A 56,223-nucleotide genomic window follows, 5' to 3' on the forward strand; every position below is an offset into this window, starting at 1 on the left:
GGCCCGAAGCGCCCGCAGGACCGCATCATCCTCACGGAGTCCAAGGACCAGTTCCGCCAGGACCTGCGCAACTACGTGAAGGAAGAACTGGTCGGCGGCAGCGTGGACGAGGCAATCGACGAGAGCTTCCCCGCGTCCGACGCACCGTCCTTCACCGGTTCCGCCAGCCACCTGACCGACGAGGCCCCGCACGCGCACGGCCCGGCGTCGGACGGCCGGCAGTCCAACCCGGTGAGCGTCAAAACCGCGGACGGCCGCGAGTTCGAACTGGACCACGGCGCGGTATCCATCGCCTCGATCACGTCCTGCACGAACACGTCCAACCCGTCCGTGATGCTGGCCGCCGCACTGCTGGCCCGCAACGCCGTCGACAAGGGCCTGACCTCGAAGCCGTGGGTCAAGACCTCCGTGGCACCGGGATCCAAGGTTGTCACCGACTACTACAACAAGTCGGGCCTGACCCCGTACCTGGAGAAGCTCGGCTTCTACATCGTCGGCTACGGCTGCGCCACCTGCATCGGCAACTCCGGCCCGCTCGACGCCGAAATTTCCGAGGCCATCCAGGCCAACGACCTTTCCGTCACCGCCGTGCTGTCCGGTAACCGCAACTTCGAGGGCCGGATCAACCCGGACGTGAAGATGAACTACCTGGCCTCCCCGCCGCTGGTCATCGCTTACGCCCTGGCCGGAACCATGGACTTCGATTTCGAAGCCGACGCCCTGGGCCAGGACGAGGCCGGCAACGACATCTTCCTGAAGGACATCTGGCCGAACCCGGTCGAGGTCCAGCAGGTCATCGATTCCTCGATCGACAAGGAAATGTTCGCCCGCGGCTACGAGGGCGTCTTCGAAGGCGACGACCGCTGGAAGGCCCTCTCCACCCCGGCCGGCGACACCTTCGCCTGGGATCCGAAGTCCACCTACGTCCGGAAGCCGCCGTACTTCGACGGCATGAAGGCGCAGCCGGACCCCGTCACGGACATCACCGGCGCGCGCGTGCTGTTGAAGCTGGGCGATTCGGTCACCACGGACCACATCTCACCGGCAGGTTCCTTCAAGTCGGACACCCCGGCGGGACAGTACCTGCTGGCCAACGGCGTGGAGCGCAAGGATTTCAACTCCTATGGCTCCCGCCGTGGCAACCACGAGGTCATGATCCGCGGAACGTTCGCGAACATCCGGATCAAGAACCAGCTGCTGGACAACGTCGAGGGTGGCTTCACCCGCGACTTCTCCCAGCCGGACGGCCCGCAGGCCTACGTCTACGATGCCGCGCAGAACTACCAGGCCGCCGGCACCCCGCTGGTCGTCCTCGCCGGCAAGGAATACGGCTCCGGCTCGTCCCGTGACTGGGCAGCCAAGGGCACCGCACTGCTGGGCGTCAAGGCGGTTGTGGCCGAAAGCTACGAGCGCATCCACCGCTCCAACCTGATCGGCATGGGTGTCCTGCCGCTGCAGTACCCGGCCGGCCAGAACGCTGCCAGCCTCGGGCTGACCGGCACGGAAACCTTCGCGGTTGAGGGCGTCACCGCCCTGAACGAAGGCACCACGCCGAAGACGCTCAAGGTCACCGCCACCGCCGAAGACGGCACTGTCACGTCCTTCGATGCGGTCCTGCGCATCGATACCCCGGGCGAGGCAGACTACTACCGCAACGGCGGCATCCTGCAGTACGTGCTGCGCCAGATCTCCGCTAGCTAGCGGAGGACTCTTCCCGCCAGGGAAGAGTTACCAGGCGTGAAGGCCCCGGCCGGTCCCTGACCGACCGGGGCCTTTTGCGTGCCGGACGCGCGCCGGGCGTGTGCGGCCAGCACGCCGGAAGCGTGCCGAATACGTGCAATGCTGCGTGCCGGACGCGACGCGTTCCGGCGCGGGTACCATTCCGGAGGCGTTAGAGTTAATAGGCATGTCTACCACCCGAAGGAGGGGCCGTTGGGAATCTTGGACACCATCCGGAATCCGCAGGACCTGAGCAAGTTGTCCGAGGCGCAGCTGGATCAGCTGGCAGCGGAGGTCAGGGAGTTCCTGATCGGCAACGTCTCCCAGACGGGCGGACACCTGGGCCCTAACCTCGGCGTCGTCGAACTCACCATCGCGGTCCACCGGATCTTCGATTCCCCCCGGGACAGCATTGTCTTTGACACCGGCCACCAGTCTTATGTGCACAAGCTCCTCACCGGGCGCCAGGATTTCAGTACCCTGCGGCAGCAGGGCGGTATGTCCGGCTACCCGGCCCGGGCCGAATCCGAGCACGACATCGTCGAAAGCTCGCACGCCTCCTCCTCGCTGTCCTGGGCGGACGGGATCTCCCGTGCCCGGCAACTGACCGGCGACGGCGACCGCTACGTCATCGCCGTCGTGGGTGACGGCGCCCTGACCGGCGGGATGGCCTGGGAGGCCATCAACAACATCGCCGCGGACAAAAAGCGCCGGGTCGTGATCGTCGTGAACGACAACGGCCGCTCCTACGCCCCGACCGTGGGCGGTTTCGCGGACTACCTCGCCTCGCTGCGCCCCACGATCGACTCCTTCCGCGCCGCCCCCGCCTACGAAGGCACCCTGGACTGGTGGCGCCGGAAGCTGCAGAACGGCGGACCCGCGGGCCAGTTCACCTACCGCAGCCTGCATGCCATGAAGAAGGGCGTCAAGGACTGGTGGGCCCCGCAGGGCATGTTCGAGGACCTGGGCATGAAGTACATCGGCCCCGTGGACGGCCATGACCTGCAGGCCATGGAGCACGCCCTGTCCACCGCGAAAAACTACGCCGGTCCCGTGATTGTCCATGCCATGACCGAAAAGGGCCACGGTTACGCGCCCGCCCGGGCCCACGAAGCGGACCAGTTCCACGCCGTCGGGATCATCGACCCGGAAACCGGCGAACCCACCGAGGCCGGCGGCGCGAAGTCCTGGACCGCCGTCTTCGCCGATGAGATCGCCGACATCGCGGACGAACGCAAGGACATCGTCGGGATCACCGGCGCCATGCTCATCCCCGTCGGGCTGCACAAGTTCGCCGCGCGGCACCCGGAGCGGGTGTTCGACGTCGGCATCGCCGAACAGCACGCCCTCACCTCTGCCGCCGGCATGGCGTTCGGGGGACTGCACCCCGTCGTCGCGGTCTACGCGACGTTCCTGAACCGCGCCTTCGACCAACTGCTGATGGACGTCGCGCTGCATAAGGCCGGCGTCACCATTGTGCTGGACCGTGCCGGTGTCACCGGACCCGATGGCGCCAGCCACCACGGGATGTGGGACATGGCCATGGTCCAGATTGTTCCCGGGCTGCACCTCGCGGCGCCCCGCGACGCCACCCGGCTGCGCGAGGAACTGCGCGAAGCGGTCGCCATCGAGGACGCCCCCAGTGTGATCCGTTACTCCAAGGGCAGCGTGGGAGCCGAGGTCGAGGCCCTCGAACGGCTCAGCGACGGCGTGGATGTGCTGGCGCGCCGCCCGGCCGGCTCAAGCGAAAACGATGTGCTGATCGTCAGCGTCGGATCCATGTCCGAACTCGCGCTGGACGTGTCCAACCGGCTCGGCGCGCAGGGCATCAGTTCCACCGTCGTGGATCCCCGCTGGCTGCTGCCGGTCCGGAAGTCGATCATCGCCCTCGCCTCCCACCACCGCCTTGTCATCTGCATCGAGGACGGCGTCCGCGCCGGCGGCGTCGGGTCCCGGATCCGCCAGGAAATGCGGGCCGCCGGCGTTGACACCGCACTCAACGAGGTCGGCCTCCCGGTGGAGTTCCTGGACCACGGGTCCCGCAAGCAGGTGCTGGAGCGGGTCGGTTTGACCGCGCAGCAGATCACCCACGATGTGGTGGCGCAGGTCCTGGGGACCAAGGTCCCGTTCGCACGGCCGCTCCCTGGCCAGTCGCACCCCAGCACGGGCAGCCTGCCGATTCTGTGAGGATCCCCGATGGACTGGCACCGGGAGACCTCGTGGTCTCCCGGAACCGGAAATGGAACGGCAAGGCCCACTGGGTGGTGCCCGGAACCTATCTGGGCGAGGACGCCCACGGCTGGTGGATTTTCCAGGGCACCAACGAGTTCTGCTCCCGCCCGGGTGCGGCGTTCTACGCAGAATCCGACGCCGTGCTGCTGGTCCCGCGCTCCGGCGAGTACGTGGCCACTTTTTACGACGAGGCCCATCCGGCGGGCGTCCAGGTCTACGTGGATCTCGCGACCGGCCACGGCTGGACAACGATCCGGCCGGGCGTCACCGAGTTCCACCTGGTCGACATGGACCTGGATGTGATCCGGACCGTGGACCGCGGCGTGTACGTGGACGATGAGGACGAGTTCGCGGAGCACCGGATCGAGATGGACTACCCCGCAGCCGTGGTGGACCGGATCAGGGCGGCGTCGGACGAGCTTTACCAGGCCGTGAAGGCACAACAGCCACCGTTCGACGGCGCAGACCGCGAATGGTTCAAGAGAGGACGGGCATGAGCGGTATTATCCGGGTTTACAAACGCAACGACGAAGGGGTCCTTGAATTCAGGGAGGGCTGGTTTGACGAGGATTACAGCCAGTTCGTGATGAACCACGGAGTCGTTGGGCACCAGAGCAAAACCGATGAGACCGACGTCGCCGATGCGGCAGCCGCCGAAGGGCTGATGGACGCCTTCGCCGTGCAGTGCGCCGAAGACGGCTTTGCCGAAATCCCCGAGGACGAGCAGTTCTGGGTCGTGGCCCAGTACGCCCTGAAGACCAAAGACGGAACGGACCGCGACCGCTACCTCGAGGAAAAGGCCAAGGATGCGCTGATCAGCCACCTGGCCTGGCGCGGGCTCGGCATCGTGGACCGCTCCGAGTTCTCCGATTCCAAGCTCAACATTTTCATCCTCACCCCGGACGTCAATAAGGCAGTCAACGCGGTCAAGGTCTGCATCCGCGGCGAAGATCTCGATTTCACCAAACTGAGCATCGGCGCCGCAGCCTTCGGCGAGACGTCCTTCAAGCTCAAGCATTCCCCGAAGCCTGCAAACAGCTTCACCCTGTAGTTCCAAGGCTGTTCCACCTGCACCGTTCACATCATTTTTTTGGGGACCCAGACTGGAAGGTATTCCGTATGGCACCGCAATCCGTTGAACCAGGCCGGACCCCGCTGCCCCGGGGGATCGCAGCCCCCGCCCGCCGGGCGCTCGCCCACGCCGGAGTCGAGACCCTCGAGCAGGTGGTGGCGCTTGGCGGCCGGGCGCTCGGCCGGATGCACGGCATGGGCCCGCGGACCCTGGCGCAGCTCGAGGATGCCCTGGACGAACACGGGCTGGAACTGCCCGCAGGATAGGCGCCCTGCGGGTTAGGCTACGGATGCCACCAACCGGAAGGGCCTTGCGTCCATGAAGCCCCGTTCCATCATCCTCGACTTGTTCGGGGACTACCTCCGCTACGCGGGCGCCGAAATCAAGCTCGGCGACATGACCAGCCTCCTTGCGGTCTTCGGCGTGGAGCCCGCCACCGTGCGCGTCAGCATGTCCCGGCTGAAGAAGGAAGGCTGGTTCACGACCCGCCGGCAGCAGCGCGAGACTGTCTATGAACTGACGGAGAAGATGCTCCACGTCCTGAACGAAGGGCGGGTGCGGATCTTCGACCGGCGGCAGGTGTCCTGGCAGGGCCGGTGGACCATGGTGATCTACCAGGTGCCCGAAACGGAAAGGTCCCTGCGGGAGCAGCTCCGCAAGGACCTTTCCTGGCACGGCTTCGGCCAGCTGTCCACCTCGACCTGGGTGGCCCCCCATGACCTCCTCGACGCGGCCCACCAACTCGCCGCCGACTACCCGTCCGCCACCGTCGACGTTCTGTGGTGCGGGACCGGGGATCCGGACGCGGACCGCAACCTGGCGGCGCGCTGCTGGGACCTTTCGCAGCTCACCGCCGACTACAAGCGCTTCATCGCCAGCTACTCGCCCCTCAATGACCCCGCCGCCAATGCCGCCAAACCGGGCAGCCAGGCCCTGGCCGAACGGATCCAGCTGATTTCGGACTTCCGGCGCTTCCCGTTCCGGGACCCGTTCCTTCCCGCCGAACTGCAGCCCGCAGACTGGCCGGGCGACGCTGCCTTCACGCTCTTCGAGCAAATCCACCGGCAGCTCGCCGGGCCTTCGAACGCGTTCGTCTCGGACCTCATCGGGCGCGAGATCCACATCGACTCGCCCGTCGTCAGCTAGGACGCCGGGCGAGTCGACAGCGGCCGACCAGCTAGCCGGCGTGGACCCCGGTGCCGGCAAGGCGCCGGGCAATGTCGGCCCGCAGGTCCTTCTTGTTGATCTTGCCCACCTTGGTGACCGGGAGCTCATCGACTACCACCAGGCGCTCCGGGATCTTGAACGCTGCCACGCCGGTCTCCCGCAGGAGCTCCTGGATGTGTTCCAGCGTGACTTCAGTTCCCGGCTTCACCGTGATGTAGAGGCAGAGCCGTTCACCAAGGACGGGGTCGGGCATGGAGACCGCGGCCGCCATCGTGACATCCTCGATCCGGTAGACCAGGCTCTCGATCTCCTCAGCCGAGATCTTCTCGCCGCCGCGGTTGATCATGTCCTTGTCGCGGCCCTGGACAATCAGGTTTCCGTCCGGACGGCGCTCGACGATGTCGCCGCTGGCATACCACCCGTCGGGAGTGAACGCGCGGGCATTGGCGTCCGGCGCACGGTAGTAGCCCCGCGGCGTATACGGTCCGCGGGTCAGGATGGAGCCGGGAACGCCGTCGGGAAGATCCACGCCGGCTTCGTCCACGATCCGGACCTCGTCAGCCTCGGACACGGGACGGCCCTGGGTGGTGCAGATAACCTCTTCGGGATCGTCCAGCCGGGTGGTATTGATCAGGCCCTCCGCCATCCCGAAGACCTGTTGCAGGGTGGCGCCGAGGACGGGCTGCACCTTGTGTGCGATTTCGTCCGGCAGCCGGGAGCCGCCGACCTGCAGCACTTCGAGGCTGGCGAGCTGCCCGGAACCGGTCTCCTGCGCGTATTCGATCCAGCGCTGGGCCACGGCGGGGACAGCAGTGGACAGCGTGACCCGTTCACGTTCAATGGTGGCGAACGCCCTCCGCGGCTCGGGGCTGGGCAACATCACGACCCGGCCGCCGGCGTACAGGATGCCGAGGATGCCAGGGCACGCCAGCGGAAAGTTGTGGCTCGCCGGCAGCGTGCCCAGGTAGACGGTGTCCTCGGTGACTGCCGTGACGCGGGAGGTTTCCCTGATGTTGTAGGCGTAGTCGTTGTGCGTCCGGGTGATGAGTTTGGGCAGGCCGGTGGTGCCGCCGGAGAGGAGGAACAGGGCCGGGCTGTCCGCTGAAGGTGCCGCCGCATCCAGCCGTGCGCGGGCAGCCGCGACCTCGGTTCCGGGGGCGAGGATGTCCTCGAGCCGGGGGTTGCCGGGATTCGCCGCGCCGGACACCAGGATGAGCTCGAGTGAGGGGACCGTGGCAGCAAGCTCCTCGGCCAGTCCCTGGTGGTCAAAGTCCTTGATGGCGTCCGGAACGGCGATCGCCCGGGCCTCGGAGAGCCCGGTCAGGAAGGACAGCTCGTACTTGCGGTGGGCCGGAAGGGCCATCACCGGGATGATGCCGGCCCGGAAGCAGGCCAGGGTAAGCACCGTGAACTGCCAGCCGTTGGGCAGCTGGACCATGATCCGGTCGTCGGCTTTCAACCCCAGCTGCAGCAGCCGTTCGGCGGCCGCATCCACGCGGTTGGCGAGTTCGGCGTAGCTCAGCCGGGCGTCGCCGTCGACGACGGCGGTCTTCTCCGGCAGCCGGTCCGCCGCGTCGAGCAGGTAGGCGCCCAGCGGGCGGTCTTCCCAGTAGCCTTTGTGGCGGAACCCGGCCGCGAGGTCTGCCGGCCAGGCGACGGTGCCTTCACTTGTGTGGCTGGTCATTGAATGTCCTCCTCGACATTGAGCACGACTGCATCCAGCGCCACGAGACCGTGGTGGGTCAGGCGCAGGGGGTTGATTTCGATTTCGGCTATCTCCTCATTGGAGCACAAAGCGTCACCGAGCCGGGCCAGGATGACGGCCAGTTCGGTGGTCTGCAGCACCGGTCCGGAGCGGAACCCGTACAGCAGTTCACGGGCGGCCAGCTCGCCGGGCATACCCTCGGCAACGCGGACCGACAGCGGCGCGGAGCGGATGGAGATGTCGGCGAAAACTTCAGCGGCCGTCCCGCCCAGGCCAAGGACGATGATCGGGCCGAAGACCGGGTCGCGGCGTGCGCCGACCACCAGGTCGACGCCGGCCGCCGCCATCGATTCGAGCAGGAATTCGCGGGCGCCGGCGGCTTCGAGTCCATCGAGCGCACGGTCCAGGGCCGCAGGGGAGTCCACGCCGAGGTAGACCCCGCCAATGTCCGTCTTGTGCAGCACGGCGGCGTCGAGCAGTTTGACCGCAACCGGGCCGCCGAGTTCCGCGAGGGCCTCGTGGGCAGCGTCACGGGTACCGCAGCGCCGGCGCGGCGGCGTGGCGACGCCCAGGGCGCCGAGGAGGTCCTTGGACCGGACCTCATCCCACGGGCCCCGCAGTTCCGGCCACGGACAGGTTCGGGCGGGAGCCTGTGCCCGCTGGAACTGCCCGCGCGCGTCCTCCACCAGGGCGGTGATGCCGTGGGCGAGGGCGGTTGGTCCGCTGATCAGGGGCAGTCCGTGCTGCCGGGCGGATTTTGCGGCGCGTTCCAGGTCGCTGTCCGGGCCGTCCACGCCGATCAGGATCGGCATGGTTCCGGCGGCGCCGGAGGCGGCCACGGACGCCGGGAGGTCCGCGACCGGCTCGGTCAGCCCGTAGACCGCGACGACGTCGATGGACGGGTCGGCGGCCACGGCAGCCACGATCTTCTCGTAGCCGGGGCCGGGACGGCCGGTGTCCACGGGGTTGGCCTGGAACGTCAGCGGCGGCAGCAGCGCACCGATGGTGTCCTGGCTGGCCGGGGCCAGGCGGGGGAGGGCCACGCCGGCGCTGTGCAGCGCATCGGCGATCAGCAGCCCGGGCCCGGCCTGTCCGGTGATGAGTCCGACACCGGGGTCGGCGGCCGGGGCAAGCCGTTGTCCGGCCAGGGCGGTGACGGCGGCAACCAGCTGGTTTTCGTCGTCGACGATCACGGCGCCGGCCTGCTTCAGGACCGCCCGGGTAGTGCGCCAGGACGTGGCCAGGGCGCCGGTGTGCGACTGGGCGAACTCGGAGACGTCGTTGCGGCCGACAACCAGGGCGACCACCGGCTTGACGGCACTCAGCCGGGCGACCGCGTCGACCAGTGCCGGGCCGTCGGCGACGGTTTCCAGGTGCAGCGCCACCGCCTTGGTGTGCGGATCGGAGATCACGTAGTCCAGGACGTCGGGTGCGGTGATGTCCGTGCCCGCACCGATGCCCACGGCGAGGCTGACGCCCACCCCGGCCCGCTGCAGGTGGAAGGCGAGGACGTGGTTGACGCCGCCGCTGGCTGCCACGACGGCGACCGGGCCGGGCTCCAGGGTGGCGACGCCGGGCACGAAGCTGGCGCGCAGGCTCCGGTGCGGGACGAAGAAGCCGGAGGTGTTGGGGCCGAGCAGGCGGATCCCGGTGTCCCGGACGGCGTCCGCGACCTGGCGGGCGAACTCGACGCCGGGGCCGCCGGCTTCGGCGAAGCCGCCGGCGCAGACGAGGGCGGCGGTGGCCCCGGCGGCGGCGCTGTCGCGCAGCGCCCGGGCGGTGGCGGCGGCCGGCACACACAGCACGGCCAGGTCCAGGGCGCCGGGGATGGAAGCTGCGGCGTCGGCGATGCTGGCGTGCATGCCGGTCCCGCCGCGGCCGTTCACCAGCGCCAGCGGAGCCGGGTAACTGGAGAGCGACTGGGACATGACGGCGCCGAGTTTCTCCGGGCTGGCGGAGGCGCCGACGACGATGATGCCGCGGGGCGCGAAGAGCGGGTCCAGGCTATGCATCGGTTGTCTCCCGGGCTGCGGTGGCCACGGCGTCGGTCCGGCCGGACAGCACCTGGGTCAGGGCGGACACGGCGTCGCGGTCGTCCACGACGACGCTGGTGAGGCCCCGGCCGAGCCGGACTTCCTCGGAGAGCAGGGTGCGGGTGAACGGCGTTCCGCCCTGGATGACGACGGCGGCAGCGCGGGCCGGCAGCTCCCGGAAGGACGCTGCGAGGCCCTCCTCGCTGTCGGGGGCGGTGACCAGCAGGCCGGTTGTGTCGCCGGCGGCGGCCGGGTCGGTGGTCAGCGCGATGCTGCCGCCCGGCCCGCTCAGGGCCGGCTTTCCGCCGTCGTGCGTCAGGGACAGCAGCCGTCCGGTGAACCGGACGCTGCCGGCGGTCAGCGGGGTGTCCAGCGGCTCGGCGCCGTGGCGCTGCAGCCAGTCGGCCTCGACGGCGGCGACCAGGCCGGCGTCGCGCTGGCGGATCTTGTCGATGTCAATGCTGCGGGAGAAGAAGTGGAAGGTGAACTGGGTGGGTTCGAAGGAGTCGTAGTACCGGGCGAAGTGTTCCCACCAGCTCAGGCCGCCGCGGGCCTGGTTCTGGATCTTGGCGACCTGCGGCTGGCGCTCGGCCTCGTAGTTGGTGAAGGCGAGCTCGAGGTCATCCTGGTGGCCGGCGATTTCGCGGACCAGGGAAATCGCGTCCTCCATCGCCATCTTCGTGCCGGACCCGACCGAGAAGTGCGCGGTGTGGACCGCGTCGCCGAGCAGGACCACGTTGCCCTTGTGCCAGGAGCGGGTGCGGCGGGTGCGGAAATTGGCCCAGCGGGAGTTGTTGGCCACGAGCGGTTCGCCGGCGATATCCTCGGCGAAGAGCTTCTCAAGGAACCGCTGGGTCTTCAGGTCGGACGGCCCCGGAGGCTGGCTGACATCGAATTCGTCGAGCCCGGCGCGGCGCCAGGTGTCTTCGTCGGTTTCGACGATGAAGGTGCTGAGCTCATCGCTGATCGGGTAGCCGTGGACTGCGAAGTTGCCGAATTCGCTCTTGCGGTGGACAAAGGTCATGCCCTTGAACCGGTGGCTGGTGCCGAACCAGATGAACTTGGCCGTGGCGGTTTCCGCGGTGTGGCCCAGGCCCTCGCCGAGCTGCTCGCGGGTCGAGGAGTTGGCGCCGTCCGCGCCGACGATCACGTCAAAGCCTTCGAGGGCGGCCAGGTCGGGTACGTACTCGCCAAAGCGCAGGTCGACGCCGGCGTCCGTTGCGCGGTCCTGCATCAGCTGGAGCAGGGTTTTGCGGTTGATGGCGGCCATGCCGTTGCCGGTGAAGGACTTCTGTTCGCCTTTGAGCCAGACCTCGATGTCGTCCCAGTGTGTTCCGTAGTCCCGAAGGCCGTTCAGGACGACGGGATCGGCGTCGTTGATCCGGCGCAGCGTTGCGTCGGAGAAGACGACACCGAAGCCGAAGGCGTCCTTGGCCTGGTTGCGCTCAAAGAGCACCACGTCGGCGTCGGGAACGGTCTGCTTGAACAAAGTTGAGAAGAACAGTCCGCCGGGACCGCCGCCAATGCAGGCTACGCGAAGTGCCATCGATGCCACCTTCTAGAGATTTGGGGGAGGACGTGTGCTACGTCTCAGAACCATTATGTTGCTATAAATTGTGGAACGTCAAGTTTTTGTTACATGTAGAGCGTCGCGGGCAGCTGGAGTGGCTTTCCGATCACGTCCGCCACGTAGGCGTTTGCCTGCGGGCCGAGCTGCTCGTGGACGCGCCGGAAGAGGCTGAAGGCCGCCGGCGCCGGCCAGTTCTCCGGCTGCAGTGGTTCCGGCAGCTCGGGATCCCGGAAGGGGAAGCGCCGGAAATCGTTGATCAGCCGGGTGCGTTCCACCAGGGCCTGGCGTCCGTCCTTGTTCAGGTTTCCCTGCACATCGTCCAGCTGTCCATAGCTGCTGAGGAAGGCCCGGTAGTCCCGGCCGAGGGTTTCCAGGTCCCAGCACCGCAGGGCCAGGTCGCGGGCCGCGGCGGCGTCGTCCGAGCCGCACCAGAGGACATCAACCCGCGCGCACTCATGCCGGGCGCCGAGCTCCTTTGCCTCGACGGAGAGGTCGTGCGGAGCCAGCCAGGTCGAGGGGGAGAGCTGCCCGAAACCCGTCCAGGCCAGCTGTTTGCGGAGCTGTTCGCGGACGGCGCGGTCGGACTCCGGCACCTGGTAGATCACCATGGTCCAGCGGCCGGTCCACGGGTCCTGCCGGCGGCGGAAAATCCGCGCACGGCCCTCGGTGAGCACGTCCAGCATGCGGCCGCTGAGGGTATAGACCGTCTCCCGGCCGTCCTTCCGGGTGGAGAACCAGCCTTCCTTCCTGAGCCGCGACATGCTCACCCTGATGGTGGCCGGCTCCAGGCCGAAGGCGGTCATAAGTTCAGTCAGCTCGCCGAGCTTGGCCTCGCCGCCGGCGTAACGGAGATAGTCGCCGAAAAGGTTCAGGACGAGTGAACGCGGGGTCTCCGCCATATGGACTCCTGGGCTTCGGGAACGAGATGTAACAAATAACTTGACGAACAACAGGACTATGTTACATTGAATTGTGGGTTGCATCACACACCCACCACTTTCCTGCTTCCCCTCCCGCACCCATCAGCCGCCACAAAGCAGTGGCGTAACCGCTTGGAGTTCCCATGCTTGGTCAATCCCCGCCCGCTGTATCCCGCCCTCGGAAATCCGCTGCCGCCGTCATCTTCCTGTGCTTCGTTGCCATTGTTTTTGACGGCTATGACCTCGTGGTTTACGGGGCGATCGTCCCCAAGCTGCTGGCCTACCAGGACTGGGGCCTGACCCCGGTCCAGACCGGCGCCATCGGCAGCTACGCGCTGGCGGGAATGTTCATCGGCGCCATCCTGATCGGCTACCTTACCGACATCCTCGGCCGCCGGCGGGTCCTGATGGGCTCCATCGCCTTCTTCTCGCTCCTGATGCTGCTCACCGCCTGGGCGCCCACGCAGGAACTCTTCGGCACCTTCCGCTTCCTGGCGGGACTCGGCCTCGGCGGCGTCATTCCGACGGCGATCGCCCTCACCGTCGAGTTCTCCAAGTCCCACCGGCGGAACTTCAACAACGCCCTGATGTTCTCGGGCTACGCCGTGGGCGGCATCATGGCGGCACTGCTGGCCCTGGCCCTGATGTCGTCCATCGGCTTCCGCGGCATGCTCGCCATCGGCGGCCTTCCCCTGGTCCTCGTCCTGCCGTTCCTGTTCAGGTTCCTGCCGGAGTCTCCCGCCTTCCTGGCCGCCCGCGGACGCCGCGCCGAGGCTGAAGTACTGATCGCCGACTATGGCCTGGAACCGCTGGCGCCGGCCGTGGCCGACAGCGTCCGGCTCAAGGAGCACGGCCGGTTCCGGACCCTGCTCACCGGCCGGCTGCTGGCTGCCACCGTGCTGTTCTCGCTGGCAGGGATCTGCGGCCAGATCCTCGTCTACGGACTGAACACCTGGCTCCCGCAGCTGATGGTGCTCGCCAACTACTCCCTCGCCTCCTCCCTGAGCTTCCTGCTCACCGTGAACATCGGGGCCGTCGTCGGCGTCATCGTTTCCTCCCGGCTGGCGGACAAGTTCGGGCCCCGCATCATCACCGCGGTTTCCTTCGTCTGCTCCGGGACCGCGCTGCTCATCATGGGTTCGGGCATCGCGCCGCTTCCGGCGATGTACCTGCTGGTGGCCGTGGTCGGCTTCGGTTCCGTCGGGGCGCAGATCCTGATCAACGGCTTCGTGGCGACCTACTATTCGGCAGCGACGCGTGCCACGGCCCTGGGTATCACGCTGGGTGTGGGACGCATCGGCGCCGTCCTCGCCATCTCCGGCGGCGGGGTTTTGGTCGCGGCATCGCTGGGTAACTTCGTCAACTTCTCCATCTGGGCCATTGCCGCCGCCGTCGGCGTCGTGGCGGTCCTCGCCGTTCCGGCAGCCAGGACGGCCGGACCCGTTCCCGCCGCCCAGGACAGCACGGCCGACGTCGTCGAGCCGGTGCGCTGACCCGTTACGTACGTCGGGTTCCCGGTCGCCCCGAAGCGACACCTGCCCCCGTCACCGCTGCAGCGGTGACGGGGGCAGTCCTGTGTCCGGCCGCTATCCGCCATCCGCCGGTGGGGGCGGAGGGCGGCGTGCGGGCCTGCCCGGGAGCCGCGGCCGGCCGTTATAGGCTGAATCCCATGACTGAATACCGCCGCGTAGGAAATTCCGGACTGACCGTCTCCGTCGTCGGGCTGGGCTGCAACAACCTGGGCCGGGCCAATACGGCGACCGAGTCGCAGCAGGGCACCGACGCCGTCGTGCATGCCGCCCTCGACGCCGGAATCACCTTCTTCGACGTCGCCGACGCGTACGGCCGGGAGCGCGGCCTCAGCGAGACAATGCTGGGCAAGGCCCTGCAGGGCCGCCGCGACGACGCCGTCATCGGCACCAAGTTCGGCATGGACATGAGCGGCGCCAACGGCAACGACTTCGGCGCCCGCGGCTCCCGCCGCTACATCATCAAGGCCGCGGAAGCCTCGCTGCGCCGGCTCGGGACGGACTGGATCGACCTCTACCAGTTCCACACCCCCGACCCGCTTACCCCGATCGAGGAAACCCTCGCCGCCCTGGACGAGCTCGTCACCAGCGGCAAGGTCCGCTACATCGGCCACTCCAACCGGGCCGGCTGGCAGATCGCCGAAGCCGAATTCGTGGCCCGCGCCCGCGGCGGAGCCCGCTTCGTCTCCAGCCAGAACCACTACAACCTGCTGGACCGCCGCGCCGAACTCGAGGTCACGCCCGCCGCCGAAGCCTACGGCCTGGGCGTGCTGCCGTACTTTCCGCTCGCCAACGGGCTGCTGACCGGCAAATATGCCAAGGACACCGCTCCTGAGGGCTCGCGCCTCAGCCACACCCGCACCAACCTGGTCCACGACGCCGACTGGGACCAGCTGGCAGGCTTCAGCGCCTTCGCCGCCGAGCGGGGCCTGAACGAGATCCAGGTGGCGTTCTCCTGGCTCGCGGCCCAGCCCTCGGTCAGCAGCGTCATCGCCGGCGCCACCCGGCCCGAACAGGTCCGGCAGAACGCCGCAGCGGTCGCTTGGATCCCCAGCGCCGCGGACCTTGCCGAACTCGACGGGCTGTTCCCGCGCACGCCGAAGGTCGCCCTGTTCTAGTCCGGGCCCTGACCGCCGGACCGCACCCTGACACGGCGGCGCCGCCGCCCGCACCCGGGCCCAAGTGCGGACAGCGGCGCCAGCCGATGCCAGGATTGCTCAGGCGGCGGGAGCGGACGCGGCGCCGGGCGCCAGGAACTTCCTGCCGGTGACCCGCTCGGAGGCGCCCACCCGGTCCAGGTACGGGGTGATGCCGCCGAGGAACATTGGCCAGCCCGCGCCGAGGATCATGCAGAGGTCGATGTCCTCCGGGCCTGCCACGACGCCTTCGTCCAGCATGAGTCCGATTTCCTCGGCCAGGGCGTCCTGCGTGCGGCGCAGCACCTCCTCGCCGGTGGAGGGTGTGGTGCCAAAGGACAGCAGCGCCAGGGTTTCGGCGGGGATGAACGGTTTGCCGTCCGGGCCCGTTTCCGGCGCCCCGTTCTGCAGGGCCCAGATGGATTTCACGCCGTTGTCGATGAGCTTCTGCAGGTTCTGCGAGACGGTGAAACGGTCCGGGAACGCCGCATGCAGGGATTCCTGGACATGCTGGGCCACCGGCAGCCCCACCATGGCGCCCAGCACAAACGGCGTCATCGGCAGGCCCATCGGGCGCAGCGCGTTGTCCGCGACTTCGGCGGGGGTGCCCTCGTCGAACGCTGCCGTCACTTCGCCCATCAGGCGCAGCAGGAGGCGGTTGACCACGAACGCGGGGGCATCCTTGACCAGCACGGCGGACTTCTTGAGCCCCTTGGCGAGCTCGAACGCGGTGGCGAGCACGGCGTCGTCGGTCTTCGGCGCGCGCACGATCTCCAGCAGCGGCATCACGGCCACGGGGTTGAAGAAGTGGAAGCCGACCAGGCGCTCCGGACGCTCCAGGTCTTCGGCCATCTCCGTGACGGACAGCGAGGAGGTGTTGGTGGCGAGGATGCACTCGGGCGAAACGATGGCCTCGACCTCTTTGAAGACCTGCTTCTTGACGTTGAGCTCCTCGAAGACCGCCTCGATGACGAAGTCGGCGTCGGCGAAGGCTTCCTTGGACACCGATCCCGTGACCAGCGCCCGGGTCCGGTGGGCGGCGTCGGGGCTGATCCGGCCCTTTGACAGCAGCTTGTCCACCTCGGCGTGCACGTAGCCCACGCCCTTGTCCACGCGGGCCTGGTCGATGTCGGTCAGCACCACGGGCACCTTGAGCTGGCGGGCGAAAAGCAGGGCGAGCTGGCCGGCCATCAGACCGGCGCCCACGACGCCGATCTTGTTCACCGGGCGTGCCAGCTTGCGGTCCGGGGCGCCGGCGGGGCGCTTGGACCGGCGCTGCACGAGGTCCAGGAAGGCGTAGACGGTGGAGCGGAACTCGTCGGTCTGCATCAGGTCCGCGAGCGTCTCGCATTCCAGTTCCGCGGACTGCGCCTGCGTCAGCGTGCGGTTGGCTTCCAGCACGTCCAGGACCTTGGCCGGCGCGGGGGAGGCGTTGGAGGTCTTTGCCTCCACGAAGGCCCGGCCGGCAGCGACGGCGGCGGCCCAGCGGGCCGCGACCTCCGGGGCGGCGGGATCGACGGCGTTGGCGCGGTCCGGGGTGACGGCGCCGGCGATGACCCGCGCGGCCCAGGCGACGGACTGCTCGACGAAGTCGGCCGGTTCGAACAGGGCGTCCGCGACGCCCAGCCCGAACGCCTGCGGCCCGGTGAGGGTGCGGTTGTTGCTGAGCGGGTTTTCAATCATCACCTTGACGGCGTTTTCCGGGCCGATCAGGCGCGGCAGGATGTATACGCCGCCCCAGCCCGGGATGAGGCCAAGGAACGCCTCGGGCAGGGCCAGCGCGCCGGCGCCGGTGGACACCGTGCGGTAGGTGGACTGCAGGGCGATCTCCAGCCCGCCGCCCAGGGCGAGGCCGTTGATGAAGGCGAAGCTGGGGACTCCCAGGTCTGCCAGGGTGCCGTAGACGTCGTGGCCCAGCTGGGCCATCCAGAGCCCGTGCTCGCGGCCGCTGATCGACTTGACCGTGGACAGGTCGGCGCCGGCGACCAGGAAGTAGGGCTTGCCGGTGACCCCGACCCCGACGATCTCGCCGCGGGCGGCGCGCTCCTTGAGTCCTTCCAGGACGGTGCCGAGTTCGACCAGCGTGTTCGGTCCCAGGGTGGTGGGCTTGGAGTGGTCCAGACCGTTGTCCAGCGTGACGAGGGCAAAGGTGCCGGGACTCTTGCCGTCAACCGCCGGCAGCTCGAAGTCCTGGACGTAGGAATGGGTGACCGTCTCGTTCGGGAAGAGATCGGCAAGCTTGCGGAAATCGGCGGCGCTCATGCTGCGGCTCCAGTCTCGGTAGTGGTGGCGGGGCCGGTCGTGGCCGGGGCGGCGGGCTGTACGGTGGAGTGGCCGGTGGCCGGGTCAAACGCGAGGCCGTAGTCGGCGTGGTGCGGGTTCTCCCAGATCACCGTGGCGCCCATGCCCAGCCCGATGCACATCGTGGTCATGCCGAAGCGGACCGCCGGGTCCTCCTCAAACTGGCGGGCCAGCTGGTTCATCAGCCGCACGCCGGACGACGCGAGCGGGTGCCCGACGGCGATTGCCCCGCCGTAGCGGTTGACCCGGGGGTCGTCGTCGGCGATGCCGAAATGGTCCAGGAAGCTGAGCACCTGCACGGCGAAGGCCTCGTTGATTTCGAACAGGCCGATGTCGTCGATGCCCAGACCCGCGTTCCGGAGGGCCTTTTCGGTGGCCGGCACCGGGCCGATGCCCATGACTTCGGGTTCGACGCCGGCGAAGGCGTAGCTGACCAGGCGCATCCTGACCGGCAGGCCAAGTTCCTCGGCGGCGTCGGCGGAGGCCAGCAGGGCGGCGGTGGCGCCGTCGTTGAGCCCGGCGGCGTTGCCGGCGGTGACCCGGCCGTGCGCGCGGAACGGGGTCTTCAGCGCGGCGAGGTCCGCCGCCGACGTGCCCGGGCGCGGCGGCTCGTCCACCGCGTTCACGGTCCAGCCCCGGCCCGGTTTCATCGTCGCGACCGGCACGAGGTCCGGCTGGATCTGCTCCCTGGCGTAGGCGGTGGCCAGTTTGTCCTGCGAAGCGACGGCGTAGGCATCCGTCCGGTCCTTGGTGATGGCGGGGAACCGGTCGTGCAGGTTTTCGGCGGTGTTGCCCATGTTCAGGGCGGCCGGGTCCACGATCCGTTCGGCCATAAAGCGCGGGTTGGGGTCCGCACCGGCACCCATCGGGTGGTTGCCCATGTGTTCCACGCCGCCGGCGATCACGACGTCGTAGGCGCCGAAGGCGATGCCGCTCGCCGTGGTGGTCACGGCCGTCATGGCGCCGGCGCACATCCGGTCGATTGCGAAGCCCGGCACGCTCCGGGGCAGTCCGGCCAGCAGGGCTGCGGTGCGGCCGATGGTCAGGCCCTGGTCGCCGGTTTGTGTCGTCGCGGCGATGGCGACTTCGTCGATCCGGTCGGCCGGCAGCGACGGGTTGCGGCGCATCAGTTCGCGGATGCACTTAACCACCAGGTCGTCGGCCCGCGTTCCGGCGTAGATGCCCTTCTCGCCGGCGCGGCCGAAGGGGGTACGGACGCCGTCGACGAACACGACCTCGCGGCTAGTGCGGGAATTCGCGCTGCTGAATTTGCGGCTGCTCTGTTCTTCGCTGCTGTAGTTTCTGCTGCTTGGTTGTCCGCTGCTGGGGGCTTCGCTCACGTGGTACTCCTCATTGAGACATGGGTGCCGGTTCCGTGCCCAGGACGCAAAAGTCAGGGCGGCACGGGGCCGGGCGACATCAGACAACATGTTACTCGTCAGTAACTTAGCTGGCAAGGTGTCCGCTGGCGCGCCGTCGTGGGGAGTTCCGCAGCCGGAGCGGCGGCTAGTGCGCCGTATCCGGTGCCGCCGGCGCGGCCAGCGTGCCGGCAGTTGCGGCCGGGCTCCCGGCCGTTGCGGCCACGGCGGCAGCTCCAGCTGCGTCAGGAACCGCCTTGGCTGCCTTGGCGGGCAACGGCTGCGGGTTCAGGAACGCGTTGGCGATCAGCGGTGCGACGAGTTCGATCTGCCACTGGCGGGCCCCGAGGTTCGCCAGTTCTTCGGCGATGCCTTCCTCGCTGGGCTCAACCGGCGGGCGCCAGCAGACGCGGCGGAGGTAATCCGGCGTCAGGAGGTTCTCCACCGGCATGTTCAGTTCCTCGGCCTTGGCCTGCAGCAGCGGCCGGGCGGTGGCGAGCCGGGCGGCGGCCTCCGGGTCCCGGTCGGCCCAGACGCGCGGCGGCGGCGGAGCGTTCGTGGGCAGGTGCAGCGGCGGGAGGTCCTCCAGGGACCGGGCGGTGCTGATGCAGCGCAGCCAGCGCGGCGCCTCACGCTGGGCGGCGCGGCCGTGGAAGCCCTTGGTGCCGAGCAGTTGCGGCACGGTGCCGGGCATGGCCTTGGCGGCGGCCACGAGGGAGGAGTCCGGGATCAACCGTCCGGGAGCGACGTCGCGTTTTTGTGCCAGCGAGTCGCGCTCGAGCCACAGTTCGCGCACCGCGGCCAGTTGGCGCCGGTCGCGGATCTGGTGCAGCCCGGAGGTTTTACGCCACGGGTCCACGCGGGGCGGCGCCTGGCCGGCCTCAAGGATGGCGGCGAATTCCTGTTCGGCGTAGTCCAGCTTGCCGTCGGCCACGAGCAGCTCGATGAGTTCCTCGCGCAGTTCGGTGAGGACCTCGACGTCGAGGGCGGCGTAGCGCAGCCAGGGCTCCGGCAGCGGCCGGGTGGACCAGTCGGCGGCCGAATGCTCCTTCGCCAGGCCAAAGCCCAGGAGCTGTTCGATCACTGCGGCGAGGCCCACGCGTGGGAGGCCGGCGAGCCGTGCGGCGAGTTCGGTGTCAAAGAGTTTGTCAGGCCACATGCCAAGTTCCGAGAGGCAGGGCAGGTCCTGGCTGGCCGCGTGCAGGATCCATTCGACGCCGCGCAGGGCCTCGTTGACGATGTCCAGGTTCCCGAAGGGTTCCGGATCGATCAGCCACGTGCCTGAGCCTTCGCGGCGGATCTGGACCAGGAAGGCGCGCTGGCCGTAGCGGAAACCGGAGGCGCGTTCCGCGTCCACCCCGGCGGGGCCGTGGCCGGCGGCGAGTGCAGCAGCGCAGCGTTCGAGGCCGGACTGGGTTTCAATGACGAGCGGCACGCCGTCGCGGGGGGCATCGAGGTCGATGACCTCGGGGACCAGGCTGTCGAAGCCGTCCACCGCGATGTGGGCTGTGGTGTCAGCGGCCTCTGGGTTGCTTTGGACGGCGCCGGCCGTGGTGATTTCCGGAATATGAGGGGTCATGATGACTTCAGTTTACCGACAACACGTTGCTGCAGGCCGCGCCGTCGCCAAAACGCGGCGGATGGCCCCGCTGGTGTTGTCCCCGGTCGGCTGCCATCTCAGGGCTGTCCGGGGCGCCAGCGCGGCAGTGGGGTGACGCCTTCCGGCAGCGGCGGGAGGCCGGCAAAGGTGCAGACCATATCGGACCAGGCTTCCAGATGGGAGGAGATGTCCGGAGTGGCCGGCGTCCAGGATGCCCGGAGCTCAATGTCGATGGAATTGGGCCGGTCCGCCAGCGTCCCGAAGCTTTCGGACAGCACGCGCGTCGCGGTGCCCCCGGCGGCGCGGTACGGTGCGGCGTGGTCCTCCAGCGCTTCGACGAGCCAGGTCCAGGCGACCGAGCCGAGCAACTCGTCGTTGCCCATTTCCGGCTCCAGCTGGGCGCGGATGTAGGTGACGACCCGGAATTCACCCTCCCAGACCGCCGACCCGTCGGGATCGTGCAGCAGAATGAAGCGGCCGGTGGCCAGTTCGATGTCCTCGCTTCCGGACGCCCGTGCCAGCGCAGCGGCTGCCGGGCCGTGGACAGCCGCGGGGGCCGGTTCGTTGGGGACGATGACTTCCGCCCCGAGCGCGACGGCGAACGGCGCCAGCCGCGCGGGTGCCGGGATCTCCTCGAGGCGCAGTTCACCGCGGGTTCGTGCTTGCCGCAGGGTTCCCAGGGCAAAGATAAAATCTGCCGGAACCTGATCGAGTGCGTTCACAATGGAAGGTTATGCAAGCGGCGCTCCCAAGCCCGGCAGGCTCGCCGCCGCTGCCCCGGCCGGCTTCCACCGGGCGCGGCGACGGCGGCCGTCCTGCCGCGGGGTCAGCCGGCAGCGAGTTCGCGCTTGATCGCGGCGATGAAGGAATCAATGTCAGCCTCGGTGGTGTCGAAGGAGCACATCCAGCGGACCTCGCGGGCCGCCTCGTTCCAGTCGTAGAACCGGAAGGACTCCCGCAGCCGGTCCGCCACGCCGGCCGGCAGGATCGCGAACACGCCGTTGGACTCGGTCTTCTGGCTCAGTTCGACGCCGGGGATGGATTCGACGCCGGCGCGAAGCCGGGACGCCATGGCGTTGGCGTGCGAGGCGGAGCGCAGCCACAGATCCCCTTCGAGCAGGGCGATGAACTGGGCGGACATAAACCGCATCTTGGAGGCCAGCTGCATGTTCATTTTGCGCAGGTAGACCAGCCCCTGGGCTGCCGCCGGGTTCAGTGCCACCACGACCTCCCCGAAGAGCAGCCCGTTCTTGGTGCCGCCGAAGGAGAGAATGTCCACACCGGCGTCGCGGGTGAAGGCCCGCAGCGGCACGTTCAGGTGGGCGGCGGCATTGGCCAGCCGGGCGCCGTCCATGTGCAGCTTCATGCCCTTGGAATGGACATGCTCCGCGATGGCCCGGACTTCCTCCGGCGTGTAACAGGTGCCGAGCTCGGTGGTCTGCGTGATGGACACGGCCAGCGGCTGGGCCCGGTGCTCGTCGCCCCAGCCCCAGGCTTCCCGGTCGATCAGCGCAGGCGTGAGTTTGCCGTCCTGGGTGGGAACCTGGAGCAGCTTGATGCCGCCGATCCGCTCCGGCGCACCGTTCTCGTCCATGTTGATGTGGGCGGTGGAAGCGCAGACGACGGCGCCCCAGCGTGGCAGCAGGGACTGCAGGGAGAGCACGTTGGCGCCGGTGCCGTTGAAGACCGGGAAGCATTCGATCCCCCCGCCGAAGTGCACTTCCATCAGCTGCTGCAGCCGGGCGGTGTAGTCGTCCTCGCCGTAGGAGACCTGATGGCCCTCGTTGGCGGCGGCCAGGGCTGCCAGCACTTCCGGGTGGACGCCCGAGTAGTTGTCCGAGGCGAAGCCGCGGACGGAGGGATCGTGGAGCCGCGCCGCCGTGCTGGCAGGGGCAGATTCAACTGTGCTTGTCATCGGTTTGCTCACGCTTTCAGTCTAAAGAGGTCCGGGGCCAAGTTCAGTGCCGGGCCGCAGGGCGCGGCTCTAGTTTCCGGCCCGGGGGGCCGGCAGAAGCCGCTGGCCGTTGAGTTCCGCCGCGGGGGAGCTGAACAACCCGACGGCGGCGGCGGCCAGGTCCTCCACGTCAGTAAATCCGGGGAAGCGGCGTTCCGGCGACTTCGCCCGCATGGCAGCATCGACGAGGGCTTTCACGACGAAGATCACGGCGGCGCTGCGCTGTTCCACCGGGTCCTGCTTGCGGCCGGCCTGGCCGGCGTGGAAGCCGTCGGCGACGGCGAGGGTCCAGGCTTCGGCGGCGGCCTTGGCGGCCACGTAGCTGGCGCCGCCCGCCGTCGGCTTGCCCACGGCGGTGGAGGAGACCATGGCGAAGCGCCCGGTGTCCGAGGCCGCCAGATCGTCGTAGAAGACCCGGGTGACGTTCCGCAGCGTGGTGATGGCGCCGCGTTCCAGGAACTCCCAGTCCTCGTCGCTCTGATCCGTGATGCCCTTGGCGCCACGCCAGCCGCCGACCAGGTGGATGACGCCGTCGACGGTCCCGCCAGTTTCTGATCCGGCAGTGTCCGACCCGGCGAGCCTGCGGTGGATTTCGGCGTGCAGTGAGCGGACGTCGGACAGGCTGGCGAGGTCGCAGACCAGCGGCGTGACGCCGCCGCCGGCTTCCGCTGCGGCCGACTCGATCCGGGGCCCGTCCGAGCCGACCGTGAACACGGTGTGCCCGGCGTTGGCGAGGGCGCGGGCGGCCGCGATCCCGGAAGGGCCGCTGCCGCCCGTGACCACCACGTTCAGAACGCGTCCGGCGTTCATCCGGCGTTCATGGCGTTGCTGGCCGTTTCGGCGGAGCCCGTGTCGGATGTTCCGGTGATGCCGGCCGTGGACTCGATCACGGCGCGCATCTTCTTTTCGAGTGCCTCGTAGAACATGGACAGCGGGAATTCGTCGTCGAGCACCTGGTCGGTGAGGCCGCGCGGCGGGCCGGCGAGGGGCAGCGCATCCGGACCCTTGGCCCAGAAGGAAGCCGGGTTGGGCGTCAGGGTGCCGGAGACCAGCTCATAGGCGGCCAGCCAGTGGGCCATCTTCGGACGGTCAATCGAGCGCCAGTAGAGCTCCTCGATCTTCGCGCCGAGTTCAACCACGACGTCGGCGGCTTCGTCCCAGTCGATGCTGAGCTTGCTGTCGGTCCAGTGCAGGACGTGGTGCTGGTGCATCCAGGCGAAAAGCAGCTGGCCGCCCAGGCCGTCGTAGTTGCGGACCCGGCTGCCGGTGATGGCGAAGCGGAAAATCCGGTCAAAGATGACGGCGTACTGGACAAGCTTGGCGTGCCGGCGCGCCTCCGGGTCGGCGTCCTCGTCCTTTTCGATCCTCACGGATTCGCGGAAGGCGGTCAGGTCGCAGCGGAGTTCCTCAAGGGAGTAAAGGAAATACGGCATGCGCTGCTTGATCATAAACGGGTCGAACGGCAGGTCCCCGCGCATGTGGGTGCGGTCGTGGATGAGGTCCCACATCACGAAGGTTTCCTGCGTGAGCTCCTGGTTCTCGAGCAGGGCGACCGCGTCGTCAGGGAGCTGCAGGGAGGTGATGTCCGCAGCCGCCCGGAGCACCCGGCGGAAGCGGGCAGCCTCGCGGTCGGCGAAGATGGCGCCCCAGGTGAAGGTGGGGGTGGTGCGTACCGCGACGGTTTCGGGGAACAGCACCGCGGAGTTGGTGTTGTAGCCGGGGGTGAAGTCGAGGAAGCGGATCGGGACGAAGAGCTTGTTGGAGTATTCGCCGCCCTCGAGGCCGGCGATGAACTCGGGCCAGATGACTTCGATCAGGACGGCTTCGACCAGGCGGTTGCTGCTGCCGTTCTGCGTGTACATCGGGAAGACCACCAGGTGCCGCAGGCCGTTCACCCGGTGCTGCTGCGGCTGGAACGCCTGCAGGGAGTCGAGGAAGTCGGGGACGCCGAAGCCGCCGTCTGCCCAGCGGCCGAAGTCGGTGACGAGCCGGGCGAGGTACTCGCCGTCGTGCGGGAAGGCCGGGGCGAGGGCGCTGATCGAGGCCGTGATGGTGCGGACATGTCCAGCGGCGGCATCGTGGTCGGCCGTCTCCGGGACGGAACCATCCTGGATCTGGAGTGCCTGCAGGGCGGTGGCAGCGGCCTTGAGCTCGAGCCACTCCGGAGAGCTGGCGGAGATCGGGGCAGTAGTGGTGAAAGCGGTGGTAGTCATCGTCAGCGGGCGCCTTTCTGTTTACTGGGAGCGTGGCTCGTCAGCTTCTATGCCGAGCGTAGCAAGCAAACAGAATCCCTAATGCAAAATTGGCCTGAGCATAAGAAAGTCTGTGGCAAGTGGGCCGTGCGGCCCGGCTCAGGTCCAGCGGCGGACGGGGTGCGCTGGCGGACCAGGTCTGGGTGGTGCGGCGGTTACCGGACGTCCGGCCACCCCACGGGGCGGCAAAAGACCCCCGCCGCGCCGCTGTTGCGGCTCCGGCGGGGGTCCCCGGCGGTGGCGGGTCGACGGCCGCTGCCCGGTCGGCTGCCCGCGAGCGTGCGGCTACTGGCCGGACTCGTCCGCGGAGACCAGCTTGAGTGAAACGGAATTGATGCAGAAACGCTGGTCGGTGGGCGTTCCGTAGCCTTCGCCTTCGAAGACGTGGCCAAGATGCGAATCGCAGGTGGCGCAGCGGACTTCGACGCGTTCCATACCCAGCGTACGGTCGTGGATGTACCGGACCGTGCCCTCCGCCAGCGGGGCCCAGAAGGAGGGCCAGCCGCAGTGAGAATCGAACTTCTCCTGGCTGGTAAACAGTTCGGTGCCACACGCGCGGCACTGATAGACACCAGCGGTATGGGTGTCCCAGTATTCGCCGGTGTAGGGCCGCTCGGTACCCGCCTGGCGGAGCACACGGTACTCCTCCGGCGTCAGTTCCTGGCGCCACTGTTCATCGGTCTTGGCCGCGGGCGCCCCTCCCTCCGGTCCGGAGACGCTTCCGGCGGCGGGGCCGGCCGTACTCTCGGTACCGGGGACCGTGACGGGGGAAACTTTGGGCCTGTTACTAAAGATGCTCATAGTCTCGATAACGCTCAGGAGTCCCCGATAAATCCCGATCCGGCGTACAGATGCAGGACCGGCAGGCCCAGTTTGTCCTGGGCCTTGGTGGCCCAGTCAGTGTGGAAAGTGTCCGCCACGGCGTGCGGGCGGGTGATCACCACCGCCTGCCCGGCACCGAGTTCCTTGACTCTGGTCACCATTCCGTCGACGGCCTTGCCCTCGACGATTTCGCCCGTGACGCCGCCGCCGAGTCCGGCGAGGGCGGCCAGCGAGGCGGACAGGGTCTCGGCGGCCTCCGCGCGTTCTTCGGCGGGGTCGGCGTGTGCCGTCAGTTCACGGAAGGCTTTGGAGATTTCCAGCAGGGAGAGGTTCTCCAGGAAATCGACCAGGAGGTGCCGTTCCGTGCTGGCCGGAACAAGGACCACCAGCGGTGCATCACCCCCGGCAAGCAGGGTTTCGATGTTGACGCGGTCGTCCGCACCCAGGGGCTCTTCTGTCAAAATGACGATTGGATCACTCATGCCCCCAGCCTAGTCGTGCGCCGTTCCGCCCGCACGGATTCGGGCGTCGGGGCACGCCTGTCGCCGCGTTGTTGTCCTTCCTGTTTCTTTCTGACCTGCCTTGCCGACGGCTTGGGGCCGGCACTAAGGAACCGTTTCCGGGATCCCTGACGGCTACGGATGCCACGGTCGGCGGGTAGTTCGGTAAGAATGGTGCCATGGCATCCTCCCCGCGCCTCCTGCCGGACCCGCACCGGCTCTCCACCTCCCGTGGAAAGGCCGCCCGCGCGGCCGCGGCGCTCGCCGCCGAAGTTGCCGCTTCCGCGAGCGACGTCTCGGTCAAGGGCAGCGCCAAGTGGGCCCTCGGCGGCATCATCGGCGGCAGCGCCGCGGCCGGCCTGCTGGCCGGCGGCTCCTCCGCCCTGGCCCTCTATTTCGCCCGCCGCGTGATCACTCCTTCCCGGGTCAGGGAGGAGGACCAGGAGGTCCTCGCCGTCATCCGGGACGGTCAAGGGCTGCAGATCATCCTTTCGGCCACACCCGAGTCCACGGTGGAGGGCGTCTACGGTTTCTTCTTCGACGGCGGCCGGGGCCACGCCCGGATCGGCCGGATCGTGTCCTACGCGCCCGGGGAGCGCACGGTGCAGCGCGAAGTCGAGGCCGTTTACAGCGGCGACCTCAGCACGGCCCGCCGCGGCTACTGGAGCGGAGCGGCGCACCCGGACCCGGCCAGCATTGGCCTGCCCTCGGAAGACGTCGAGATCGAGGTCGACGGCGGAACGGCGCCGGCTTGGCTGGTCCGTGCCCCGCAGGAGTCCGGCATCTGGGCAATCATGGTGCACGGCCGCGGAGCGAGCCGGCAGGAATGCCTGCGGGCGGTCCGAACGTCCCGGGAACTGGGCATGTCCAGCCTGCTGATCTCCTACCGGAATGACGGGCTGGCGCCCTCGGCGCAGGACGGACGCTATGGCCTGGGCTCCACCGAATGGCGCGACGTCGAGGCGGCCATCGCTTTTGCCCTCGAGCACGGCGCCAGTGAAGTGGTGCTTTTCGGCTGGTCCATGGGCGGGGCGATCTGCCTCCAGACCGCCGACCTGTCCCGCTATCACCCCCTCATCCGGGCCATGGTGCTGGACGCCCCGGTCATCAACTGGGTGAACGTGCTGGCCCACCACGCCGAGCTCAACCGGATTCCCTCAGCAGTGGGCCGCTACGGGCAGCTCATGATGAGCCACAAGGTGGGCCGGCGGCTGACCGGCCTCGCCGCGCCCGTGGACCTCAAAGCGATGGACTGGGTTTCCCGGGCGGTGGAACTGCGGACACCGACCCTGATCATCCACAGTGTCGACGACGAGTACGTCCCCTATGGCCCGTCCGCTGCGCTGGCCGAGAAGAACCCGGAGATGGTCACCTTCGAAACGTTTGAGACCGCCCGGCACACCAAGGAATGGAACGTGGACCCGGAGCGCTGGGAGCGGCTGGTCACAGCCTGGCTGGGGCAGCAGCTCGCGCCCCGCCCGAATCCCGGCAAGCCGAATCCGGACCAGCCGAATCCGGACCAGCCGCCCGCGGCCGAGCCCAGCCCGGGGGAGAGCACGGACTAGTTCCGGCTGGTGCCGATCCTCGCTGTCTGCGCTCCGGTGAGCCGGATCAGTTCGGCCGGGCTTAACTCGATGTCCAGCCCGCGCCGCCCGCCCGAGACCAGGATCGTGGCCAGGCCCAGGGCGCTGTCGTCCACAACGGTGGGGGAGTGCTGCCGCTGTCCCAGCGGTGAAATGCCGCCCAGCACATAGCCGGTGCGGCGCTCGGCCGCTGCCGGGTCGGCCATCGCGGCCTTCTTGCCGCCCAGCGCGGCCGCCATCGCCTTGAGGTCCAGATTCCCGCTCACCGGCACGACGCCGACGGCGAGGCGCCCGTCGACGTCGACCATCAGGGTTTTGAACACCCGGGCGGGATCGACGCCGAGCACCTCCGCCGCTTCCAGCCCGTAGCTGGCAGCCGACGGGTCGTGGCTGTAGGGGTGGGTAACGAAGGGAACCCCGGCGGCCGCCAATACCGCGGTGGCCGGGGTTCCCTGTGACGCCTGTTTGCGTGCCATATTGTCCGGTTACCCTTTGTCCGGTTTATCCGGTGGTCTGCTCAGCCAGGTGCCCGGCGGGCGGTCAGGACTGCTGCGGGAGGGCAGCAACCTTGCGCTTGATCCGGCCCAGCATCGCTGTCATCCCGCGCATCCGCAACGGCGTGATGGCCCGGGTCAGGCCCAGCAGCTCCGGCATGTCGTCCGGGACGGCCAGGATTTCGGCCGGGCTTAACCCGTCGAGGCCTTCGTGCAGCACACTCGCGAACCCGCGGGTGGTGGGGGCTTCGGGCGGCGCCTTGAAGTAGAGCCGCACGCTGTCCGCCGCGCCGCCGTCGGACGGTTCCGTTTCAATCGCCAGGAACAGCGGCGATTGGCACTCCACCACCTGCTCCATGAGCTCCGGGTGGTCCTTGAGCCGGTCCGGGAGTTCCGGCAGTTCACGGGAGAACTCGAGCAGCAGTTGGAGCCGTTCGGGTTCCGTGACGGCCTGGAAGTCATCAACAATTTCCGCCAGTGCGGTGGGGAGGGCAGAAGTATTCATCTCTTCCAGCTTACGCACGCGCGGCGATTGTGTCCCGATCGGCGTCCGGTGGCGCCGGTCGCTGCGCCGGTTGCTACTTGGTCGCCGGCACCGTGCCGCGTTCGATGCCCTTGGCGATCGGGGCGCGGACGGCATTTCCCCATTCGGTCCAGGATCCGTCGTAGTTCCGGACCGAGTCGAAGCCGAGCAGGTACTTGAGCGCGAACCAGGTGTGGCTGGACCGTTCCCCGATGCGGCAGTACGCCACGACGTCGTCGCCTGCCTTCAGCCCGGCCTCGTCCAGGTACAGCGCCTCGAGTTCGGGTCGGGACCGGTAGGTTCCGTCTTCGGCGGCCGCCCGGGCCCAGGGGATGGAGGCGGCGGTGGGGATGTGTCCGCCGCGCAGGGTGCCTTCCTCCGGGTAGGCGGGCATGTGGGTGCGCTGGCCGGTGTATTCCTCGGTCGAGCGGACATCGATCAGCGGCTTGCCGAAGTGGGCCAGCACATCTTCCTTGAAAGCGCGGATCGGGGCGTCGTTGCGCTCGACGACGGGGTACTCGCCGGGGCTGGTGACGGTCCGGTCCGTGGTGACCGCGCGGCCTTCTGCGATCCACTTGTCCCGGCCGCCGTCGAGCAGCCGGACGTCCTCGTGGCCGAAGAGCTCGAAGACCCAGAGGGCGTACGCAGCCCACCAGTTTGATTTGTCGCCGTAGATGACCACGGTGCTGTCGCGGGAGATTCCCTTGGCCGCAGCGAGGGCGGCAAAGGCAGCGCCGTCGACGTAGTCGCGGGTGATCTCCTCGTTCAGGTCCGTGTGCCAGTCGACCTTCACCGCGCCGGGAATGTGGCCGGTCTCGTAGAGCAGCACGTCCTCGTCGGATTCGACGACCACGAGTTTGCCGTTCTGGAGGGCGCCGGAGTCGATCGCGGCAGCCAGCCATTCGGTGGACACGAGCCGCTCGGGGTGGGCGTAGGCGGCGAACTTCTCATTCTGCTCAACGGGGTAGGGCATGGTGGTGGCCTTTCACTGGAACGGTCAGGGACCGGGCCGTCGAGGGTTCAAACGCGGCGCCGGGTCTTGTTCAACCCTAGCCACGCCCCGCCGGGATTGCTCCACCGGGTTCACACTCGGAAATATGGCCTTCGTCACGTGCTTGTCCACCCGTCCCGCCCTGCCGACAAGCTGTCCGCGCATTGCCGGTATTCTGTCTGGGGACAAGAGACCAGCAGAACGGACCACCTTGGTACAGATCGAACAGCTCACCGCCCGCACCCCGGCAGTTTCAGTGGATGAACTCCTCAACGGTTTTTATCCGTCGCCGCGCTTCGGTGAGGTTTCGTTTTCCAGCTACCGGCCGGATCCGTCCCAGCCCAGCCAGGCACACGCGGTCAGGGCGCTGGAGGGGTTCGCGGCCAACGTCGGAGCCCGCGACGGCGACGGGCTCTTCAAGCGACTCTTCGGCAAGAAGGACACGTCCCGCGCCGGGATCTACCTCGACGGCGGCTTCGGCGTCGGCAAGACCCACCTGCTCGCCTCGCTGTGGCACGCCGCCCCCGGGCCCAAGGCCTTCGGCACGTTCGTGGAATACACGAACCTGGTCGGGGCGCTTTCCTTCCGCAAGACGGTCGAGGCGCTGAGTCACTACAAGCTGGTCTGCATTGATGAATTCGAGCTGGATGATCCGGGCGACACTGTGCTGATGTCCCGGCTCATGCGCGAACTGGCCGACGCCGGCGTCAAGCTCGCGGCTACCTCCAACACCCTGCCGGGGTCGCTCGGCGACGGACGCTTCGCCGCCGTCGACTTCGCCCGTGAAATCCAGGTGCTGGCGGACCAGTTCGACGTCGTCCGGATCGACGGCGAGGACTTCCGCCACCGTGGCCTGCCGGCCGCGCCGCAGCCGCTCCCGAACGAGCAGCTGACGCACCACATGCAGAACGAGTTCCACGGCAAAACGGTGGCCCGCGACGAGTTCAGCACGCTGATCAACCACCTGGCCGGTGTCCACCCGAGCCGGTACCGGCAGATGCTGGACGGCATCGAAGGCGTCGTCTGGAAGAACGTCCACACCATCACCGAGCAGGCAGTCGCACTGCGTTTCGTGGTGCTTGCGGACCGGCTGTACGACAAGGACGTGCCGATTCTGGCCAGCGGCGTGCCGTTCGACCAGCTGTTCACCGAGGAAATGATGACCGGCGGCTACATGAAGAAGTACTTCCGCGCCGTTTCGCGGCTCACCGCCCTGGCCCGCGAGGGTCAGAACCACGAACCCTCCTGACACCACCTTTAGCAACGCGGGGTCAGTTTCAGCCCATCCTGATGCATCGGATGGGCTGAAACTGACCCCGCGTTGCTTCGTTAAGTGCCGTTCGGCTCAACAGCCAGCTGCTGCCAGGTGCCGGCGGCGAAAGATGCCGTTAAACGCCGGAGGTGCCGGCGCCGCCTCTCGGCGGGACCGGCACCTCGCTGACGTATCTGGGTCAGAGGCCTGGCTGGCGGGGTTCCCCGGTTACGGGGGGTTCACCGGCAGCGGGAGTCTCATCGGCGACGGGGGCCGTGTTCGGCCGGGCGTTCGCCTTGTCCACGAAGTCGGAAGCGCCCCGCTGCACGGAATCGATCTTGTCGGCGTGCTTTCCGCCGGTCTTAGAGTCGACGAAGTCGCCGGCCTTTTCGATTCCATCCTTGATGGCTTGTTCGTTGCCACCAATGATTTGCTGAGCCTTGCCCTTTAGATCGTCAATTAAACCCACGGGCACCTCCCTTCGGTCGCGGAGCCAGATCGCTCCTAGCACTTTCTACCCTAGCGGGACGCCACGGGGGTGCCAAGGGTGTACGCCCACAGGGTAAAAGAAGTTCTTAGGCGCGGAGCAAGGGTCCAAAGACCCGGCTCCTGCTCCCGCGAAGCGGACACCTCGGAGCAGTCCCGGTGGCGGTTGGCCAAGCCGGTTGACCAAGCCCGTTGACCAAGGACGAGGGGTGGGTTAGCGCGAGGGCGCAAAAAAAGCAGCTCCGGGGAGCTGCTCTTGTGGTGGGCGATACTGGGATCGAACCAGTGACCTCTTCCGTGTCAGGGAAGCGCGCTACCGCTGCGCCAATCGCCCGCAACCGGAAGGATCCGGAGTGGAGTTGTAATGAAGAGAGCGGACGACGAGATTCGAACTCGCGACATCCACCTTGGCAAGGTGGTGCTCTACCAGCTGAGCTACGTCCGCATTTTAGTCCATGCCGGCTGGGCCGGTGGTGCTGCATCAAGCAAGTTGCCTTGCTCTGGTGGGCGATACTGGGATCGAACCAGTGACCTCTTCCGTGTCAGGGAAGCGCGCTACCGCTGCGCCAATCGCCCCTTGCATCCGATCGAGACCGGATGCCAGGGTATTAACCGAGGTGGGTACGGGATTCGAACCCGTGTAAACGGCTTTGCAGGCCGCTGCCTCGCCTCTCGGCCAACCCACCGTGTAGATAGGATTCCGGAGAACCATACCGTGACAGTGTCCTGCGAGCGGACGACGAGATTCGAACTCGCGACATCCACCTTGGCAAGGTGGTGCTCTACCAGCTGAGCTACGTCCGCAGTATTGCCCGCAATTCCCCGCCGCAATCGGCATTTCCTCGCGTTCCAACGAGTAAGAACTCTATAGGAGGTTCAAGGAACTTACAAATCGAGACGACGACGCCGGCCGCCGGCGCCGCTGCATCCCTGAGTTCTAGGGGTTGCGGCTAATTACAGCGTTGTAATTCGCGGACAATTTTTTGGCTGAAACCGGGTGGCGCGGAAAACTGTCGGGCCGTCGTCCGCCCTCGCCGGACGACATACCTGGGGTCCACCGGCGCAACGCAGGGCTCCGATTTCTGAATTCCGCCGGGGTGGGCTAGCATTCAATGGCATTGGGGCGATTGGCGCAGTGGTAGCGCGCTTCGTTCACACCGAAGAGGTCACTGGTTCGAACCCAGTATCGCCCACCCAGTCGCTGGTCCGTTCCGCTCCCAGAGCGGGGCGGACCATTCTTGTTTGCAGCACTGTCAGACCCCCGTGAAAGAGTTTTCCTATGACCGCCCCACTTCTTGCTCACGCCACGGACTATGGCCGGATGTACGCGCGCTCCACGTCCGAGCAATTCTCCGTACCGTCCATCACCAACGTGATCGGTCAGCAACCGCACGGTCTGGACGGCTGGTTCGGGTATATGGGCGCCAACAGTCTTGCCCAGGACCCGACGCTGCCCGGCATCCTGGGGAGTCCGGCCAAGGTCCGCCAGGCGGTGAGCCGTGCCGCCAAGGCCGCCGAGACGTACCGGGACGACGCCGCAATGCGCGGGGACCGCGTGCACAACTACTGCGAGCAGGTTGCCCTGCGCGCTCTCGGTCGTCCGCACGGGATGAAGGAAACCCGTGAGGCCCTCGCCGCGAATGGGGAAGAGGCCTTTGCGGCCCGCTTCGACGAGTGGTGGGAACTCTTCCAGGTGGAGCCGATTGCTCCGGAAATCACGGTCTGGAATAAGACGGTTGGATATGCCGGCACTCTGGACCTTGTCGCCAGGATCAATGGCCGGACGTGCCTCATTGACTACAAGACCAAGGGCACCAGCCGTGACGGCACCGTCAAACCTTTGGATGACAAAGTCGTTATGCAGCTTGTGGCCGGCATGAAGGCTGAGGAAAGCCTGGTGGATCCGGTGGCAGGGGAGTGGGAGGCCTGGCAGCACGGTGACTCCCCGATCCTGCTGGCGGTTGCGATCGGGGAGACCGAGGTACGACCGCTTCGGGCCAACCCCGAGGTCCTGAAGCACCACTGGTGGAAGTTCTGCGCGCTGCGGCGCGTTTGGGAAATGTCCGCGGACACCACGGCCGCCGGAACGGCCCTGCTCCCGCTGGCTCCGCCGCCACTCACACGCTGAGACGCCGCCAGCCGTTGGTCACGCTGGCACGGAAGGATCTCCATGGCGGCAAATGCACGCTCCAGGTCCGGACCGGTATTAGTCCAAGACTCTTAGCGAGCGCAGGGTGAGGCCGGTTTCCTGGCGCTGGGAAGTAAACGCCTGGGCAACGAGTCTTGCGGATGCCCTTGAAGCCAGCTCCCGCTCATCCGGAGGTGAAACTTCCGGTCCATCAACGACACCGTTCCGGCTCTCCCACAGTTCATTGAACTGCTGAGCCGCCTCGACATCATCAAGTTCAACTTCGAGTGAAAACGTAAAGACTTCTTTGCGGGCCATCAGCCCATACTGCATGCAGCGGAGCAATAAAGCCTGGCTCTGCGGCTGACGGCTTTTCTACGGAACTACTCCCTCCGGCAGCACGCTGCTCGCCCAGGTCCCCGACTTCACGGCCCGCAGGTACAGCGACGGCTACAGCCAGGCCTGTATGCCGGGCTGGGCCGATACGTCGGTGGGGTGGAAGTAGGAGTTGCGTCCGGGTTTTTGGCGCGGGTCGATGTGTGGCGGCGGGATGAACCAGGGGATGCCGTTTTGGAGCTGGATGGTCCATTGCTCCTTGTGGATCACGTGGTGGTGGCGGCTGCAGAGCAGCGTCCCCGACCGCCGTCGCCGCCGCATCCCGCAGCAGCGCCAGGGCGCCCTCCACCCTGGACCGCCCGGCCCCGCTGGCGTGCCCGGCACCGATCCCGACACCGGATTCTGGGCTCCGGCCCGTGTCCTGGAAAGGAATGAAATCCCTGAAGATTTCCATGAACACAGTCTTTCAGTGGCCTCCGACACTTTTCGGTGGTCCGCTGAAACCGAATCATCGCAGCCGTCCGGGAGCAGGACCGGAGTGCAACTAAACTGGACTGGATCCCGTCGTCGCCCACTGTAAGGACAGATTGCACATGGCCGTTTTGAATATCCGCATCATCGGGGATCCTGTGCTGCGCACAGTTGCCGATCCCGTGACGGAATTCGGGCCTGAGCTGGCGAAGCTTGTAGCTGACATGACCGAAACCATGGAGGATGTGGACGGCGCAGGCCTGGCCGCGCCCCAGGTCGGCGTCAGCCAGCGAGTCTTCACGTACCGTATCCGCGGCGTCGAGGGACACATCATCAACCCGGTGCTCGAAAACAGTGATGACTTCCAGCCCGATGAAGTCGAGGGCTGCCTCTCCATCCCCGGGCTCGGCTTCCCGGTCCGCCGCCACCGGCACACCCGCGTCACCGGCGTCGACCTGCACGGCAACCCCGTCATGGTCGAGGGCGAAGGCATGCTGGCGCGGGCATTCCAGCACGAAACTGACCACCTTGACGGCATCCTCTTCACCGACCGGCTGGAGGGCGACGACCGGAAGGCCGCGCTGCGGGCCATCCGGAACGCCAACTACGACTCCATAACCGAGCAGACGACGGCGAAGCGCGCCCGGACCGTGGGCAGCAGCTTCGGCAACGGAGCCGCGGGTTCCGGAAGCTTCGGATCCTTCGGTAACTCCCAGTGAAGGTACTCTTCGCGGGGACCCCGGCAGTTGCCGTGCCGTCGCTGGACGCGCTCGTCGCGGCCGGCTTCGACGTCGTTGCCGTCCTCACCCGCCCGGACGCGCCGCTTGGCCGCAAACGCGTGCTGACGCCGTCGCCGGTTGCCGCCCGCGCCGCGGAGTTGGGCATCAGGATCATCCACGCGGCCAAGGTCAACGCAGAGGTGACCGCGCAGATTGCGGCTGCCGCCCCCGACGTCGCGGCCATCGTGGCCTACGGCGGGCTCATCCCGCGGGCCGCCCTGGACATTCCCCGGCATGGCTGGATCAACCTGCACTTCTCCCTGCTGCCGGCCTGGCGCGGCGCGGCCCCCGTGCAGCGGTCCCTCATCGCCGGCGACGACGTCACCGGGGCGGTCACCTTCCTGCTGGAGGAAGGGCTGGACACCGGGCCGGTGTTCGGCACGCTGACCGAAGCCGTCCGGCCCGACGACACCGCCGGGGCCCTGCTCGAGCGGCTCTCCCACAGCGGCGCCGTGCTGCTGACCCAGACGCTGTCCGCGGTCGACGCCGACCGGGCCGCTGCGGTGCCGCAGCAGGGCGAGGTCAGTCTCGCCCCCAAACTCACCCTCGACGACGGCCGGCTCGACTGGCGGCAGCCCGCACTGGCGATCGGACGGCGGGCCCGCGGCGTCACCCCCGAACCCGGCGCCTGGACCATGCTCGACGGCCAGCGGATCAAGCTGGAGCCGGTGATCATGCGGCCAGGGGATCCGGCCCTGACGCCGGGGGATCCGGCCCTGACGCCGGGGGATCCGGCCCTGACGCCGGGGCAGCTGGCCCTGGTGGGCAAGAGCGTGCTGGTCGGTACCGGCTCCCACCCGGTGGAACTCACCCGGATCCAGCCTTCGGGCAAGAAGATGATGACCGCCGCTGACTGGGCGCGCGGACAGGCAACACGGGAAAGCGTGGTATTCGAATGAGTGAGTCCGGGAGCGGCAGCGGCCGCGGCAACGGCCCCCAGCGCGGCGGATCAGGCGGCCAGCGCGGAGCCGGCCAGGGGTCTGGTTCCAGCGGCGGCCCGGGCGGCCAGCGCGGCCGTGACGGCAGCCAGCGGAACGCTCAGGGCCGGGAACGCAACCGCGGTCCGCAGCGCGGCTTCACCGAGAACGCCCCGTCCCAGCGCACCCGCCGTGCCGATCCGGCCCGGCTTGTCGCCTTCGAAGTGCTGCGCGCTGTCGCCGCCGACGACGCCTACGCCAACCTGGTGCTGCCCGCCCGGATCCGGCACCATAACCTCGACAAACGGGACGCCGGCTTCGCCACGGAGCTGAGCTATGGTGCGCTGCGCGGACAGGGCACCTATGACGCGGTCCTCGCCCGCTGCGTGGACCGGCCGCTGGACCAGCTGGACCCGGCTGTCCTGGATGCCCTCCGGATCGGCACCCATCAGCTGCTGGCCATGCGCGTCCCCGCCCACGCCGCCCTGGACCAGACCGTGGGCCTGGCCCGTGCTGTCATTGGCGCCGGGCCGTCGGCGCTGATCAACGCCGTGCTGCGCAAGGTGTCGGCCCATACCCTTGAGGAGTGGCTGGACCTGCTGCTCAGCGACGAGACGGACGAGACCAAAAAGGCCGCCATCCGCTACGCCCACCCGGAGTGGATTGTCCGGGCGCTCCGGCAGTCCCTCGTGGCCCACGGCCGCCCGGTCAGCGAAATCAGTGACCTCCTCGAGGCGGACAACGCCGCACCGGTGGTCAACCTCGTGGCCCTGCCCGGGCTGGGCAGCCTGGATGAGGCCCTCGAAGGCGGTGCCACCCCCGGCGAACTCGTCGTGGGCTCGGCCCTGTCCAGCGGCGGAGACCTCGGCCGGCTCGCCTCCGTCCGCGAAGGCACCACCCGGGTCCAGGACGTCGGATCGCAGCTCGTGGCGCGCGCCATGGCCGCCGTGGACCTCGGCTACGGCGGCGGCACCGGTGCCGGCATCCCCGGCGGGGGACATGTCCAGCCTGCTGAACGCTGGCTGGACATGTGCGCCGGCCCGGGCGGAAAGGCGGCCCTGCTCGGCGCGCTCGCGCGGGAGCAGGGCGCCACGCTGCTGGCCAACGAACCCGCGCCGCACCGCGCCAAGCTGGTCCGGCAGGCCCTTGCCGCCGTGCCCCACGAGGTCTGGCATGTGCGGACCGGCGACGGCCGCGACGTCGGCACCGAAATGCCGGAAAGCTTCGACCGCGTTCTCGTCGATGCGCCCTGCACCGGACTCGGCGCGCTGCGCCGCCGCCCGGAATCGCGCTGGCGCCGGACCCCCAAGGACCTGACGGACCTCGGACCGCTGCAGCGCGAACTGCTGAAATCCGCGCTGGCCGCGGTCAAGCCCGGCGGCGTCGTGGCCTACGTGACGTGCTCGCCGCACCCGGCCGAGACGACCGCCGTCGTGAGCGATGTGCTGCGCAAACGCGACGACCTTGAACTGCTCGACGCCGGCGCGGCGCTGGACAGCGTCAGCCTCACCGGGCACCTCGACGCCGGACACGAGCTCACCGCCCAGCTCTGGCCGCATGTGCACCGGACCGACGCGATGTTCCTGGCCCTGATCCGCAAAAAGGCCTGATACAGGGAATACTGGGGCCAGAAGCCCCGCCTCAACCGGACATCCCAGCAGAACGACAAGGAATTCCACATGGCCAAGTGCTGTATCAACCCGAGCATTCTCTCCGCCGACTTCGCCAACCTCGAAGCCGAGCTGCGCAGGATCAGCAACGCTGATGCGGTACACGTCGATGTGATGGACAACCACTTCGTCCCGAACCTGTCGCTGGGGTTGCCGGTGGTTTCGCGACTGCAGGAGATCAGCCCAGTGCCGTTGGACGCCCACCTGATGATCGAGCACGCGGACCGCTGGGCGCCGGCCTACGCCGACGCGGGGGTCGCCTCCGTGACGTTCCATGCCGAGGCGTCAATCGCGCCGATCAAGCTCGCCCGCGAGCTGCGGGCCCGCGGTGCCAAGGCGGGCCTGGCGCTCCGTCCGGGCAGCGCGGTGGAACCCTTCCTGGACATGCTCAGCGAAATCGACATGCTGCTGATCATGACCGTGGAACCAGGCTTTGGCGGCCAGGAATTCCTCGACCTCACGCTGCCCAAGATCCGCCGGGCCCGGGCAGCGATCGACGCGTCCGGTCTGGACGTGGCGCTGCAGGTCGACGGCGGCATCACCGAGGACACGATCTGGCGTGCTGCGGAAGCCGGAGCCAACGTGTTTGTGGCCGGCTCTGCCGTCTACGGTGCCGACGATCCGGCCGAGGCGATCGAGCGGCTCCGCGCGTCCGGGCGCCGCTAGCAGTACCGGGGCACCGCCGCGGCACCATCCTGCCCCGCCAACCGGGAGGGGTGACGGAGTCTTCGCCGAAAGACGCCGGCGGGCCCCCGCCGGCCGAGCGGGGTGACGGAGCCCGCGCCGAAAATGACGCACTCCGTAACATCCTGCAGGCGGGAATACCCGAAGCGACCCGGGGGTTGTGCCAGAATAGCAAGACACATACGTGCTCCGGGGTCGGTGTAAGTCCGAACCGGCGGTTACAGTCCGCGACCCGCGAGCCGGCGCTTCCCCTGGGAGGATGCCGGCAGACGGTTGAACCGGTGAAATTCCGGTACCGACAGTTAAAGTCTGGATGAGAGAAGCACGTACAGCTGTTACTGCGGCGCCACCGGCGCCGCGGAAGTTCGCTGTCGTATACCCCCGGAGCCATCGCGGCTTTTGAGGGAAGGAACGACACACACATGTACTCTCTGCGATGGCTCTTCACCCACACTGCGGTTTTCGGAAACCCGGTGGCAGGTTGATGAGCCTCCTACACTCCACCCACACGACGGACGGCGCCGAGGCGCTGGCCCTGGCCGGCTTCAGCGCGGCCGAGGCCGCCGCCATGGACGCGGCGCTGGCCGCAGCCCTGCAGGGCCCCCGGGGCGCGAACCCGCTGGTGGGCGCCGTCATCATCACCTCGGATGGAGCCCCGCTGGTAACGGGCCACCACCGCGGCGCCGGGACCGCGCACGCGGAAGCCGATGCGATAGACCAGGCAAAGGCCGCCGGCCACGACCTCCGGGGCACCACCATGGTGGTCACGCTGGAGCCGTGCAACCACTGCGGCCGCACCGGGCCCTGCGCCCAGGCGATCATCGAGGCCGGGATCACGGACGTCGTCTACGCGATCGATGATCCGCACGACCCCGCCGCCGGCGGCGCGGCAACACTGCGTGCCGCGGGAGTCCGCGTCCGGTCCGGACTCGGCGCGCAGGCCGCGCTGGAGCTGAACGGGCGATGGTTCGACGCCGTAGCGGCCCTGCGGCCGTTCGCCACGCTGCATATCGCGCAGACCCTCGACAGCCGCATTGCCGCCAGCGACGGAACCAGCCAGTGGATCTCCAGCCCGGAATCGCTCGCCGACAACCACGCCCTGCGCGGCAGGATCGACGCCATCCTGGTCGGAACCCAGACCGTCCTGGTGGACAATCCGCGCCTGACTGCCCGCGGCGCGGACGGGGAACCCGCCGGCCGGCAGCCCCTGCGCGTCGTGATGGGCTACCGGGGAATTCCGGAGGGCGCCGCGATCAACGGCGACGACGGCAAGGTCCTCCATCTGCCCACCCGGGATCCGCGCGAAGCACTGGACCAGCTGTTCACCGCCGGGGTCCGCCATCTTATGGTGGAAGGCGGCTCCCGCATCCTCAGCGCCTTCCTGGCCGCCGGGCTCGTGGACGAACTCATCGTCTACCTCGCCCCGACACTCCTTGGCTCCGGAACCCCGGCCCTTGAAGACCTCGGCATTACCACCCTGGCCGACGCCCAGCACTGGGAATGGGACACCGCCTCCGGCGGGGCCGTCCAGCTGCTGGGCCGCGACCTGCGGCTGCACCTGAGCCCCGCCCGGCCAGCCGCGAACTCCGCACCGCAGGCCGCCGCCGTCAGCACCACATCCGACTCAACCCCGTTCCGCACAGGCGCGGACACCGCCGCAGGAGGCAACTGATGTTCACCGGAATAATCGCCGAACAGGGAAAGGTGTTGTCCGTTGAACGCAACGGCGACATCAGCGCCACCGTCCGGCTGCACGCACCCGGCAGCACCGAGGGACTGGCCCTCGGCGGCTCCATCGCCGTCAACGGCGTCTGCCTCACGGCCACCGAGATCGACGGCCGGGACTTCAGCGTCGACGTGATGGGCGAGACCCTCACCCGCAGCACCATCGGCGAACTCACGGCCGGGGACCCCGTCAACCTGGAGCGCTGCGTACCGGCCAGCGGCCGGCTCGACGGACATGTCGTCCAGGGCCACGTCGACGGCGTCGGGCGGCTGCTTGAGCGCGAGGCGCTGGGCAACTGGGACCGGCTCCGCTTCGGCGTTCCCGCCGGGCTGGCGCGCTACATCGCCGAGAAGGGGTCCATCGCCGTCGACGGCGTTTCGCTGACCGTGACCGCCGCGAGCCCGGCCGCCGAACCGGCGCCCTGGTTCGAGGTGGGGCTGATCCCCACGACCCTCGCCGACACCGGACTGGGCGCGAAATCCATCGGCAGCCACGTAAACCTCGAAGTCGACGTCCTGGCGAAGTACACTGAGCGCCTGCTCGCATTTTCAGGCACCGGAGCCGTCGGAGCAGCAGTACGCGCGGAGGGGGCAACAGCGTGAACAACGTCAAGGACATCCCTGCCCGGCAGCCCTTTCTTACCGATGCCGTCCTGCCCGCCGGGCTTGCGCCCGGGCAGGTCATCCCGCCGGCAGGTCTCGACCTGATTGAAGACGCCGTCCGGGCCATGGCCGCCGGACGTCCCGTCCTGGTGGTCGACAACGAGGACCGCGAAAACGAAGGCGACATCATCTTCGCCGCACAGCACGCCACGCCCGCCCTGATGGGCTGGACCATCCGGTACAGCTCCGGCGTGATCTGCGTACCGCTCGACGCCGACCGGGCCGACGCCCTCGCGCTGCCGCCGATGGTCGAAATTAACGAGGATGCCAAAGGCACCGCCTACACGGTCTCCTGCGACGCCGCCGTGGGCGTCAGCACCGGAATTTCCGCCACCGACCGGGCCCTGACGGCCCGGATCCTGGCCGATCCCGGGAGCCAGCCGGCGGCGCTGACCCGTCCCGGGCATGTTTTTCCGCTCCGCGCCGTTAAGGGTGGAGTGCGGGAACGTCCCGGCCACACCGAGGCAGCCGTGGAACTCTGCCAGCTGGCCGGACTCGAACCCGTCGGTGTAATCGCGGAAGTGGTGTACGACAACGGAGAAATGATGCGCCTGGACGGACTGCGCGGCTTCGCCCTCGAGCACGGCTGCCCGCTGATCTCGATTGCGGACCTTGTGGCCTACCTTGAGGCCGGGCAAGCTGCCGGCCACGCAATCGACCCCCTGTGATGGAGGAGAAACGATGACGACGTCGGAAGCACGAGAACAGCAGACGGCCGGACGCCAGCCGCACCCGGTCAGCGCCGGCCCGATCGTCCAGTTGCCCACCGCCTTCGGTGAATTCCTGGCCCAGGCCTGGACCGATCTGGCCACCGGTGCCGAGCACCTGGCGGTCAGCTCACCGCTGCCCCCGGTTGACGGGATGGCACCGCTGGTCCGCCTGCATTCGGAGTGCCTGACCGGAGACGTGTTCGGCTCCTACCGCTGCGACTGCGGTGAGCAGCTGGCCTACGCCCTGGAGATGATCAACGAATTTGGCGGGACCCTGCTGTACCTGCGCGGCCAGGAGGGCCGGGGGATCGGCCTGGCGAACAAGATGAAGGCCTATGCGCTGCAGGAAGCCGGCTTCGACACCGTGGAGGCCAACGAACAGCTCGGCCTTCCCGTCGATGCCCGCTGCTACAAGGCCGCCGCCCAGATCCTCGCGGATATGGGCCTGCACGAGGTCCGGCTGCTGAGCAACAACCCGGACAAGCAGGACCGGCTGGCCCAGGCCGGCGTCCGCGTGGTGGAGATGGTGCCCACCGAGGTTCCGTCCCGGGAGCAGAACATCCGCTACCTGCAGACCAAGAAAGACCGGATGGACCACCGGCTGGTCCTGGACATGGAGCCGGCAGCGCCGGCAGCCGGTCCGGGCGGTTTCGACCACGAACAAGGCTGACTTTCCACCCCGGGTTTGAGGCCGGCCACCGTCCGGTGGCCGGCCCTTGCCTGGCATCAGAGCACCCAACGACTGAACAGAACAAGGATTCCCAGATGAGCGGACACGGCGCACCACAGATTGACCTCAGCACTTTCAAACCGGAGGAGACCTCCCAGCTGAAGCTGGCCATCGTTGCCGCGAGCTGGCACACGCAGATCATGGACGGGCTGCTGGACGGCGCCCTGCGCGCTGCCAAGGACGCCGGCATCAGCGAGGCCACCGTGCTCCGCGTCCCCGGTGCGTTTGAGCTCCCCGTCGCCGCCGCCCGGCTGGCGCCGCACTTCGACGCGGTTGTGGCGCTCGGCGTCGTGATCCGCGGCGGAACCCCGCACTTCGAGTATGTCTGCGAGGCGGCCACGCTGGGCCTGACCGAGGTTTCGGTACGCACCGGCGTCCCGGTCGGCTTCGGCGTGCTCACCTGTGACACGGAGCAGCAGGGCATCGACCGGGCCGGGCTCCCGGGCTCCACCGAGGACAAGGGCCACGAGGCCGTCACCGCCGCCCTCGCCACCGCGGTGACGCTCAAGCAGTTCAGCTAGCCAACAACAATGGCCCGCCGCACCCCGGACGGGGGTGCGGCCGGTGCCGTGGACTGTGTAATCGCTCACATCCCTGTCGTCATGCAGCGGCCCGGCAGGGGACCTCCGCCCGCAAGCCAGTAGGCTGGAGGGTGTGAAGAATTTCGAATCGCTGTTCGCAGAACTGAGTGAGAAGGCAGCCGTCCGTCCGGAAGGCTCCCGCACCGTCGCCGAACTGGATTCCGGAGTCCACGGCATCGGCAAGAAAGTCGTGGAGGAAGCAGCCGAGGTCTGGATGGCTGCCGAGTATGAATCCGATGAAGCCGCCGCCGAGGAAATCTCGCAGCTGCTCTATCACCTGCAGGTTCTGATGCTCGCCAAAGGACTCAGCCTGGAAGACGTCTACAAGCATCTCTAGCCACGTCCGCACCGGAACCCGCCCGGCCCTGCCTTGCGAATTCCGGTGTCCAGCGTGGCCCGCTGTGCCTGAACCGACTGTTCTTGAACCGACTGATCTTGGACAAACAGTGTCAGAACCGACTGTTCCCGAACGGACTGTTTCTGAACGGACTTCGTCCCGACCTAGAAAGACCTCCCAATGCTGAGAGTTGCCGTCCCGAACAAGGGATCCCTGTCCGAAGCCGCTTCCGCCATGCTCGCCGAAGCCGGCTACCGCCAGCGCCGCGACACCCGCGAGCTGGTCATGCTGGACCCGGACAATGACATAGAATTCTTCTTCCTCCGCCCCCGCGACATCGCCGTCTACGTCGGCCAGGGCACGCTCGACGTCGGCATCACCGGCCGCGACCTGCTCCTCGACGCCGAGGTCGAAGCCGAAGAACTGCTCCCGCTGGGCTTCGCCGCCTCCACCTTCCGATTCGCCGGGCCGGTGGGCGACTTCAGCGCGGTTGAACAGCTCGACGGCAAGCGCCTCGCCACCAGCTACGACGGACTGCTCCGCGGCTACCTCGCCGAGCGCGGCATCAAGGCCAAGGTGGTCCGCCTCGACGGCGCCGTCGAATCCTCCGTGCGCCTCGGCGTCGCGGACGCGATCGCCGACGTCGTCGAAACCGGCAACACCCTGAAGGCCGCCGGGATGGAGATCTTCGGCCAGCCCATCCTGCACTCCGAAGCCGTCCTGATCGGCCGCAAGGGCGAGCGGAACCCGGCCGCCGACGTCCTGATCCGCCGCCTGCAGGGCGTCCTCGTGGCGCACCAGTACGTGATGATGGACTACGACATCCGCAAGGAACTCGTGGAGCAGGCCGCGACCCTGACCCCCGGACTGGAGTCGCCCACCGTCTCGCCGCTGCGCGATTCGGACTGGGTTGCCGTCCGCTCGATGGTGCCGAAGAAGCAGACCAACCGGATCATGGACGAGCTGTACGACCTGGGCGCCCGCGCCATCCTGGTCAGCACCATCCACGCCTGCCGCATCTGACCCGGCGGCAGTGAACCGTCCGTGCGCGAATACCAGGAGAAATCATGGCAATAGCCGTCCGCGTTATCCCGTGCCTGGACGTTGACGCCGGCCGTGTGGTCAAGGGCATCAACTTCGAAGGGCTCCGCGACGCCGGGGACCCCGTCGAACTGGCGCACCGCTACGACAACGGCGGCGCCGACGAGCTGACGTTCCTTGACGTCACGGCGTCCTCGGGCAACCGGGAAACCACGTTCGACGTCGTCCGCCGCACCGCCGAGGAAGTCTTCATCCCGCTGACCGTGGGCGGCGGCGTCCGCGGCGTGGCCGAGGTGGACCGGCTCCTGCGCTGCGGCGCGGACAAGGCAGCGATCAACACCGCCGCCGTCGCCCGTCCCGGGGTGATCGACGAGATCACCCGGCATTTCGGGTCCCAGGTGCTGGTGCTTTCGCTCGATGCCCGCCGGACCCGTCCGGGCTCGGAGCCCACCGCCTCCGGCTTCGAGGTCACCACGCATGGCGGCCGCCAGGGCACCGGGATCGACGCCATCGCCTGGGCCCGCGAGGCGGCCGACCGGGGTGTCGGGGAAATCCTGCTGAACTCGATCGACGCCGACGGAACCAAGGACGGCTTTGACCTGGAACTGATCCGCCTGGCGCGGGCCGCGGTCAAGGTTCCGCTCATCGCCTCCGGCGGCGCCGGCAAGCCGGAGCATTTCCCGCCGGCCGTGGCTGCAGGCGCCGACGCGGTCCTCGCAGCCTCCGTTTTCCACTTCGGCCCGCTGGACATGATTGCGCAGGTCAAGGCCGCGATCCGCGAAGCAGGCTTCGAAGTCCGCTAGCCCACATAAACCAACGCGGAGTCACATCGCGCCCATCCCGCCGGGGATTTTGGGCGCGAAGTGACCCCGCGTTGGTTGGGTGGGGGCGCTGCTGGGTTGTGCCGAGAAGGGCTTAGAGCCCGACTTCGGCTGACTGCAGGAGCGCGACGGCGTCCGGCTGGCCTTCGAAGGTCACGAGCGCGTGGCGGGTGCGGCCATGGGCGTGCATCAGCAGTTCGCCCGGCTCACCGACGATCGCCACGGACACCGGAGCGCGTTTGGCGACGTGCCGGGGGCCGGAGGGGCGTACCAGCACGATCCCGAGGTCCACGCCGCGGTAAAGGATGGCCGCGCGCTTGACCAGCTCATCCCACAGGGCGTCCGAATAGGCTTCGTCCAAGGCGCGCGGAGCCCAGCGGTCTCCGGCGCGGCGGACGTCCTCGGTGTGGACAAAGTATTCGATCAGGTTGGCGCTTTCGTCCAGGGCCTTGATCTTCATCGGGGAAAACGCCGACGGGCCGGCGCGGAAGGCGTTGACCAGCTTGTTGTAGTCCTCCGGCGTCCTGAGCTTCTCGGCCAGCTCGGCCGTTGCCTGGTCCGAGGCCTTGGCGAGACGCTTGATCAGCAGACCCAGTCCGACGGCGGCTTTACGCTCGCGCAGGTACAGGTGGGCAGCAAGGTGCCGGGTGAGCCAGCCCTTACAGAGCGTGGGGGAGTCAGGACCGGCCGCCAGTAAGGTTTCGGCCAGAACTTCTCGGGACGGATCGACGAAATGCATCACTTGTGAAACTAGCACGAGACAGCGTCGCGCGGGCACGCGAACCGCCGCCGTTCTGGCCTCCGGGAGCCAATCACTGCCCGGTGACGCCGATGTTAAGCGCGGTGCCGGGCGGCTGGGCGGCGCCGCGCCGCGAGGCACTAGACTTGATCTGATGTCTGAGCAGCCCGCCCCCGCCCCTTTCACTGCGACCGCCGTCGGCGAATCCACCGTCAGTGGGAGCACTGTCAGTGGAACCACCGCCGGTGCAACCACCGTCACCGGAAACTCCGATAACGGATCGGCCGCGCCCTCAAGCCCGCTGCCGGCGGTCCTCGCCGGAGCCCTGAAGCGGGACAGCGCCGGCCTGGTCGCCGCGATCGTGCAGCAGTTCGACACCAACGAGGTGCTCATGCTGGGCTGGATGGACGACGAGGCCCTCAGCCGGACCATGACCAGCGGACGGGTGACCTTCTACTCCCGCTCCCGCCAGGAGTATTGGCGCAAGGGCGACACGTCCGGCCACGTGCAGTGGGTCAAGTCGCTCGCGGTGGACTGCGACGGCGACGCGCTGCTGGTCCGCGTGGACCAGGTCGGCGCGGCCTGCCACACCGGGACCCGGACCTGCTTTGACGGCCGCGGGCTCGACGTCGTCACCGGCCAGGCCGGCTGACCCGCACCTGCCGGCCCCTTCGGGCGCCGCACCGGGGCGAGGCCCCGCACACTCAACCTTCAGGACCACTGAAAGAACAGGCGGAAATCACAGCCATGCAGGACCTTGGAATCATCAGCCCGGGCCTGGCGGAGTTCCGGAAACTCGCAGGCCACAGCCGTGTTATCCCCGTCCGGCTGAAGGTGCTGGCGGACGCCGAAACCCCGATCGGGCTGTACCGCAAACTTGCCCACGGCCAGCCCGGCACCTTCCTGATGGAATCCGCGGCCGTCGGAGGTTCGTGGTCCCGCTACTCCTTCATCGGCGCCCGGTCCCGGGCCACCCTGACCACCAAGGACGGCCAGGCCCACTGGCTCGGCGAACCGCCGGTCGGGGTGCCGCTGGGCGGCAGCCCGGTGGATGCCATCCGCGACACCGTCCAGGCCCTCCGCACCGACCGCTTCGACGGCCTGCCGCCGTTCACCTCCGGGCTGGTCGGCTTCCTCGGCTGGGAAACCGTCCGGCACTGGGAAAAACTGACCAGCCCGCCGGAGGACGACCTGCAGCTGCCCGAAATGGCGCTTAACCTCGTCACCGACATGGCCGTGCACGACAACATGGACGGCACCGTGCTGCTGATTGCCAACGCGATCAACTTCGACAACAGCTCCGAACGGGTCGACGAGGCCTGGCACGACGCCGTCGCCCGGGTCAAGGCACTGCTGGCCAAGGTCAGCACCCCCGTGAAGCAGCCGGTGTCCGTGCTCGATCCGGCCGCCCTGGACTTCGCCTCCAGCGTGCAGGAACGCTGGAAGGAGACGGACTATCTCGCCGCCCTGGACCGCAGCAAGGAAGCAATCGTCGACGGCGAGGTCTTCCAGGTGGTCATCTCGCGGCGCTTCGAAATGGAATGCGGCGCGGACCCGCTGGACGTCTACCGGGTGCTCCGGAACACCAACCCCAGCCCCTACATGTACATCTTCAGCCTCGAGGACGCCGCCGGCCGGCAGTACTCGATCGTCGGCTCCTCCCCGGAGGCGCTGGTGACCGTGACCGGCGAGGAAGTCATCACGCACCCCATCGCCGGCTCCCGGCCGCGCGGCAAGACGGTCGAGGCGGACAAGGCCCTGGCCGAGGAACTTCTCGCGGACGAGAAGGAACGCGCCGAACACCTGATGCTTGTGGATCTGTCCCGCAACGACCTCTCCAAGGTCTGCGTGGCCGGTTCCGTCGACGTCACCCAGTTCATGGAAGTCGAACGCTTCAGCCACATCATGCACCTGGTCTCCACCGTCGTCGGCAAACTGGCACCCTCCGCCACCGCCTACGACGTGCTGAAGGCGACCTTCCCGGCCGGAACCCTGTCCGGCGCCCCCAAGCCCCGCGCGCTGCGCCTGCTCGATGAGCTGGAACCGCACCGCCGCGGGATCTACGGGGGTGTGGTGGGCTACCTCGACTTCGCCGGGGACATGGACATGGCCATCGCCATCCGCTCGGCCCTGCTCCGGGAGGGGCGCGCCTACGTGCAGGCCGGCGGCGGGATCGTGGCCGACTCGGTGAACGCCACCGAGGCGATCGAAACCGTCAACAAGGCCGCCGCCCCGATGCGGGCCGTCCACACCGCCCAGTCGCTGCGCAACATCACGGCCGAGTCCATCTCCGACGCCGGCACGCAGTCATGAGCGGCACCACAGTCAGGAGCACCAGCCCCGTCGTTCCCCGCTGGGCGCGGAAATCCACCCTGGTCCTGGCCATCGCCGCACTGGCCCTGGCCGTCTTCGGCACCACGACGCAGACCTGGCTCACCGTGCACCTCGACCCGGCCCAGCTCGGGGCGGCCGTCAACAGCCAGGACGGCCTGGAGGTGCAGGGCAGCAAAGCCGCGACCACCGTGACGGCCCTGGCCCTGGTGGCCCTCGCCGGCGGACTGGCCGCCTCGATCGCCGGCCGCTTCGCCCGCTGGATCATCACAGCTCTCATCCTGCTGGCCGCCGCCGGCATCATCAGCGCCGCCGCGGTTGTGATCGCGGACCCGCTGGCCGCAGCCCAGGGCTCCATCGCCGCAGCCACCGGGATCACGGGCAGCGACGTGAAGGTGGACGTCACTGTCTTCCCCGCCCTCGCCGTCGTGGCCGGCGCCCTGCTCGGACTCAGCGCCCTGCTGGTCATCCCCGCGGGCCGGTTCTGGAAGTCACGCACCAAATACGACACCGCAGCAACCGCAAACGCCGCCGGCGGATCCGCGGCGCCGGCCGGCCCGCCGGACGAGATTGACAGCTGGGACCGTCTGTCACGCGGTGACGATCCCACCTGAGCCGGTCCCACCTGAACCGATGCCGCCGGCGCGATCGTCACCGTGTGACGAACGGTGCCGGTAACCCGGCCAATAACTCTTTCAAAAAATGGCAGAATGTAAGCAGTATTCACCCTGAGGAGATTCCCATGAGCAAAGCCCCTGTTTCCGCCCCCAAGCCCGCTGCCGGAACCGGCTACTCCTACGACGACATCGATCACCGCGAACCGACCGGCCACGGCAACAGCCCGGCAGCCTGGACCACGGTCTTCGTTATGCTGATCGGCGCGCTCATCATGTCCATCGCCTTCGTCATCGCCAACACCCCGATCTTCATCGCGGGCGCCGTGGTGTTGCTGATCGGCCTGATCGTCGGCTTCGTCATGCGTAAAGTCGGTTACGGTGTGGGCGGCAGCAAGCTGAAGAACTCCGGCCACTAAGGATGACTGTTCTCGATGACATCAATGCCGGTGTCAGGGAGGATATGGAGGCCCGTCAGCGCCTCGTTACACTCGCGGAACTGAAGGAGCGCGCCGCCGCCGCTGCACCGGCCCGCGACGCCTGGACCGCCCTGGGCGGTGCCTCGGCAACGCGCGGGCAGCTGAAGGTCATCGCCGAAATCAAGCGCCGCAGCCCCTCCAAGGGCGATCTTGCCAGCATCGCGGACCCCGCCTCCCTCGCCGTGCAGTATGCCGGCGGCGGCGCCGCCGCGATCAGCGTTCTGACCGAACAGCGCCGCTTCAACGGTTCACTCGCCGACTTCGACGCCGTCCGGGCAGCCGTGGACATCCCGCTGCTGCGCAAGGACTTCATGGTCGACGAGTACCAGATCTGGGAGGCCCGGGCACACGGGGCCGACCTGATCCTGCTGATCGTGGCGTCGCTGTCCGACGCGCAGCTGCGCGAGTTCAGCGCCCTCAGCCGCGAACTCGGCATGAATGTGCTCGTCGAGACGCACACGGCCGAAGAAATCGAACGGGCGGTTGCCGCCGGGGCCCGGATCATCGGCGTCAACGTGCGCAACCTTAAGACGCTCGACGTCGACCGTTCCGTCTTTGCCGAACTCGCCGGCGGCATCCCCGCCGGCGCGCTTGTCATCGCGGAATCGGGTGTGCGCGGCGTCGATGACGTCCGGCACTACGCCGCGAACGGCGCCAACGCGGTCCTCGTCGGTGAGGCCCTCGTCAGTGACGCGACCCCGCGGGAGCGGATCGCGGAATTCATGGCCGCCGGAGCAGAAGAAATCGCCGCGCGTTCCTGACCCGCGGTCCGGCCGGGCAACGCCCGGCCGGACGCCGGCAGTGCCTCCGTGCGGCCCCCAGATCTAATGAGCAGTGGAACAGGATGGTGAGACTGATGGTCGATGCGCCAGCAGCAGGCTCCGACGAGAGCGCCGTGGACGCGTTCCTGCAGGGTGGGGAATCCCTGCGGCACGCCCCAGGACCCTACTTCGGCTCGTACGGCGGCCGGTGGATGCCCGAGTCGCTGATCGCGGCCCTGGATGAGCTCGAGGACACTTTCGAGAAGGCCAAGGCCGACCCGGAGTTCACCGCGCAGATCGCGGAGCTGAACAAGAACTACTCGGGCCGGCCCTCGCTGCTGACCGAGGCCAAGCGCTTCGCCGAGCACGCCGGGGGAGTCCGGATCTTCCTCAAGCGCGAGGACCTCAACCACACCGGCTCGCACAAGATCAACAACGTGCTGGGCCAGGCGCTCCTCGCCAAGCGGATGGGCAAAACCCGTCTCATCGCCGAGACTGGCGCCGGGCAGCACGGCGTTGCCAGCGCCACCGCCGCCGCCCTGATGGGCCTGGAATGCGTCGTGTACATGGGCGCCGAGGACTGCCGCCGGCAGTCCCTCAACGTCGCGCGGATGGAGCTCCTCGGAGCCACCGTCATACCGGTCACCAACGGCTCCCAGACGCTCAAGGACGCCATCAACGAGGCGCTCCGGGACTGGGTGGCCAACGTTGACAACACCCACTACCTGCTGGGCACCGCGGCCGGGGCGCACCCGTTCCCGGCGATGGTCCGCTACTTCCACGAGGTCATCGGCGAGGAAGCCCGTGCCCAGATCCTGGACCAGGCCGGCCGCCTGCCCGACGCCGTCTGCGCCTGCATCGGCGGCGGGTCCAACGCCATCGGCATCTTCCACGGCTTCCTGGACGACCCCTCGGTCAAGATCTACGGCTTCGAAGCCGGCGGCGAGGGCGTCGAAACCGGACGCCACGCAGCGACCATCACGCTCGGCAAGCCCGGCGTGCTGCACGGCGCCCGTTCCTACCTGATGCAGGACGACGACGGCCAGACCATCGAGTCGCACTCCATCTCGGCCGGCCTGGACTACCCGGGCGTCGGCCCGGAACACTCCTACCTCGCGGACATCGGACGCGTCAGCTACGAGCCGATCACGGACAGCGAAGCCATGGAGGCCTTCCGGCTGCTCTGCCGCACCGAGGGCATCATCCCGGCCATCGAGTCCGCGCACGCCCTGGCCGGTGCCATCAAGGTCGGCCAGCGCCTGGCCGCCGAGGTTGCCGAAGGCGGCGCTGAAGGCACCGCCGGCAAGGCGTCAGACAAGATCGTGATCGTGAACCTCTCCGGCCGCGGCGACAAGGACGTGGCCACGGCCGCGGAATGGTTCGACCTGCTGGACAAGGATTCACCCGAACACATCATCGCCAAAGAGGGGGAGCAGCTGTGAGCACCGTTCAGGACCCGGGCACCGCCCAAACTGCCAGCAAATCGGCAGCTGCCATTGACCGCGCCAAAGCCCAGGGCCGCGCGGCCCTGATCGGATACCTGCCCGCCGGCTACCCCGGCGTCGAGGAGACCATTGCCGCGGGCATCGCCCTCGCCGAAAACGGTGCCGACCTGATCGAAATCGGCATCCCCTACTCCGACCCCGTCATGGACGGACCGGTCATCCAGGCGGCCACCACCGAGGCGCTCGCCAAGGGCTTCCACGTCAAGCAGGTCTTCGACGTCGTCCGCGGGATCACGAGCAGGACCGACGCTGCCGTGCTGGTGATGACCTACTGGAACCCGGTGGTCCGGATGGGCGTGGACGAATTCTCCCGCCAGCTGGCCGAAGCCGGGGGAGCCGGGCTCATCACCCCGGACCTGATCCCGGACGAAGCGTCCGAATGGATGGCAGCGTCGGACAAGTACGGCCTGGACCGGGTGTTCCTCGTCGCGCCGTCATCCTCGCCGGAACGCATGAAGCGCACCGTTGAGGCGAGCCGCGGCTTTGTCTACGCCGTGTCGATCATGGGCGTCACCGGCGCCCGCACCTCGGTCAGCTCCGCGGCCAAGGACGTTGTCGCGGCCGCACATGCTGCCGGCGCCGAACGCGTCTGTGTCGGACTGGGCGTTTCCAACGCCGGCCAGGTCCGCGAGATCGCCGCCTACGCGGACGGCGTGATTGTTGGTACCGCGCTGGTCGTGGCCCTCGGCGACGGCGGCGTGGATGCGGTAGCGTCCTTGACGAAAGACCTGAGCACCGGCCTTACCAGGGAAGAAGCCTAAAGCGATGCAGTCAGTCCTCCACGCGGCAGCGATGCTGCCTGCCAGCATTCCGAGCCCGGACTGGTCCGGTTTCGACATCCCGCTGCCGTGGGGGTCGCTGCGCATCCATGCCTACGCCCTGTGCATCCTGCTCGGCATCATCGTTGGTCTGTGGCTCACCTCGGTCCGCTGGAGACGGCGCGGCGCCCCGGAGGGCAGCGTCTGGGACATCGCCATCTGGGCCATCCCCTTCGGCATCATCGGCGGCCGGCTCTACCACGTCGTCTCCTCGCCGGACGCGTATTTCGGCCCCGGCTTCGACGGCACCGGCGACCTGTCCCTGATCCCGCAGCTCCAGCGCGGCGGACTGGGGATCTGGGGTGCCGTGCTGCTCGGCGCCGTGGGAGCGTGGATCGGCTGCCGCAAGGCGGGGGTCAAGCTCAGCGCATTCCTCGACGCTGCCGCACCCGGCCTGCTGCTGGCCCAGGCCATCGGCCGCTGGGGCAACTATTTCAACCAGGAGCTCTTCGGCGGCCCCACCACCCTGCCGTGGGGTCTGCAGATCGACGCCGACAACCCCAACTTCCCGCCCGGGATGGCCGCGGAGACGCTTTTCCACCCGACGTTCCTCTACGAATCCCTGTGGAACCTCGCCGGCGTCGGAATACTGCTGCTGCTGGACCGCAAGTTCAATTTCCGCCGCGGCCGGCTGTTCTGCCTCTACGCGGTCTATTACACCCTGGGCAGGGTCTGGATCGAAGCGATGCGGATCGACGACGCGGAGCAGATCAGCCTCTTCGGAATCACGACGCGGCTCAACGTCTGGACCAGCATCTTCGTGCTGCTGGGCGCGCTGGCGGCGTTCATCATCCTCGGCCTGCGCAAACGCGCGGAGCCCGACACGGTCTACCTGCCCGGCCGCGAGCCTGCGGAATCAGGGCCTGCGGTCACCGGGCCGGCCGAAACACGTCACGCGGAAACAAAGCCGGACGCGGGAACTGAGCAGGCCGAAACAGGACCGGCCGCGGGCGCTGACCGTGTCCGCCATTCGGATTCTTCTGTCTCAGATAGTGAGTCGCGTGATAATATCCCTGATATCCAAAGCGGCCCAGGCCGCGTTTCCGCCCCAGCGGAGACGTCCAGGGAATCCACCGGCGGCACCAAGACCGTCACCGGAGAGCCGGAGACCGGTGTAACCGGCCACCAGGGATCTGGAACCGCGCCGGAAGCTGAGGGCACCAAGTAGCTCAGCCCCGGTAGATAGGGCCGCGGAGTCACCCTCGCAGAGCCCGTGTCCACAGTGTCGTGGCAGCAGGGAAAGCCGCGCACAGCAGACAGTTGGTGCTCGCGCAATTCCTGGCCGGCAGCCGCGTAACTGTTAGTACAGCGAGCGGCGCTGACCTACAATTCGAATAAGAAAAAACTTTGTTGTGCCCATCACACCGGCGCACCGATGCGGGCCAATGTTGTCCCTCCCATACGCACGATCAGGAGGAAGGACGTCTCCCATGACCCAAACCCTGCACAGCCCCAGTTGGTCCGAGCCTCAGCAGCCCGCCATGTCACCTTTTAAGCGTTTCGCAGCGCTTCCCGAAGCGGCCGGGCTCTACAACCCGGAGCAGGAGAAAGACGCCTGCGGCCTCGCCATCATCGCCACGCTGCGGGGGGAGCCAGGTTACGACATCGTTGACGCCGCCCTGACAGCCCTGCGGAACCTCGAACACCGCGGCGCCGTGGGCGCCGACGAGGGCACCGGAGACGGCGCCGGCCTGCTGATGCAGGTTCCGGACGAATTCTTCCGCGCCGTCGCCGAGTTTGAACTTCCCGATCCCGGCCAGTTTGTGGTGGGAACGGCGTTCCTGCCGGCCGAGCAGCGCGAGTCCGACGCCGCCAAGGCCGGCATCGAGGGCCTCGCAGCCGACGAGGGCCTGACGGTCCTCGGCTGGCGCGAAGTGCCGATCGTGGCCGACCTGGTCGGCGCGATGGCCCGGGCATGCATGCCCTACTTCTCCCAGCCGTTCTTTGCCTCCAGCACCGGGGAAGTGCTGGAGCGCAACGAACTCGACTCCCGGGCCTGGCGCATCCGGAAGCGGGCGCAGAACAAGTTCGGCGTCTACTTCCCGTCGCTGTCCTCCCGGACCATCGTCTACAAGGGCATGCTGACGACCGCCCAGCTGGAGCCGTTCTACCCGGACCTCTCGGACAAGCGGTTCAAGACCAAGCTGGCGATCGTGCACTCACGGTTCTCCACCAACACCTTCCCGTCCTGGCCGCTGGCCCAGCCGTTCCGGACCATCGCCCACAACGGCGAAATCAACACGGTCAAGGGAAACCGCAACTGGATGCGCGCCCGCCAGTCACAGCTGGCCAACCCGCTGCTCGGGGATTCCCCCGAGGAGCTGTACCCGATCTGCACGCCGGGCGCCTCCGACTCGGCCTCCTTCGACGAGGTCGCGGAACTGCTCTGGCTCTCCGGCCGGCCGATCACCCACTCGATCATGATGATGATCCCCGAGGCCTGGGAAAACCACGCCACCATGGATCCGGCCCGCCGCGCCTTCTACGAATACCACTCCATGCTGATGGAACCGTGGGACGGCCCCGCCGCCGTTTCCTTCACCGACGGCAACCTCGTCGGCGCCACCCTGGACCGGAACGGGCTGCGCCCCGGCCGGTACTGGATCACCGAGGACGGCCTGGTCATCTTCGCCTCCGAAGTGGGCGTGATCGACGTCGAACCGTCCAAGGTGGTCAAAAAGGGCCGCGTCTCACCCGGCAAGATGTTCCTCGTGGACACCGACGCCGGCCGGATCATCAGCGATTCCGAGGTCAAGGCCGAGGTGGCCGCCGCCAACCCGTGGGCCGCCTGGGTCACGGAAAACCTGATCTACCTGAAGGACCTGCCCGAGCGCGAGCACGTGGTGCACACCGCGGCGTCGGTCAACATCCGCCAGCGCACCTTCGGCTACACCACCGAGGAACTGAAGATCCTGCTCGGCCCGATGTCCCGGACCGGCGCCGAGCCGCTCGGGGCCATGGGATCGGACACCCCGGTGGCGGTGCTGTCCAAGCGTCCCCGGCTGCTGTTCGACTACTTCGTGCAGTCCTTCGCCCAGGTCACCAACCCGCCGCTGGACGCCATCCGCGAAGAGCTCGTTACGTCGCTGACCTGCGCAATCGGGCCCAACGGCAATCTGCTGGACACCAAGCAGGTCCGCCAGCCGCAGGTTGCGCTGCCGTTCCCGGTGATCAACAACGACCAGCTCGCCAAGATCGCCAACATCGAGAACGCCGACGGCGACCGGGTCGCCATGAAGGTCCGCGGCCTCTACCGCCCCGAAGGCGGCGAAAACGCGCTCCGCGCCCGGCTGACCGAAATCTGCGAGCAGGTCTCCGGTGCCATCAACCGCGGTGTGCAGTACGTTGTGCTCTCGGACCGTGACTCGAACGCCCAATGGGCGCCGATCCCGTCCCTGCTGCTGGTCAGCGCCGTGCACCACCACCTGCTGCGCAGCGCCAACCGCACCAAAACAGCGCTCGTGGTCGAGGCCGGCGACGTCCGCGAGACGCACCACGTGGCCGTGCTGATCGGCTACGGCGCCTCCGCCGTGAACCCGTACCTGGCGATGGAATCGGTGGAGCAGCTGATCTCCACCGGCGACGTCGTCGGCGTCACCGCGCAGGACGGTGTCTACAACCTGATCAAGGGCCTCGGCAAGGGCGTCCTGAAGATCATGTCCAAGATGGGCATCTCCACCGTGGCCTCCTACACCGGAGCCCAGACCTTCGAAGCCCTCGGCCTCGGCCAGGACCTGGTCGACGAGTACTTCTCCGGCACGCACTCCCAGCTCGGCGGCGTCGGCCTCGACGTCATCGCGGCGGAGGTCGCGGCACGCCACCGGATGGCGTACCCGGAAAACGGCATCGAACAGCCCCACCAGGCGCTCCTGGGCGGCGGCGAGTACCAGTGGCGCCGCGACGGTGAGCCCCACCTGTTCAACCCGGAGACCGTGTTCCGGCTGCAGCACGCCACGCGTGAGCGCCGCTACGACATCTTCAAGGCCTACACCCGGGGTGTCGACGACCAGTCCGAGAACCTGATGACCCTGCGCGGGCTGCTGAAGTTCAAGGACGGGCTCCGGCCCGCGGTCCCGCTCGAGGAAGTGGAGTCCGTCTCCAGCATCGTCAAGCGGTTCTCCACCGGTGCGATGAGCTACGGCTCCATCTCCCAGGAAGCCCACGAGACCCTCGCGATCGCCATG

51 protein-coding genes, 6 tRNA genes, 1 pseudogene and 1 riboswitch (1 of these 59 only partly in view) are annotated in these 56,223 nt (G+C 68.1%); of the genes and pseudogenes, 33 read left to right on the top strand and 25 right to left on the bottom strand.

From position 1 onward, the window contains the following. From AC50YM_RS08410 to AC50YM_RS08435, 6 genes are all read left to right on the top strand, one after another. Positions 1 to 1,701, top strand: a 1,701-nt coding sequence (locus AC50YM_RS08410; protein WP_494956515.1) for an aconitate hydratase, incomplete at its 5' end; no start/stop codon positions are given. Between the two features lie 231 nt (positions 1,702 to 1,932). Continuing rightward, a complete protein-coding gene (dxs, locus tag AC50YM_RS08415; RefSeq protein WP_494956516.1) occupies positions 1,933 to 3,906 on the top strand; it encodes a 1-deoxy-D-xylulose-5-phosphate synthase in 1,974 nt (657 codons plus the stop codon). Then, positions 3,903 to 4,448 carry a DUF402 domain-containing protein gene (locus AC50YM_RS08420; protein ID WP_494956517.1) on the top strand — a complete coding sequence of 182 codons (546 nt, stop codon included), beginning with the start codon at positions 3,903 to 3,905 and terminating at the stop codon, positions 4,446 to 4,448. Before dxs ends, AC50YM_RS08420 begins: the two co-directional genes overlap by 4 nt. Beyond that, positions 4,445 to 5,002, top strand: a complete 558-nt coding sequence (locus tag AC50YM_RS08425) for a hypothetical protein (RefSeq protein ID WP_494956518.1) — start codon at positions 4,445 to 4,447, stop codon at positions 5,000 to 5,002. The genes AC50YM_RS08420 and AC50YM_RS08425 overlap by 4 nt, the downstream gene beginning before the upstream one ends. A 68-nt stretch (positions 5,003 to 5,070) precedes the next feature. Beyond that, a complete protein-coding gene (locus AC50YM_RS08430; protein ID WP_494894115.1) occupies positions 5,071 to 5,289 on the top strand; it encodes a helix-hairpin-helix domain-containing protein in 219 nt (72 codons plus the stop codon). A gap of 52 nt (positions 5,290 to 5,341) precedes the next feature. Beyond that, complete coding sequence (locus AC50YM_RS08435; RefSeq protein WP_494956519.1) at positions 5,342 to 6,169, top strand: PaaX family transcriptional regulator; 828 nt, start codon at positions 5,342 to 5,344, stop codon at positions 6,167 to 6,169. A 31-nt stretch (positions 6,170 to 6,200) separates the two neighbouring features. Here the strand turns inward: AC50YM_RS08435 and AC50YM_RS08440 are convergent, their stop codons facing one another. The 4 genes from AC50YM_RS08440 to AC50YM_RS08455 all read right to left on the bottom strand — a co-directional run bounded on the left by AC50YM_RS08440 (position 6,201) and on the right by AC50YM_RS08455 (position 12,397). Continuing rightward, positions 6,201 to 7,874: a (2,3-dihydroxybenzoyl)adenylate synthase gene (locus AC50YM_RS08440; protein WP_494956520.1), complete on the bottom strand. Its 1,674-nt coding sequence runs from the start codon at positions 7,872 to 7,874 to the stop codon at positions 6,201 to 6,203. Continuing rightward, on the bottom strand, positions 7,871 to 9,907 hold the full coding sequence (locus AC50YM_RS08445) for an acetate--CoA ligase family protein (RefSeq protein ID WP_494956521.1): 2,037 nt from the start codon (positions 9,905 to 9,907) through the stop codon (positions 7,871 to 7,873). Before AC50YM_RS08445 ends, AC50YM_RS08440 begins: the two co-directional genes overlap by 4 nt. After that, entirely contained in the window at positions 9,900 to 11,474 is a 1,575-nt protein-coding gene (locus tag AC50YM_RS08450; RefSeq protein ID WP_494956522.1) for an FAD-dependent monooxygenase, read from the bottom strand. The genes AC50YM_RS08445 and AC50YM_RS08450 overlap by 8 nt, the downstream gene beginning before the upstream one ends. Positions 11,475 to 11,563: 89 nt before the next feature. Further along, positions 11,564 to 12,397 carry a PaaX family transcriptional regulator gene (locus AC50YM_RS08455; RefSeq protein ID WP_494956523.1) on the bottom strand — a complete coding sequence of 278 codons (834 nt, stop codon included), beginning with the start codon at positions 12,395 to 12,397 and terminating at the stop codon, positions 11,564 to 11,566. Positions 12,398 to 12,561: 164 nt separating this feature from the next. On the opposite strand from AC50YM_RS08455, the gene AC50YM_RS08460 reads away from it, so the two are divergent. Beyond that, complete coding sequence (locus AC50YM_RS08460) at positions 12,562 to 13,911, top strand: MFS transporter (RefSeq protein ID WP_494956524.1); 1,350 nt, start codon at positions 12,562 to 12,564, stop codon at positions 13,909 to 13,911. Positions 13,912 to 14,087: 176 nt separating this feature from the next. Further along, the gene (locus AC50YM_RS08465; protein WP_494956525.1) at positions 14,088 to 15,065 is read left to right on the top strand and encodes an aldo/keto reductase; all 978 of its coding nucleotides are present in this window, start codon (positions 14,088 to 14,090) and stop codon (positions 15,063 to 15,065) included. A gap of 99 nt (positions 15,066 to 15,164) precedes the next feature. Here AC50YM_RS08465 and AC50YM_RS08470 read toward each other — a convergent pair whose 3' ends face one another. The 9 genes from AC50YM_RS08470 to AC50YM_RS08510 all read right to left on the bottom strand — a co-directional run bounded on the left by AC50YM_RS08470 (position 15,165) and on the right by AC50YM_RS08510 (position 25,852). Further along, entirely contained in the window at positions 15,165 to 17,345 is a 2,181-nt protein-coding gene (locus tag AC50YM_RS08470) for a 3-hydroxyacyl-CoA dehydrogenase NAD-binding domain-containing protein (protein WP_494956526.1), read from the bottom strand. Further along, positions 17,342 to 18,616 (bottom strand): thiolase family protein, encoded by a 1,275-nt coding sequence (locus tag AC50YM_RS08475; RefSeq protein WP_494956616.1) that lies wholly within the window; start codon positions 18,614 to 18,616, stop codon positions 17,342 to 17,344. Before AC50YM_RS08475 ends, AC50YM_RS08470 begins: the two co-directional genes overlap by 4 nt. A gap of 274 nt (positions 18,617 to 18,890) precedes the next feature. Beyond that, complete coding sequence (locus AC50YM_RS08480) at positions 18,891 to 20,321, bottom strand: HRDC domain-containing protein (RefSeq protein ID WP_494956527.1); 1,431 nt, start codon at positions 20,319 to 20,321, stop codon at positions 18,891 to 18,893. A gap of 98 nt (positions 20,322 to 20,419) precedes the next feature. Then, a complete protein-coding gene (locus tag AC50YM_RS08485) occupies positions 20,420 to 21,067 on the bottom strand; it encodes a DUF3000 domain-containing protein (RefSeq protein ID WP_494956617.1) in 648 nt (215 codons plus the stop codon). A gap of 101 nt (positions 21,068 to 21,168) precedes the next feature. Continuing rightward, positions 21,169 to 22,257, bottom strand: coding sequence for a threonine aldolase family protein (locus AC50YM_RS08490; RefSeq protein ID WP_494956618.1), 1,089 nt, complete (start codon positions 22,255 to 22,257; stop codon positions 21,169 to 21,171). Positions 22,258 to 22,326: 69 nt separating this feature from the next. Continuing rightward, positions 22,327 to 23,106: an SDR family NAD(P)-dependent oxidoreductase gene (locus AC50YM_RS08495; RefSeq protein WP_494956528.1), complete on the bottom strand. Its 780-nt coding sequence runs from the start codon at positions 23,104 to 23,106 to the stop codon at positions 22,327 to 22,329. Then, positions 23,103 to 24,509 (bottom strand): DUF6421 family protein, encoded by a 1,407-nt coding sequence (locus tag AC50YM_RS08500; RefSeq protein WP_494956529.1) that lies wholly within the window; start codon positions 24,507 to 24,509, stop codon positions 23,103 to 23,105. The genes AC50YM_RS08495 and AC50YM_RS08500 overlap by 4 nt, the downstream gene beginning before the upstream one ends. A 324-nt stretch (positions 24,510 to 24,833) precedes the next feature. After that, a complete protein-coding gene (msrB, locus tag AC50YM_RS08505; protein WP_494956530.1) occupies positions 24,834 to 25,349 on the bottom strand; it encodes a peptide-methionine (R)-S-oxide reductase MsrB in 516 nt (171 codons plus the stop codon). Between the two features lie 14 nt (positions 25,350 to 25,363). Then, positions 25,364 to 25,852: a hypothetical protein gene (locus AC50YM_RS08510; RefSeq protein WP_494956531.1), complete on the bottom strand. Its 489-nt coding sequence runs from the start codon at positions 25,850 to 25,852 to the stop codon at positions 25,364 to 25,366. 197 nt (positions 25,853 to 26,049) lie between these two features. Here AC50YM_RS08510 and AC50YM_RS08515 point away from each other — a divergent pair, with 197 nt between their 5' ends. Further along, the gene (locus tag AC50YM_RS08515) at positions 26,050 to 27,435 is read left to right on the top strand and encodes an alpha/beta hydrolase family protein (RefSeq protein WP_494956532.1); all 1,386 of its coding nucleotides are present in this window, start codon (positions 26,050 to 26,052) and stop codon (positions 27,433 to 27,435) included. Here the strand turns inward: AC50YM_RS08515 and ybaK are convergent. The 3 genes from ybaK to AC50YM_RS08530 all read right to left on the bottom strand — a co-directional run bounded on the left by ybaK (position 27,432) and on the right by AC50YM_RS08530 (position 29,443). After that, positions 27,432 to 27,929, bottom strand: coding sequence for a Cys-tRNA(Pro) deacylase (gene ybaK, locus AC50YM_RS08520; RefSeq protein WP_494956533.1), 498 nt, complete (start codon positions 27,927 to 27,929; stop codon positions 27,432 to 27,434). The genes AC50YM_RS08515 and ybaK overlap by 4 nt on opposite strands. Positions 27,930 to 27,993: 64 nt before the next feature. Further along, entirely contained in the window at positions 27,994 to 28,452 is a 459-nt protein-coding gene (locus AC50YM_RS08525) for a SufE family protein (RefSeq protein WP_494956534.1), read from the bottom strand. Between the two features lie 73 nt (positions 28,453 to 28,525). After that, on the bottom strand, positions 28,526 to 29,443 hold the full coding sequence (locus AC50YM_RS08530; RefSeq protein WP_494956535.1) for a sulfurtransferase: 918 nt from the start codon (positions 29,441 to 29,443) through the stop codon (positions 28,526 to 28,528). A 229-nt stretch (positions 29,444 to 29,672) separates the two neighbouring features. On the opposite strand from AC50YM_RS08530, the gene zapE reads away from it, so the two are divergent. Further along, entirely contained in the window at positions 29,673 to 30,710 is a 1,038-nt protein-coding gene (gene zapE / locus AC50YM_RS08535) for a cell division protein ZapE (RefSeq protein ID WP_494956536.1), read from the top strand. A 202-nt stretch (positions 30,711 to 30,912) separates the two neighbouring features. Here zapE and AC50YM_RS08540 read toward each other — a convergent pair whose 3' ends face one another. From AC50YM_RS08540 to AC50YM_RS08565, 6 genes are all read right to left on the bottom strand, one after another. Then, on the bottom strand, positions 30,913 to 31,182 hold the full coding sequence (locus tag AC50YM_RS08540) for an antitoxin (protein ID WP_494956537.1): 270 nt from the start codon (positions 31,180 to 31,182) through the stop codon (positions 30,913 to 30,915). A 276-nt stretch (positions 31,183 to 31,458) separates the two neighbouring features. Then, positions 31,459 to 31,533: transfer RNA gene (locus tag AC50YM_RS08545), tRNA-Val, on the bottom strand. Positions 31,534 to 31,571: 38 nt separating this feature from the next. Then, positions 31,572 to 31,644 (bottom strand) — tRNA-Gly (locus tag AC50YM_RS08550). Positions 31,645 to 31,700: 56 nt separating this feature from the next. Next, positions 31,701 to 31,775: transfer RNA gene (locus tag AC50YM_RS08555), tRNA-Val, on the bottom strand. A 39-nt stretch (positions 31,776 to 31,814) separates the two neighbouring features. After that, a tRNA-Cys gene (locus AC50YM_RS08560) sits at positions 31,815 to 31,885 on the bottom strand. Between the two features lie 45 nt (positions 31,886 to 31,930). Then, positions 31,931 to 32,003: transfer RNA gene (locus AC50YM_RS08565), tRNA-Gly, on the bottom strand. Between the two features lie 317 nt (positions 32,004 to 32,320). Here AC50YM_RS08565 and AC50YM_RS08570 point away from each other — a divergent pair. After that, positions 32,321 to 32,392 (top strand) — tRNA-Val (locus AC50YM_RS08570). A gap of 86 nt (positions 32,393 to 32,478) precedes the next feature. Beyond that, positions 32,479 to 33,327: a cytochrome gene (locus tag AC50YM_RS08575; RefSeq protein ID WP_494956538.1), complete on the top strand. Its 849-nt coding sequence runs from the start codon at positions 32,479 to 32,481 to the stop codon at positions 33,325 to 33,327. 78 nt (positions 33,328 to 33,405) lie between these two features. Here AC50YM_RS08575 and AC50YM_RS08580 read toward each other — a convergent pair whose 3' ends face one another. Together AC50YM_RS08580 and AC50YM_RS08585 are read right to left on the bottom strand one after the other, a co-directional pair. After that, positions 33,406 to 33,645, bottom strand: a complete 240-nt coding sequence (locus AC50YM_RS08580; protein ID WP_494956539.1) for a hypothetical protein — start codon at positions 33,643 to 33,645, stop codon at positions 33,406 to 33,408. A gap of 132 nt (positions 33,646 to 33,777) precedes the next feature. Further along, positions 33,778 to 33,966, bottom strand: a pseudogene (locus tag AC50YM_RS08585) (hypothetical protein); the annotation flags it as partial. A 290-nt stretch (positions 33,967 to 34,256) separates the two neighbouring features. Here AC50YM_RS08585 and def point away from each other — a divergent pair. The 12 genes from def (at position 34,257) to hisF (ending at position 44,774) form a co-directional block, all read left to right on the top strand. Then, a complete protein-coding gene (gene def, locus AC50YM_RS08590; protein ID WP_494956540.1) occupies positions 34,257 to 34,853 on the top strand; it encodes a peptide deformylase in 597 nt (198 codons plus the stop codon). Continuing rightward, on the top strand, positions 34,850 to 35,812 hold the full coding sequence (gene fmt / locus AC50YM_RS08595; RefSeq protein ID WP_494956541.1) for a methionyl-tRNA formyltransferase: 963 nt from the start codon (positions 34,850 to 34,852) through the stop codon (positions 35,810 to 35,812). Before def ends, fmt begins: the two co-directional genes overlap by 4 nt. After that, complete coding sequence (locus AC50YM_RS08600) at positions 35,809 to 37,440, top strand: RsmB/NOP family class I SAM-dependent RNA methyltransferase (RefSeq protein WP_494956542.1); 1,632 nt, start codon at positions 35,809 to 35,811, stop codon at positions 37,438 to 37,440. The genes fmt and AC50YM_RS08600 overlap by 4 nt, the downstream gene beginning before the upstream one ends. A 69-nt stretch (positions 37,441 to 37,509) precedes the next feature. After that, on the top strand, positions 37,510 to 38,166 hold the full coding sequence (rpe, locus tag AC50YM_RS08605) for a ribulose-phosphate 3-epimerase (protein WP_494956543.1): 657 nt from the start codon (positions 37,510 to 37,512) through the stop codon (positions 38,164 to 38,166). Between the two features lie 198 nt (positions 38,167 to 38,364). Then, a riboswitch (FMN riboswitch) is annotated at positions 38,365 to 38,514 on the top strand. A gap of 154 nt (positions 38,515 to 38,668) precedes the next feature. Then, positions 38,669 to 39,856, top strand: coding sequence for a bifunctional diaminohydroxyphosphoribosylaminopyrimidine deaminase/5-amino-6-(5-phosphoribosylamino)uracil reductase RibD (ribD, locus tag AC50YM_RS08610; RefSeq protein WP_494956544.1), 1,188 nt, complete (start codon positions 38,669 to 38,671; stop codon positions 39,854 to 39,856). Beyond that, a complete protein-coding gene (locus AC50YM_RS08615; protein WP_494956545.1) occupies positions 39,856 to 40,512 on the top strand; it encodes a riboflavin synthase in 657 nt (218 codons plus the stop codon). Before ribD ends, AC50YM_RS08615 begins: the two co-directional genes overlap by 1 nt. Positions 40,513 to 40,562: 50 nt before the next feature. After that, the gene (gene ribB / locus AC50YM_RS08620) at positions 40,563 to 41,240 is read left to right on the top strand and encodes a 3,4-dihydroxy-2-butanone-4-phosphate synthase (protein ID WP_494956619.1); all 678 of its coding nucleotides are present in this window, start codon (positions 40,563 to 40,565) and stop codon (positions 41,238 to 41,240) included. Between the two features lie 13 nt (positions 41,241 to 41,253). Further along, on the top strand, positions 41,254 to 41,952 hold the full coding sequence (ribA, locus tag AC50YM_RS08625; protein ID WP_494956546.1) for a GTP cyclohydrolase II: 699 nt from the start codon (positions 41,254 to 41,256) through the stop codon (positions 41,950 to 41,952). A gap of 95 nt (positions 41,953 to 42,047) precedes the next feature. After that, positions 42,048 to 42,533 carry a 6,7-dimethyl-8-ribityllumazine synthase gene (ribH, locus tag AC50YM_RS08630; RefSeq protein WP_494956547.1) on the top strand — a complete coding sequence of 162 codons (486 nt, stop codon included), beginning with the start codon at positions 42,048 to 42,050 and terminating at the stop codon, positions 42,531 to 42,533. A 133-nt stretch (positions 42,534 to 42,666) separates the two neighbouring features. Then, on the top strand, positions 42,667 to 42,930 hold the full coding sequence (locus AC50YM_RS08635) for a phosphoribosyl-ATP diphosphatase (protein WP_024367461.1): 264 nt from the start codon (positions 42,667 to 42,669) through the stop codon (positions 42,928 to 42,930). A gap of 180 nt (positions 42,931 to 43,110) precedes the next feature. Beyond that, on the top strand, positions 43,111 to 43,953 hold the full coding sequence (hisG, locus tag AC50YM_RS08640) for an ATP phosphoribosyltransferase (RefSeq protein WP_494956548.1): 843 nt from the start codon (positions 43,111 to 43,113) through the stop codon (positions 43,951 to 43,953). A gap of 44 nt (positions 43,954 to 43,997) precedes the next feature. Further along, a complete protein-coding gene (hisF, locus tag AC50YM_RS08645; RefSeq protein WP_494956549.1) occupies positions 43,998 to 44,774 on the top strand; it encodes an imidazole glycerol phosphate synthase subunit HisF in 777 nt (258 codons plus the stop codon). 112 nt (positions 44,775 to 44,886) lie between these two features. Here the strand turns inward: hisF and AC50YM_RS08650 are convergent, their stop codons facing one another. Beyond that, on the bottom strand, positions 44,887 to 45,531 hold the full coding sequence (locus AC50YM_RS08650; protein ID WP_494956550.1) for a TIGR03085 family metal-binding protein: 645 nt from the start codon (positions 45,529 to 45,531) through the stop codon (positions 44,887 to 44,889). Positions 45,532 to 45,685: 154 nt separating this feature from the next. Here AC50YM_RS08650 and hisI point away from each other — a divergent pair, with 154 nt between their 5' ends. The 9 genes from hisI to gltB form a co-directional block, all read left to right on the top strand. Beyond that, positions 45,686 to 46,183: a phosphoribosyl-AMP cyclohydrolase gene (gene hisI / locus AC50YM_RS08655; RefSeq protein WP_494956551.1), complete on the top strand. Its 498-nt coding sequence runs from the start codon at positions 45,686 to 45,688 to the stop codon at positions 46,181 to 46,183. A gap of 95 nt (positions 46,184 to 46,278) precedes the next feature. Then, positions 46,279 to 47,844, top strand: a complete 1,566-nt coding sequence (locus tag AC50YM_RS08660; protein WP_494956552.1) for an anthranilate synthase component I — start codon at positions 46,279 to 46,281, stop codon at positions 47,842 to 47,844. Continuing rightward, on the top strand, positions 47,841 to 48,476 hold the full coding sequence (locus AC50YM_RS08665; RefSeq protein ID WP_494956553.1) for a Trp biosynthesis-associated membrane protein: 636 nt from the start codon (positions 47,841 to 47,843) through the stop codon (positions 48,474 to 48,476). Before AC50YM_RS08660 ends, AC50YM_RS08665 begins: the two co-directional genes overlap by 4 nt. Positions 48,477 to 48,604: 128 nt before the next feature. Continuing rightward, positions 48,605 to 48,895: an HGxxPAAW family protein gene (locus AC50YM_RS08670; protein WP_494956554.1), complete on the top strand. Its 291-nt coding sequence runs from the start codon at positions 48,605 to 48,607 to the stop codon at positions 48,893 to 48,895. Between the two features lie 2 nt (positions 48,896 to 48,897). Continuing rightward, positions 48,898 to 49,716 carry an indole-3-glycerol phosphate synthase TrpC gene (gene trpC, locus AC50YM_RS08675; RefSeq protein ID WP_494956555.1) on the top strand — a complete coding sequence of 273 codons (819 nt, stop codon included), beginning with the start codon at positions 48,898 to 48,900 and terminating at the stop codon, positions 49,714 to 49,716. 95 nt (positions 49,717 to 49,811) lie between these two features. Beyond that, positions 49,812 to 51,158, top strand: a complete 1,347-nt coding sequence (gene trpB, locus AC50YM_RS08680) for a tryptophan synthase subunit beta (RefSeq protein WP_494956556.1) — start codon at positions 49,812 to 49,814, stop codon at positions 51,156 to 51,158. Then, positions 51,155 to 51,982: a tryptophan synthase subunit alpha gene (trpA, locus tag AC50YM_RS08685; RefSeq protein WP_494956557.1), complete on the top strand. Its 828-nt coding sequence runs from the start codon at positions 51,155 to 51,157 to the stop codon at positions 51,980 to 51,982. Before trpB ends, trpA begins: the two co-directional genes overlap by 4 nt. A 4-nt stretch (positions 51,983 to 51,986) precedes the next feature. After that, a complete protein-coding gene (gene lgt / locus AC50YM_RS08690; RefSeq protein ID WP_494956558.1) occupies positions 51,987 to 53,207 on the top strand; it encodes a prolipoprotein diacylglyceryl transferase in 1,221 nt (406 codons plus the stop codon). Positions 53,208 to 53,469: 262 nt separating this feature from the next. Beyond that, positions 53,470 to 56,223, top strand: the 5' portion of a protein-coding gene (gltB, locus tag AC50YM_RS08695; RefSeq protein WP_494956559.1) for a glutamate synthase large subunit. It continues 1,857 nt past the right edge of the window; the window shows 2,754 of its 4,611 coding nt (coding positions 1-2,754); it begins with the start codon at positions 53,470 to 53,472; the stop codon falls past the right edge of the window.

It is taken from the genome of Pseudarthrobacter sp. RHLT1-30-1, assembly GCF_059383415.1.

Bases quoted from the DNA above. Each gene is read 5' to 3' on its own strand.
- AC50YM_RS08470 (WP_494956526.1), bottom strand. From the start codon at position 17,345: ATGAGCGCCGCCGATTTCCGCAAGCTTGCCGATCTCTTCCCGAACGAG.
- AC50YM_RS08525 (WP_494956534.1), bottom strand. From the start codon at position 28,452: ATGAATACTTCTGCCCTCCCCACCGCACTGGCGGAAATTGTTGATGAC.
- msrB (WP_494956530.1), bottom strand. From the start codon at position 25,349: ATGAGCATCTTTAGTAACAGGCCCAAAGTTTCCCCCGTCACGGTCCCC.
- ribH (WP_494956547.1), top strand. From the start codon at position 42,048: ATGAGCGGACACGGCGCACCACAGATTGACCTCAGCACTTTCAAACCG.
- lgt (WP_494956558.1), top strand. From the start codon at position 51,987: ATGCAGTCAGTCCTCCACGCGGCAGCGATGCTGCCTGCCAGCATTCCG.
- ribA (WP_494956546.1), top strand. From the start codon at position 41,254: ATGACGACGTCGGAAGCACGAGAACAGCAGACGGCCGGACGCCAGCCG.
- rpe (WP_494956543.1), top strand. From the start codon at position 37,510: ATGGCCAAGTGCTGTATCAACCCGAGCATTCTCTCCGCCGACTTCGCC.
- AC50YM_RS08615 (WP_494956545.1), top strand. From the start codon at position 39,856: ATGTTCACCGGAATAATCGCCGAACAGGGAAAGGTGTTGTCCGTTGAA.
- AC50YM_RS08600 (WP_494956542.1), top strand. From the start codon at position 35,809: ATGAGTGAGTCCGGGAGCGGCAGCGGCCGCGGCAACGGCCCCCAGCGC.
- hisI (WP_494956551.1), top strand. From the start codon at position 45,686: ATGTCTGAGCAGCCCGCCCCCGCCCCTTTCACTGCGACCGCCGTCGGC.
- trpB (WP_494956556.1), top strand. From the start codon at position 49,812: ATGGTCGATGCGCCAGCAGCAGGCTCCGACGAGAGCGCCGTGGACGCG.
- AC50YM_RS08480 (WP_494956527.1), bottom strand. From the start codon at position 20,321: ATGACCCCTCATATTCCGGAAATCACCACGGCCGGCGCCGTCCAAAGC.
- AC50YM_RS08650 (WP_494956550.1), bottom strand. From the start codon at position 45,531: ATGCATTTCGTCGATCCGTCCCGAGAAGTTCTGGCCGAAACCTTACTG.
- AC50YM_RS08490 (WP_494956618.1), bottom strand. From the start codon at position 22,257: ATGACAAGCACAGTTGAATCTGCCCCTGCCAGCACGGCGGCGCGGCTC.
- AC50YM_RS08510 (WP_494956531.1), bottom strand. From the start codon at position 25,852: ATGAGTGATCCAATCGTCATTTTGACAGAAGAGCCCCTGGGTGCGGAC.
- AC50YM_RS08530 (WP_494956535.1), bottom strand. From the start codon at position 29,443: ATGCCCTACCCCGTTGAGCAGAATGAGAAGTTCGCCGCCTACGCCCAC.
- AC50YM_RS08580 (WP_494956539.1), bottom strand. From the start codon at position 33,645: ATGGCCCGCAAAGAAGTCTTTACGTTTTCACTCGAAGTTGAACTTGAT.
- trpC (WP_494956555.1), top strand. From the start codon at position 48,898: ATGACTGTTCTCGATGACATCAATGCCGGTGTCAGGGAGGATATGGAG.
- AC50YM_RS08575 (WP_494956538.1), top strand. From the start codon at position 32,479: ATGACCGCCCCACTTCTTGCTCACGCCACGGACTATGGCCGGATGTAC.
- AC50YM_RS08425 (WP_494956518.1), top strand. From the start codon at position 4,445: ATGAGCGGTATTATCCGGGTTTACAAACGCAACGACGAAGGGGTCCTT.
- AC50YM_RS08440 (WP_494956520.1), bottom strand. From the start codon at position 7,874: ATGACCAGCCACACAAGTGAAGGCACCGTCGCCTGGCCGGCAGACCTC.
- ribD (WP_494956544.1), top strand. From the start codon at position 38,669: ATGAGCCTCCTACACTCCACCCACACGACGGACGGCGCCGAGGCGCTG.
- AC50YM_RS08495 (WP_494956528.1), bottom strand. From the start codon at position 23,106: ATGAACGCCGGACGCGTTCTGAACGTGGTGGTCACGGGCGGCAGCGGC.
- AC50YM_RS08430 (WP_494894115.1), top strand. From the start codon at position 5,071: ATGGCACCGCAATCCGTTGAACCAGGCCGGACCCCGCTGCCCCGGGGG.
- def (WP_494956540.1), top strand. From the start codon at position 34,257: ATGGCCGTTTTGAATATCCGCATCATCGGGGATCCTGTGCTGCGCACA.
- AC50YM_RS08465 (WP_494956525.1), top strand. From the start codon at position 14,088: ATGACTGAATACCGCCGCGTAGGAAATTCCGGACTGACCGTCTCCGTC.
- hisF (WP_494956549.1), top strand. From the start codon at position 43,998: ATGGCAATAGCCGTCCGCGTTATCCCGTGCCTGGACGTTGACGCCGGC.
- AC50YM_RS08515 (WP_494956532.1), top strand. From the start codon at position 26,050: ATGGCATCCTCCCCGCGCCTCCTGCCGGACCCGCACCGGCTCTCCACC.
- ybaK (WP_494956533.1), bottom strand. From the start codon at position 27,929: ATGGCACGCAAACAGGCGTCACAGGGAACCCCGGCCACCGCGGTATTG.
- AC50YM_RS08445 (WP_494956521.1), bottom strand. From the start codon at position 9,907: ATGCATAGCCTGGACCCGCTCTTCGCGCCCCGCGGCATCATCGTCGTC.
- AC50YM_RS08660 (WP_494956552.1), top strand. From the start codon at position 46,279: ATGCAGGACCTTGGAATCATCAGCCCGGGCCTGGCGGAGTTCCGGAAA.
- AC50YM_RS08460 (WP_494956524.1), top strand. From the start codon at position 12,562: ATGCTTGGTCAATCCCCGCCCGCTGTATCCCGCCCTCGGAAATCCGCT.
- AC50YM_RS08665 (WP_494956553.1), top strand. From the start codon at position 47,841: ATGAGCGGCACCACAGTCAGGAGCACCAGCCCCGTCGTTCCCCGCTGG.
- AC50YM_RS08435 (WP_494956519.1), top strand. From the start codon at position 5,342: ATGAAGCCCCGTTCCATCATCCTCGACTTGTTCGGGGACTACCTCCGC.
- AC50YM_RS08455 (WP_494956523.1), bottom strand. From the start codon at position 12,397: ATGGCGGAGACCCCGCGTTCACTCGTCCTGAACCTTTTCGGCGACTAT.
- AC50YM_RS08500 (WP_494956529.1), bottom strand. From the start codon at position 24,509: ATGACTACCACCGCTTTCACCACTACTGCCCCGATCTCCGCCAGCTCT.
- hisG (WP_494956548.1), top strand. From the start codon at position 43,111: ATGCTGAGAGTTGCCGTCCCGAACAAGGGATCCCTGTCCGAAGCCGCT.
- AC50YM_RS08670 (WP_494956554.1), top strand. From the start codon at position 48,605: ATGAGCAAAGCCCCTGTTTCCGCCCCCAAGCCCGCTGCCGGAACCGGC.
- AC50YM_RS08450 (WP_494956522.1), bottom strand. From the start codon at position 11,474: ATGGCACTTCGCGTAGCCTGCATTGGCGGCGGTCCCGGCGGACTGTTC.